The sequence below is a fragment of the Plesiocystis pacifica SIR-1 genome, assembly GCF_000170895.1.
In the GTDB taxonomy this organism is placed as follows: Bacteria; Myxococcota_A; Polyangia; order Nannocystales; family Nannocystaceae; genus Plesiocystis; species Plesiocystis pacifica.
Genome location: NZ_ABCS01000057.1, coordinates 1 through 57,671, shown reverse-complemented (window position 1 = coordinate 57,671; position 57,671 = coordinate 1). Strand labels below are relative to the sequence as shown.

General features: G+C 71.0%; 45 protein-coding genes and 2 pseudogenes (1 of these 47 running past the window's edge). 15 read left to right on the top strand and 32 right to left on the bottom strand.

Features of this window, described 5'->3' with window-relative positions:
• Window positions 1-239, top strand: partial view of a GNAT family N-acetyltransferase gene (locus PPSIR1_RS25350; protein WP_006974034.1) — the 3' portion only. 202 nt of this gene lie to the left of the window's left edge; 239 of the gene's 441 nt are visible here — the last part of the coding sequence; its start codon lies beyond the left edge, outside the window; its stop codon occupies window positions 237-239.
• 97 nt (window positions 240-336) lie between these two features.
• Window positions 337-1,269 carry an RpnC/YadD family protein gene (locus tag PPSIR1_RS25345; protein WP_006974033.1) on the top strand — a complete coding sequence of 311 codons (933 nt, stop codon included), beginning with the start codon at window positions 337-339 and terminating at the stop codon, window positions 1,267-1,269.
• A gap of 43 nt (window positions 1,270-1,312) precedes the next feature.
• Here the strand turns inward: PPSIR1_RS25345 and PPSIR1_RS25340 are convergent, their stop codons facing one another.
• The 8 genes from PPSIR1_RS25340 to PPSIR1_RS25305 all read right to left on the bottom strand — a co-directional run bounded on the left by PPSIR1_RS25340 (window position 1,313) and on the right by PPSIR1_RS25305 (window position 10,722).
• Window positions 1,313-2,533 carry a tryptophan 7-halogenase gene (locus PPSIR1_RS25340; protein WP_006974032.1) on the bottom strand — a complete coding sequence of 407 codons (1,221 nt, stop codon included), beginning with the start codon at window positions 2,531-2,533 and terminating at the stop codon, window positions 1,313-1,315.
• An 88-nt stretch (window positions 2,534-2,621) separates the two neighbouring features.
• The gene (locus PPSIR1_RS25335; protein ID WP_006974031.1) at window positions 2,622-3,833 is read right to left on the bottom strand and encodes a beta-ketoacyl-ACP synthase; all 1,212 of its coding nucleotides are present in this window, start codon (window positions 3,831-3,833) and stop codon (window positions 2,622-2,624) included.
• A 71-nt stretch (window positions 3,834-3,904) separates the two neighbouring features.
• Window positions 3,905-4,660 carry a 3-oxoacyl-ACP reductase FabG gene (gene fabG, locus PPSIR1_RS25330; RefSeq protein WP_006974030.1) on the bottom strand — a complete coding sequence of 252 codons (756 nt, stop codon included), beginning with the start codon at window positions 4,658-4,660 and terminating at the stop codon, window positions 3,905-3,907.
• Between the two features lie 33 nt (window positions 4,661-4,693).
• Window positions 4,694-5,218, bottom strand: a complete 525-nt coding sequence (locus PPSIR1_RS43790; RefSeq protein WP_006974029.1) for a hotdog family protein — start codon at window positions 5,216-5,218, stop codon at window positions 4,694-4,696.
• Window positions 5,215-6,060 (bottom strand): beta-ketoacyl synthase chain length factor, encoded by an 846-nt coding sequence (locus tag PPSIR1_RS43785; RefSeq protein WP_006974028.1) that lies wholly within the window; start codon window positions 6,058-6,060, stop codon window positions 5,215-5,217. Before PPSIR1_RS43785 ends, PPSIR1_RS43790 begins: the two co-directional genes overlap by 4 nt.
• A complete protein-coding gene (locus tag PPSIR1_RS25315) occupies window positions 6,057-7,286 on the bottom strand; it encodes a beta-ketoacyl-ACP synthase (RefSeq protein WP_006974027.1) in 1,230 nt (409 codons plus the stop codon). The genes PPSIR1_RS43785 and PPSIR1_RS25315 overlap by 4 nt, the downstream gene beginning before the upstream one ends.
• A gap of 143 nt (window positions 7,287-7,429) precedes the next feature.
• Window positions 7,430-8,194: a DUF3261 domain-containing protein gene (locus PPSIR1_RS25310; protein WP_006974026.1), complete on the bottom strand. Its 765-nt coding sequence runs from the start codon at window positions 8,192-8,194 to the stop codon at window positions 7,430-7,432.
• Window positions 8,191-10,722, bottom strand: coding sequence for an MMPL family transporter (locus tag PPSIR1_RS25305; protein ID WP_157595962.1), 2,532 nt, complete (start codon window positions 10,720-10,722; stop codon window positions 8,191-8,193). The genes PPSIR1_RS25310 and PPSIR1_RS25305 overlap by 4 nt, the downstream gene beginning before the upstream one ends.
• A gap of 68 nt (window positions 10,723-10,790) precedes the next feature.
• Here PPSIR1_RS25305 and PPSIR1_RS25300 point away from each other — a divergent pair, with 68 nt between their 5' ends.
• Together PPSIR1_RS25300 and PPSIR1_RS25295 are read left to right on the top strand one after the other, a co-directional pair.
• Window positions 10,791-11,675, top strand: a complete 885-nt coding sequence (locus PPSIR1_RS25300; RefSeq protein WP_006974024.1) for a glutathione S-transferase family protein — start codon at window positions 10,791-10,793, stop codon at window positions 11,673-11,675.
• A gap of 38 nt (window positions 11,676-11,713) precedes the next feature.
• Window positions 11,714-12,175: a hypothetical protein gene (locus tag PPSIR1_RS25295; protein WP_006974023.1), complete on the top strand. Its 462-nt coding sequence runs from the start codon at window positions 11,714-11,716 to the stop codon at window positions 12,173-12,175.
• Here PPSIR1_RS25295 and PPSIR1_RS43780 read toward each other — a convergent pair.
• From PPSIR1_RS43780 to PPSIR1_RS25255, 8 genes are all read right to left on the bottom strand, one after another.
• Window positions 12,172-12,870, bottom strand: coding sequence for an outer membrane lipoprotein carrier protein LolA (locus PPSIR1_RS43780; RefSeq protein ID WP_157595961.1), 699 nt, complete (start codon window positions 12,868-12,870; stop codon window positions 12,172-12,174). The two genes, PPSIR1_RS25295 and PPSIR1_RS43780, sit on opposite strands and share 4 nt — an antisense overlap.
• Complete coding sequence (locus PPSIR1_RS25285; protein ID WP_006974021.1) at window positions 12,867-14,438, bottom strand: HAL/PAL/TAL family ammonia-lyase; 1,572 nt, start codon at window positions 14,436-14,438, stop codon at window positions 12,867-12,869. Before PPSIR1_RS25285 ends, PPSIR1_RS43780 begins: the two co-directional genes overlap by 4 nt.
• Entirely contained in the window at window positions 14,425-15,372 is a 948-nt protein-coding gene (locus tag PPSIR1_RS25280; protein WP_045116721.1) for an LpxL/LpxP family acyltransferase, read from the bottom strand. Before PPSIR1_RS25280 ends, PPSIR1_RS25285 begins: the two co-directional genes overlap by 14 nt.
• A gap of 25 nt (window positions 15,373-15,397) precedes the next feature.
• Window positions 15,398-16,132 (bottom strand): glycosyltransferase family 2 protein, encoded by a 735-nt coding sequence (locus PPSIR1_RS25275; protein ID WP_006974019.1) that lies wholly within the window; start codon window positions 16,130-16,132, stop codon window positions 15,398-15,400.
• Window positions 16,133-16,141: 9 nt separating this feature from the next.
• A complete protein-coding gene (locus PPSIR1_RS25270; protein WP_006974018.1) occupies window positions 16,142-18,070 on the bottom strand; it encodes an AMP-binding protein in 1,929 nt (642 codons plus the stop codon).
• A 33-nt stretch (window positions 18,071-18,103) separates the two neighbouring features.
• Window positions 18,104-18,367 (bottom strand): acyl carrier protein, encoded by a 264-nt coding sequence (locus PPSIR1_RS25265; protein ID WP_006974017.1) that lies wholly within the window; start codon window positions 18,365-18,367, stop codon window positions 18,104-18,106.
• A complete protein-coding gene (locus PPSIR1_RS25260) occupies window positions 18,364-18,660 on the bottom strand; it encodes a phosphopantetheine-binding protein (RefSeq protein WP_006974016.1) in 297 nt (98 codons plus the stop codon). The genes PPSIR1_RS25265 and PPSIR1_RS25260 overlap by 4 nt, the downstream gene beginning before the upstream one ends.
• 355 nt (window positions 18,661-19,015) lie before the next feature.
• Window positions 19,016-19,483 (bottom strand): DUF6918 family protein, encoded by a 468-nt coding sequence (locus PPSIR1_RS25255; protein ID WP_006974015.1) that lies wholly within the window; start codon window positions 19,481-19,483, stop codon window positions 19,016-19,018.
• 153 nt (window positions 19,484-19,636) lie between these two features.
• Here PPSIR1_RS25255 and PPSIR1_RS25250 point away from each other — a divergent pair, with 153 nt between their 5' ends.
• The 4 genes from PPSIR1_RS25250 (at window position 19,637) to PPSIR1_RS25235 (ending at window position 26,137) form a co-directional block, all read left to right on the top strand.
• The gene (locus PPSIR1_RS25250; protein WP_157595960.1) at window positions 19,637-22,156 is read left to right on the top strand and encodes a S9 family peptidase; all 2,520 of its coding nucleotides are present in this window, start codon (window positions 19,637-19,639) and stop codon (window positions 22,154-22,156) included.
• Window positions 22,157-22,165: 9 nt separating this feature from the next.
• Window positions 22,166-24,217 carry an ATP-dependent helicase gene (locus PPSIR1_RS25245; RefSeq protein ID WP_006974013.1) on the top strand — a complete coding sequence of 684 codons (2,052 nt, stop codon included), beginning with the start codon at window positions 22,166-22,168 and terminating at the stop codon, window positions 24,215-24,217.
• A gap of 135 nt (window positions 24,218-24,352) precedes the next feature.
• Window positions 24,353-25,348, top strand: coding sequence for an NAD(+) synthase (nadE, locus tag PPSIR1_RS25240; protein WP_006974012.1), 996 nt, complete (start codon window positions 24,353-24,355; stop codon window positions 25,346-25,348).
• Between the two features lie 24 nt (window positions 25,349-25,372).
• On the top strand, window positions 25,373-26,137 hold the full coding sequence (locus tag PPSIR1_RS25235; protein WP_006974011.1) for a glutathione S-transferase C-terminal domain-containing protein: 765 nt from the start codon (window positions 25,373-25,375) through the stop codon (window positions 26,135-26,137).
• Window positions 26,138-26,146: 9 nt separating this feature from the next.
• On the opposite strand, the gene PPSIR1_RS25230 is transcribed toward PPSIR1_RS25235, so the two are convergent.
• The 3 genes from PPSIR1_RS25230 to argB form a co-directional block, all read right to left on the bottom strand.
• Window positions 26,147-26,665 carry a CAP domain-containing protein gene (locus PPSIR1_RS25230; protein ID WP_157595959.1) on the bottom strand — a complete coding sequence of 173 codons (519 nt, stop codon included), beginning with the start codon at window positions 26,663-26,665 and terminating at the stop codon, window positions 26,147-26,149.
• Between the two features lie 72 nt (window positions 26,666-26,737).
• A complete protein-coding gene (locus PPSIR1_RS25225; RefSeq protein ID WP_006974009.1) occupies window positions 26,738-28,048 on the bottom strand; it encodes a hemolysin family protein in 1,311 nt (436 codons plus the stop codon).
• A gap of 169 nt (window positions 28,049-28,217) precedes the next feature.
• Window positions 28,218-29,036, bottom strand: coding sequence for an acetylglutamate kinase (gene argB / locus PPSIR1_RS25220; RefSeq protein WP_232296548.1), 819 nt, complete (start codon window positions 29,034-29,036; stop codon window positions 28,218-28,220).
• A gap of 715 nt (window positions 29,037-29,751) precedes the next feature.
• On the opposite strand from argB, the gene PPSIR1_RS25215 reads away from it, so the two are divergent.
• Window positions 29,752-30,558, top strand: a complete 807-nt coding sequence (locus tag PPSIR1_RS25215) for an alpha/beta fold hydrolase (RefSeq protein WP_006974007.1) — start codon at window positions 29,752-29,754, stop codon at window positions 30,556-30,558.
• A 291-nt stretch (window positions 30,559-30,849) separates the two neighbouring features.
• Here PPSIR1_RS25215 and PPSIR1_RS25210 read toward each other — a convergent pair.
• A pseudogene (locus PPSIR1_RS25210) lies at window positions 30,850-31,497 on the bottom strand (IS1182-like element ISPlpa2 family transposase); the annotation flags it as partial.
• Between the two features lie 70 nt (window positions 31,498-31,567).
• Here PPSIR1_RS25210 and PPSIR1_RS25200 point away from each other — a divergent pair.
• A protein-coding gene (locus tag PPSIR1_RS25200; RefSeq protein WP_420813380.1) for an IS3 family transposase occupies window positions 31,568-32,979 on the top strand; the annotation gives its coding sequence in 2 pieces (ribosomal slippage) (window positions 31,568-31,924 and window positions 31,927-32,979; 1,410 coding nt in all).
• A 41-nt stretch (window positions 32,980-33,020) separates the two neighbouring features.
• On the opposite strand, the pseudogene PPSIR1_RS25195 reads toward PPSIR1_RS25200, so the two are convergent.
• From PPSIR1_RS25195 to PPSIR1_RS43770, 10 genes and pseudogenes are all read right to left on the bottom strand, one after another.
• Window positions 33,021-33,710, bottom strand: a pseudogene (locus tag PPSIR1_RS25195) (IS1182-like element ISPlpa2 family transposase); the annotation flags it as partial.
• A gap of 381 nt (window positions 33,711-34,091) precedes the next feature.
• Window positions 34,092-35,021, bottom strand: coding sequence for a hypothetical protein (locus PPSIR1_RS25190; RefSeq protein ID WP_006974002.1), 930 nt, complete (start codon window positions 35,019-35,021; stop codon window positions 34,092-34,094).
• A gap of 7 nt (window positions 35,022-35,028) precedes the next feature.
• Entirely contained in the window at window positions 35,029-35,226 is a 198-nt protein-coding gene (locus PPSIR1_RS25185) for a hypothetical protein (RefSeq protein WP_045116710.1), read from the bottom strand.
• A gap of 45 nt (window positions 35,227-35,271) precedes the next feature.
• The gene (locus tag PPSIR1_RS25180; protein WP_006974000.1) at window positions 35,272-35,670 is read right to left on the bottom strand and encodes an acyl-CoA thioesterase; all 399 of its coding nucleotides are present in this window, start codon (window positions 35,668-35,670) and stop codon (window positions 35,272-35,274) included.
• A 61-nt stretch (window positions 35,671-35,731) separates the two neighbouring features.
• Window positions 35,732-36,217: a response regulator gene (locus tag PPSIR1_RS25175; RefSeq protein ID WP_157595958.1), complete on the bottom strand. Its 486-nt coding sequence runs from the start codon at window positions 36,215-36,217 to the stop codon at window positions 35,732-35,734.
• A 44-nt stretch (window positions 36,218-36,261) separates the two neighbouring features.
• Complete coding sequence (locus PPSIR1_RS25170; RefSeq protein ID WP_006973998.1) at window positions 36,262-39,303, bottom strand: tetratricopeptide repeat protein; 3,042 nt, start codon at window positions 39,301-39,303, stop codon at window positions 36,262-36,264.
• Window positions 39,300-41,024 (bottom strand): sigma-54-dependent transcriptional regulator, encoded by a 1,725-nt coding sequence (locus PPSIR1_RS43775; RefSeq protein WP_006973997.1) that lies wholly within the window; start codon window positions 41,022-41,024, stop codon window positions 39,300-39,302. The genes PPSIR1_RS25170 and PPSIR1_RS43775 overlap by 4 nt, the downstream gene beginning before the upstream one ends.
• Window positions 41,024-41,452, bottom strand: a complete 429-nt coding sequence (locus tag PPSIR1_RS25160; protein WP_157595957.1) for a hypothetical protein — start codon at window positions 41,450-41,452, stop codon at window positions 41,024-41,026. Before PPSIR1_RS25160 ends, PPSIR1_RS43775 begins: the two co-directional genes overlap by 1 nt.
• 138 nt (window positions 41,453-41,590) lie before the next feature.
• The gene (locus tag PPSIR1_RS25155; RefSeq protein WP_006973995.1) at window positions 41,591-42,094 is read right to left on the bottom strand and encodes a hypothetical protein; all 504 of its coding nucleotides are present in this window, start codon (window positions 42,092-42,094) and stop codon (window positions 41,591-41,593) included.
• A gap of 109 nt (window positions 42,095-42,203) precedes the next feature.
• Window positions 42,204-42,677 carry a hypothetical protein gene (locus PPSIR1_RS43770; protein ID WP_006973994.1) on the bottom strand — a complete coding sequence of 158 codons (474 nt, stop codon included), beginning with the start codon at window positions 42,675-42,677 and terminating at the stop codon, window positions 42,204-42,206.
• Between the two features lie 298 nt (window positions 42,678-42,975).
• Here PPSIR1_RS43770 and PPSIR1_RS25145 point away from each other — a divergent pair, with 298 nt between their 5' ends.
• From PPSIR1_RS25145 to PPSIR1_RS25130, 4 genes are all read left to right on the top strand, one after another.
• A complete protein-coding gene (locus tag PPSIR1_RS25145) occupies window positions 42,976-45,543 on the top strand; it encodes a serine/threonine-protein kinase (RefSeq protein WP_006973993.1) in 2,568 nt (855 codons plus the stop codon).
• Window positions 45,540-46,928: an adenosylmethionine--8-amino-7-oxononanoate transaminase gene (bioA, locus tag PPSIR1_RS25140; RefSeq protein WP_006973992.1), complete on the top strand. Its 1,389-nt coding sequence runs from the start codon at window positions 45,540-45,542 to the stop codon at window positions 46,926-46,928. Before PPSIR1_RS25145 ends, bioA begins: the two co-directional genes overlap by 4 nt.
• Window positions 46,925-48,286 carry a hypothetical protein gene (locus PPSIR1_RS25135; RefSeq protein ID WP_006973991.1) on the top strand — a complete coding sequence of 454 codons (1,362 nt, stop codon included), beginning with the start codon at window positions 46,925-46,927 and terminating at the stop codon, window positions 48,284-48,286. Before bioA ends, PPSIR1_RS25135 begins: the two co-directional genes overlap by 4 nt.
• 149 nt (window positions 48,287-48,435) lie before the next feature.
• Complete coding sequence (locus PPSIR1_RS25130) at window positions 48,436-54,105, top strand: protein kinase domain-containing protein (RefSeq protein WP_006973990.1); 5,670 nt, start codon at window positions 48,436-48,438, stop codon at window positions 54,103-54,105.
• Window positions 54,106-54,167: 62 nt separating this feature from the next.
• Here PPSIR1_RS25130 and PPSIR1_RS43765 read toward each other — a convergent pair whose 3' ends face one another.
• Together PPSIR1_RS43765 and PPSIR1_RS25120 are read right to left on the bottom strand one after the other, a co-directional pair.
• Window positions 54,168-54,941 carry a PA14 domain-containing protein gene (locus PPSIR1_RS43765; protein WP_086001684.1) on the bottom strand — a complete coding sequence of 258 codons (774 nt, stop codon included), beginning with the start codon at window positions 54,939-54,941 and terminating at the stop codon, window positions 54,168-54,170.
• 134 nt (window positions 54,942-55,075) lie between these two features.
• Window positions 55,076-55,783: an MXAN_5187 C-terminal domain-containing protein gene (locus PPSIR1_RS25120; RefSeq protein ID WP_006973988.1), complete on the bottom strand. Its 708-nt coding sequence runs from the start codon at window positions 55,781-55,783 to the stop codon at window positions 55,076-55,078.
• A gap of 209 nt (window positions 55,784-55,992) precedes the next feature.
• Here PPSIR1_RS25120 and rseP point away from each other — a divergent pair, with 209 nt between their 5' ends.
• The gene (gene rseP, locus PPSIR1_RS25115) at window positions 55,993-57,660 is read left to right on the top strand and encodes an RIP metalloprotease RseP (RefSeq protein ID WP_006973987.1); all 1,668 of its coding nucleotides are present in this window, start codon (window positions 55,993-55,995) and stop codon (window positions 57,658-57,660) included.
• Window positions 57,661-57,671 lie beyond the last annotated feature (11 nt).

Below are 57,671 nucleotides of genomic sequence, written 5' to 3'. Positions count from 1 at the left end.
AGGGCGACGTGTGGGCGCTCTTCGTCCGCGAGGCCCACGAGGGGCGAGGCATCGGCAGCGCCCTGATGGAGCGCGTCGAGGGGTGGATGGTCGAGGTCGGGGTCGACCGGATCTGGTTGGTGACGGCGGCGGAGACCCGAGCCGAGCGGCTCTATCGGCACCGCGGGTGGATCGAGGCGGGCGTCCGAGCCAAGACTGGCGAGGTCGAGTTCGTGTTTCCCGCGCCGGCCGGCCCATAGCCCGGCCAGCGTCCAGCAGACGAGCCGCCGCGACCGACGCGGCCACTGAAATCATGAAGGATTCGAGCGGCACGCCCCTTGCTCTTCATCCCTGGCGATGCCGAGCAGCCACCACCAGGGCCTGATCTGGATCTTTCGGGATCACCCGCGCCTCGCCTTCGAACTGCTCGAGTCCATATTTGGTGTCGCGCTCCCCTCGCTGACCGCGTTCACGGAGCGACGCGGCGAGCTCGATCGCTTCATCCCTTGCCTCGGCGACACCGGCGAGCTCCGCCCCGACCTCGCGCTGTCCGCCGAGGTGGCCCATCCTCGGGACGCCTCCGAGGGCGCGGCGCTCCTCGTCGAGGTTCAAGGTCGGGTCGACCGCCACAAGCGCTTTCGCCTGTGGGTCTACTGGGCCCTGCTCGCCGAGCGCCTCGAGCGAGCCACGAGCGTGCTGTTCATCCCGCTCAACGACACGGTCGCTCGATGGGCGCGCAGCCTGGGTCAGCTCGAGCGACCGCCCCGGGAAGCTTTGCTGGTCCTCGACCGGCAGAACATGCCGCGAGTGGTCTCGGACACCGTCGCTCGAGCGCGGCCCCACTACGCCATCCTCTCGGCCATGATCCACGGCGCCCACGGAGACGAAGAGGTGTTCATGGTCGGCATGCGTGCGGCCCTGGCCTTTGCGGATCAACGGCGATGGCGCTACGCCTCGAGCCTGGCCAGCGTCCTTCCCCACGAAGACCGGGCGCGGCTCATCGGAGCACTCACCATGCAACAGCGCTACGAACTCACCGAAGCCGAACGAAAGAGCGGAGCCTTCCACGACGGACACCTCGAGGGCCTGAACCTGGGCCTGAGTCAAGGCCTCGCCCAAGGCAAGCTCGAGGGCGCCCGCGAGGTCCTGCGCACGATCCTCGAGCTCCGCGGCCTGCCCACCGACGAGCGCACTCGAGCGCGCATCCGCGACTGCACGGAGCTCGAGGTCCTCGAACGCTGGATCGCCCAGGCCAAGACGGCCTCGAGCCTCGATCGCGCGCTCGGGTAGGCGCCCAGGGTAGACGCCCAGCCACCCAGCTTCACGGGGCGGCTCAGCCGTAGCGGCGCGCCCGAAGCAACATGTTCTGGAAGGGGTTGTCGTCGCGCCACACGTCGGCGGCGAGCACCGAGATGACCCCCGCCCGGAAGTTCTGACCCGTGTGGTGGTTCCCGAGCAGCACGTTGTCGACCAGGCGCGTGTGATAGAAGCGATGGATGAAGCGCCGGAAGGCCTCGTAGGCCACGGCCATCTCGGCCTCGGCCTCGACCATGAGCTTGGGGTCGGCCTCCCGTCCCTGGGTCAGCGCCGGGGCCAGGTGATCGGCGAGCCGCTCCGCCCCGGCGAGGGCCAGCGCGACGCCCGAGGAGAACACCGGGTCGAGGAAGTGCGCCGCGTCGCCGATGCAGGCGTAGCGGGCCCCGTAGGGCGTGACGTTGCGATAGGAGAAGTTGCCCGCGAGCCCGACGGGGCCGCGGCGCGCGTCCTTGGTCAGCCGCGACAGCAACGGCGAGCCGGCGACGGCGTCGACGAGCAGCTGAGGCCGCATCCGGCCCGTGGTCTTGACCAGGCCAACGCTCAGGCCCTCGAGCATGGGGATGGCCCACATCCACCCGTCCTCGATGATCTTGACGATGATGTCCCCGCGCTCGTGGAGCTCGGCGACGATCTCGGGGCGCAGCCCGTCGAAGCGGCAAAAGGCAGCCGCCCGTCCGAAGTCGCGGTAGGGCTCGAGGGTGTGGTCGCGGCGGGCGAGCAGCGCCTTTTGCCCGCTCGCGTCGACGAGGTAGCGGCCCTTGGCCTCGAAGCTCTCGCCCGTGGCCCGCCCGCGCTCGTCGACGATGTCCGCGACCACCCGCACGTCCCGGTCGCCGACCTCGACCTCGACGACGCGGTGGCCCTGCAGGACCAGCGCACCGGCCCGCTCGGCCGCCCGCAGCAGCTCGTGGTCGAAGGTCGCCCGATCGACTTGGTGGGCGTGATCCGGGGTGCCCGGCAGACCCTCGTCGAAAGAGAAGGTCGCCCGCCGGCCGTCCCGCTCGTCGATGAACACGGCCCCGCGCTTGCGCAGGAAGGGCACGCCGTCGAGATCGACGCCCAGGCGTTCGGTGATCGCCAGCTCCGAGGGCAGCAGCGACTCGCCGATGTGAAAGCGCGGGAAGTAGGCCGCCTCGAGCACGAGCACGCGATGTCCCCCCTGGGCCAGGAGGTTGGCGGCGGCTGACCCTGCAGGCCCGGCCCCGATCACGATGACGTCTTCGACGGCTCCGAACATGCGGCGCGCTCCGGCGGGCAGTCTAACGCGTCTGGCCGCGATCGGTGCCTCGATCCGTCGTGCTCGACGCGGGCGAGCCTTGGCGGACTCACAAGCGGCGGAACACCAGCGAGGTGTTGATTCCGCCGAAGGCAAAGTTGTTGGACGCGATCACGTCCAGATTCGCCGTGCGCGCGTCCCCACGCACGTAGTCGAGCATCGCGCAGCGCGGATCGACCTGCTTGAGGTTGCGGTTGGGGGCGATGAAGCGGCGCGCCATCATCAGCAGGGAGAACACGCTCTCGAGGGCACCGCATGCCCCGAGGGTGTGGCCCGTGTAGCTCTTTTGCGTCGAGACCGGGGTCCGCGCGCCGAACACCTCCGCGGTCGCCCGCGACTCCGCGATGTCGCCCAGCTCCGTGGCCGTGCCGTGGGCGTTGACGTAGTCGACCTCGCTCGCCTCGACCCCCGCGGCCCGAAGACCCAACTGCATGCAGCGCACCATGCCCTCCCACGAGGGCTTGGTCAGGTGAATCCCGTCGCAGCTGGTCGCGTAGCCGAGCAGCTCGGCGTGGATGGTGGCGTTGCGCCGACGCGCGTGATCGAGGCGCTCGAGCACCAGCGTCCCGGCACCCTCACCAATGACCACGCCGTCCCGGGCCGCGTCGAAGGGTCGCGGCGTCGACTCGGGGGTGGCGTTGTACTTGGACGAGGCCGCGAACATCACGTCGAAGACCCCGGCCGGGATGAAGTGAGCCTCCTCGGCCCCGCCCACGATCATCACGTCGGCCATGCCGTAGCGCACCGCCTCATAGCCCGCGCCGATCGCCTGGCTCCCGCTCGTGCACGCCGAGCAGGTCGGCTGCACGCGGCCCCGGATGCCGAAGAACTCGGCGAGGTTGGCCGCGCAGGTGTGGCTCATGAATTTGAGAAAGTGGCTGCCCGCGATGCCCTGGAGGCTGTCCTCGCGGAACACTTCGCGGCAGTAGGCCTCGGTCTCGGCCGACGAACCGTGGGTCGATCCGTAGGCCAGGCCCACGCGCCCGTTCCCGAGCAGGGACGCGTCGAGGCCCGCGTCGGCGACGGCGGCCTCGCTCGCGTGCGTGGCGAGCAGCGCGACGCGGCCCATGGTCCGGACCTTGCGCCGTGGGTAGCTGCGCCGCTCGATCCCCGACACCAGCCCGGCCACGCCGGTGTTCATGGCGAAGCGATCCGTCCACTCGGGCACCGGCGCGATGCCCCCCTGCCCCGACTGGAGCGCCCGGGCGACAGTCTCGAGGTCGTTGCCGATCGGCGAACAGACCCCCATGCCCGTGACCACGACGCGCTCGTGGTCGGGCGCGCCCCGGCCCGGACTCGAGCCAGGCCTCGAGTCGGGCCTCGAGTCGGGCCTCAAGTCAGGCCCCCGTCGATGGCGATCACCTGCCCGGTGATGTAGGCCGCGTCCGGGCTGGCCAAGAAGCGCACGAGCTTGGCGACCTCCTCGGCCGTGCCCATGCGCCGCATCGGGATGTGCTTGATCATCTCGGCCGGCGCGTCCTCGCTCATGTCCGTGTCGATGAGCCCCGGCGCCACGGCGTTGACGGTGATCTTGCGCTTGGCCAGCTCCCGCGCCAGCGAACGCGTGGCGCCGATCAACCCGGCCTTGGCCGCGGAGTAGTTGACCTGCCCGCGGTTGCCGATCAGCCCCGAGACCGAGCTGATGTTGATGATCCGCCCGCGCCGGCGGCGGACCATGGGCATGACCAGGGGCCGGGTGACGTTGTAGAAGCCGTCGAGGGTCGGGGCGAGCACGCGCTCCCAGGCCTCGCGCTCCATGGCCGGGAAGGCCGTGTCGGCGCTGACGCCTGCGTTGTTGACCAGCACCGAGACGACCTTGTCGCCGGCGACCAGGGCCGTCATGGCCTCGCCGCTGGCGGTGGCGTCGGCGACGTCGAAGCACAGCCGCTCGGCGACCCCGCCGGCCTCGCGGATCTGCGCCTCGACGGCGGACGCGGCCTCATGGTTGCTGCGGTAGTTGAGCAGCACGCCGTAGCCGTCGGCGGCCAGGGCCTGCGCGATGGCGGCCCCGATCCCCCGGCTCGCCCCCGTGATCAGGGCCCACTCGCCGGTCTTCGGTTGGTCTGGAGAAGTCGCGGTCTCGCTCATGGTCTGCCTCAGCCTGGCCCCTCGTTTGGGCGCTCAGCGCACCTCGCCGCCGGGCTCGTCCGTGGACGACTCGTCGACGATCATCACGGTCAGCGAGGCCCCGGCCAACAGCTCGCCGGCCTCCTCGGTCTCCGACCGAGCGCGCCGCAGCTCACACACGTAGCGGGCCAGGGTACCGTCATCGTACTCGCGCTCGACGTGGATCTCGAGGGCGTCTCCGACCGCGAAGGACTCGACCATCAAGCGCAGCTCTCGGCTCCCGAGCAGCATCCCGATGGGCGCCTGGGCGTCCGTCGAGGCCTCGCCAGCGCCGAGATGCCGCGCCGCGCCCTTGGCCGCGGCCACGGCCTGGGCCATGTACTCGAGCCCGAAGCTCGCGGGCACCCGGCCGTCGACGACGAAGGGGCTGCCCGCGCGGATCTTGGTCACGACCGTCGCGGTGGTCGGGGTCCAGGCCGTGATCGCGTCGACCAGGAGCATGGGCGGATCGTGCGGCACCAGCTCGGCCATGGCCGGGAGGGCGGCGAGGGCCTCCGCGCTCGCGGCCTCGGCGCTCACGAGGCCTCTCCGGCGCCGGCTCCGATCCGCAGTCCCCAGCGACGCGCGTGGCCTCGGGTGCGGGCTTGCGAGAGCGCGACCGTGTCCGCGCCCTCGCGGTCGACGAGCACCCGCCGGAGCAGGGGCAGCAGGTCCGCGAGGGTCGACGCGATCCCGTCGGCCCCCGCGCCCACGCCAGCGTCGTCGCCGTGTTCGGGGCCCAGCTCGAGCTCGCACAGCTCCACGGGCAGGTCGAGGCTCTCGGGGCAAGCCTCGCCCCCGGCCTCGGCGTCGAAGTGCAGGGCCACGGCGAAGGTCGGGTCCGCGTCCTCGCGCTCGAAGGGCGCGGGCAGCCGCTCCTCGGCGAGGATCACCACGACCCGCTGCGGACCTCCGGCGGCCAGCCCCGCGAGGGCCTCGAGCACGCCGACCTCGAGGGCCCGAGAGCCAGCGGCCAGCGCCGTCGACGGCCAGCGGTTACCCGCCGCGATCGACATGTAGCCCGTGGCCGTGTTGTGCACGCTGTTGTGGAACTTGGTCGGCGAGACCGGGCCCTCGGGGTCGGCGAGCTGCCCGAGGATGTCGACGGTGGTCTCGATCTCCCCGTAGCTCGACGCCAACACGATGCGGCACTCGTCGAGGGGCGCCCCCCCTGCCGTGCAGGCCTCGACCAGAGCCGTGACCGCCGCCCGGGTCAAGGTGCTCGTGCGCCGGCGCAGGCGCGAGTGCAGCAAGTCGGCGGGCGGCCGCTTGCCGGCCTCGTCGACGCCCCCGAGATCCGCCGGCGCGCCGGCCTCGAGCCAGCTGGCGACGGTCCCGGCCGTCGGGCTCCACAGGCCCACGCCGCGCAGGAAAGCCTTCACGCCTCGCCCTCCGCGCCCAGCAGCACGCTGACGTTGGAGCCGCCGAAGGCCAGGGAGTTGCTCAGCGCGCGCCGGGTCTGCCGCGCCCGCGGCTGGCTCGCGCCCGCGCCCTCGACCGCCACGCCCAAGTCGGGGTCGACGGGGTCGCAGCCGCGGCTGACCGGCAGCAGCGCGCGCTCCATGGTCGCCGCGACGAACACCGCCTCGATCGCCCCGGCCGCGCCCAGCATGTGCCCGGTGTAGCCCTTGGTCGCGACGACGGCGAGGCCCTCGGGCAGCGTCCCCGCTTCGCCCGCGCCGAACAGATCGAGCAGCGCCCGGCTCTCCGTCGCGTCGTTCTTGTGCGTGCCCGTGCCGTGCACGTTGACCTGGTCGATCGCGCTCGCCTCGAGCCCCGCGCTGGCCAGCGCGCGCGCCATGGCCATGCGGGCGCCGAGCCCCTCGGGGTGCGGCGAGGTCATGTGGTGGGCGTCGGAGCTCTCGCCCACGCCCAAGAGCGCGACCCCGCGCTCCCCGGCCCCGAGCGGAGCGTGGCGCTCGCGCTCGATCAGCATCAACGCCCCGCCCTCGCCAATGTTGATGCCGCGGCGCTCGGCCGAGAAGGGTCGGCAGGGCTCGGGCGAGAGCACCTCGAGGCTGGCGAAGCCGCGCACGGTCAGCTGACACAGGCTATCGACGCCGCCGACCAGGGCCGCGTCGACGATGCCCGCCTCGAGCAGGCGCAGGGCCGACGCGAACACCTTCCCGCTCGACGAGCAGGCCGTCGAGATCACGTAGCCGGGGCCGGTGATCCCCGTGAGCAGCCGCGTGACCTCGCAGGTCGCGTGGATCGAGTGCTGGCGCTCGATGGCGAAGCTCGCGGGCAGGCGCCCGTGGTCCCGAGCGTGGACCCAGGCCGACTCGCTCGCGGCGATGCCCGCCGTGCTCGTGCCCAAAATCAAAGCGATGCGCGAGGCACCCCAGCGCGCCTTCGCGGCGTCCACGGCCGGCAACAAGGGCAGCGTCACCAGCTGGGTCAACCGAGCTTGGCGCCCCTCGTAGGCCTCGACCTCCGGACGCAGAGCCGGCAGCACCCCGGGGACCTTGCCCACGTGGGTCGCCACGCCCAGCCCGGGGTCGGCCGGCGTGAGCCCCGAGCGGCCGGCGAACAGACCATCGATGACCTCGGCGGTCGTCTGGCCCAGCCCGCTACAGGCGGAGTAGGCGGTGATCGGAAAGGAGGCCATGAACGGTGAGCGAACGCGCGTTTCCCGGGGTCACCGGGACGCGAGAAAATAGCAGCGCGCTCCGGCCTTGAACAGACCACCTTGGACAGGGCCTGGACTACCCTCGGCACAGCTTGTACGGGGCGCGGGGGGTCGTGGGGCGATCAGAGCTTTTGCCACTCGACCGTCTCGATCTCCAGCCGGTATCCAAACCAGCCGTTGTCGATGACGACCCGCTCCGCCGGCTTCCCGGTGCGGTGTCCACCGATGTAGTCGACGCGCAGCGAACCTTCGGGCTGGCCGTCGAGGCGCTCGAAGGTCCGCCGGACCAGGGCGCCGTTGGTCCACACCTCGCTCACCCGCTCACCGGCGATCTCGGTGCTGGGCGCCTCCTCACTCGGGCGATCTCCCCACGGCAGCCGGGCGTGCCACAACCAGGTGCGGTGCACGTCCTGGAGCACGAACTCCGGGGGGAAGGGCATCTGGCGATCGATCAACGGCGTGAACCGGACCTCCGTTCCCTCTTGCTCGAGGATGAAGGCCTTGGTGCCCATGGGCGTGAGCCCGAGCACCGTGAGCACCCCGCCCTTGACCTGGAGCACCGCGGAGAATTTGAAGGTCTCGCCGTTGAACTCGCCCTCGAGCTCCTGCCGCGCCATGAACTCCTGGCCGATGTCGGCCGTGGGGATCAGCTCGCCGGGGTAGGCGCCCAGCTCCATCGGTTGGCTCGCGGACTCCTGCCCCGGATCCTCGACCACGGGCCCGCTGCCGTCGTTGTTGGGGCGGGCCTCGTCGCCCTTGGACTCCGACGATCCGCCGCTTTCGGGGCTCGAGCTCCCCGCGCTCACGTTGACGGTGCAGCCGGCGGCCAGCGGGAGAGAAAAGAGCAGCGCGAGCGCGAAGGGGCGGAGGCTTGGGCGGGTGGTCATGGCGGAGGGTCTCGGGGGAGCGACGGGGGCTCGGAAGCTTGACTGTCCTTTAGTTTGGGAGCTTCAGCAAACAAGACCAGAGCCGTGGGCGCGAGCACCAAGCTGGCGAGCACCCCCACCCCGGTGGTCAGCCCGATGGCACGCAGCGCAGGGTTGGGCGACATCGCCAACAGGCCAAAAGCCAGCACCGTGGTCACGCAGCAGGCGAGCAAGCTCGACACCGTCGCCGCCACCTCGGCCGCCTGGGCGCGGGCGTTGGCCTCGGCCAGGAACACGCCGTAGTCGACGCCCATGCTCAGGACCAGGAGCAGGGAGACCACGTGGAGCAAGGTGATCGCGTAGCCCAGCAAGACCAGCACGGCGACGGTCAGCGCGGCCGCCAGCAAGGCTGGGACAAAGGCGGCGAGGGCCGGACCCAGCCGGCGGTAGCGCAGCAGGATCATCCCGAACACCGCGAACAAGCCCACGCCGACCAGGCGCAAGGTCTGGGCGCGGTGGCGACCGTAGAGCTCGGCCATGAGCGCGCGCTGGTCAAAAAGATGCACGTCCTCGAGCTCGGCGTCCGCGGCCAACCGCGCGCGCAGGGCCTCGGCGTCGCTGACGTCGCGCAGCAGGCTCAAGATCCCGACCTGCGTGCCTCCGTCTGGCGCGTCGAGTTCGACGCGCATCGAGGCGACCGCGGTGGCCAGGGGGGAATCGGCCAAGGTCGCGTGATCCAGGGGCGGGACCTCGCCCTCGACCCTCGCCAGGGCCTGCTCGAGCTCCGCGAAGGCCCCGGGCCGAAAGCCCTCCCGGGCGAAGGCGCTGTCCAGACGCGCGACGAACTCCCCCGCCTCGCCGTAGGCCGCGAGGTTCGCCTCCTGGAGCTGCCGCGACCACAAAAAGGCGTGCAGCGAGGCGAACTCGCCGACCTCCCCCGCCGCCTGGGCCTCGACGAGGTGGCGGTGGACCCGGTCGTTCTTGCGCAGCGCCGCCTCGTCGTCCTCGCCGATCGCCACGACCATGCGGCCCGCGTCCATGCGCGAGACCAGGGCGCGCACGGCCTCGTCCTCCGCGAGCAGATCCGCGTCGGGCTGGGTCAGGGCCGAGACGTCGTCGAGGTAGGTCAGCTGCGGCGCCGCGACGGCGACCACGATCAGCGTGCCCACGGGCAGCGCGATCAGGGCTCGGCGCCGTCGCTGGAGCGCGCCGATCAAGCGCGCGCTCGCCTCGGCGAGGCGCCGCTGCAGGGCCGGGAGCTCCCGCGCGCCTCCACGGCCCAGATCCATGAGCGGGGGGAGCATGGTCAGCGTGGCGAGCAGGGCCGCGCTCACGCCCACGCCCGCGAACACGGCGATCTCGCGCACCCCGGGGAAGGAGGTCCAGCCCAGACCCACGAAGCCCGCGACCGTCGTGACCGCGCCGAGGATCAGCCCCGGCCGAATGCGCCGCAGCGTCCCCGAGGCCCCCTCTGGATCGGGCTCGAGGGTGTGGTGGCAAAACAGGTGCACCGGGTAGTCGATGCAGATCCCGATCAGCGAGGCCCCGAAGGCCATGGTCAGGCCGTGGATGCGGCCAAAGAGCAGCAGCGCCGCGGCCATCGCCGTGAGCACCCCGGCGCCCAGGGGCAGGCTCGCGAGCAGCACCATGCGCGGGCGTCGAAACAAGATCAGGAACAGCAAGACCACGCCCAGGGTCGAGAGCACCGAGATGCGCGTGATGTCCCCGCGGATGTGGGCCTCGGCGCGCAGAGCAAAGCGACCGACCCCGCTCTGGCGCAGGCGCAGGGGCGTCGACGCGGACGCCTGGATCGCGGCGAAGCGCTCGCTCAGCGCGTCCTGCAGCGGCCCCTGGTGCTGCGCGCGAAAGGGCGAGTGGACCGTGGAGAAGAACACCACGGCGTCCCCTTCGGCGGTCATGAAGTGGCCGTCGACGAGCTCGAGGGGGCCGGCCCGGGCGTCCTCGAGGCGCTCGAGGCTCGCCGGGTAGAGCAGCAGCGGATCCGTGGGCGCGAGGCGCTTGATCAGCGCCGCCGTCGGCAGCCGCAGCTGCCGCTGGAGCTCGGCCGCCGCCGCCTCGAGCCCCGCGTCGCTCAACCGCGCCGCGAGGGCGTCCTCGTCGTCGGCGGTGAAGTAAAAGCGCCGCGGGTGGTAGAGGGCGTAGATCGCCTCGCTCTGGTCCTCCTCCCAGCCCGAGCGGACCCAGGCGACCTCGCCGTGGCCCTCGAGGAAGGCGGCGAGCTCGTCGGCCGCCGCGAGCACCTCGGCCTGGGAGCCCTCCCCAGGCGCTGCGCCCTCCTCCGGCCCGACCACCAAAATCGTCGTCTTGGTCAGCTCGGACTCCGCCAGCTGCCGGCTGAGCATGGCCAGGCGCGCGTCGTCCCCCGCGGCGAGGAAGTGGGTGATGTCCGAGCTCAGCTCCAGGCGCAGGCCCACGAACAGGCCCATGAGCCCCAGCAGCGCCGCCCCGAGCAGCACCGGGAGCCAGCGTCCCCAAGGTCCGGGCGACGCCTCGGGCGGGGCGGGGGACTCGTCGTCACGGTCGGACACGTGCGCGGGAGTCTACCCGGCCGCGCCCACGGCTACCATGGACCGGCCTCCCTGCCCTCGGCTGCCCCGTGCGCATCACCCTGTATCACATCAGCCCCTCCTTCTTTTCTCAGATCGCCCGGCTGACCCTGGCCGAAAAGGGCGCGGACTTCGAGCCGCGCGTCGTCGACATCGGCCCGCGCATGGAGAACTACGAGCCCTGGTACGCGCGCATCAACCCCGAGATGGTCGTGCCCGCGCTCGTGGCCGTGGACGACGCGGGCAACGAGCAGGTGGTCGTCGAGACCGCGAAGATCATCGCGTGGATCGACGCCGAGCTCGACGGCCCCCAGCTCCTGCCCAACCCCGGCAGCGTCGAGGGCATCGCCGTCGCGACCTGGCTCGCCCGCATCTTCGCCTTCCCCTTCCGCGAGTTCAGCTACGGCGTCATCCAAGGCCCCCTCGGCAAGGCGGCCCGGTCCGCCGTGCCCGCGCGCATCGATCGGCTGCGCGCCCACCAGGCCGAGAACCCCGACCTGCGCGCGGTCTACCAAGCACGCATCGACGACGTCGGCCGATGGCGCGACGCCCTCGCCAGCCCCGAGACCCTCGCGGCCATCGAGCGCGACTTCCAGGCCCTGCTCGGCGAGCTCGAGGCCGCCCTCGAGGCCCAGCGCGAGCGCGGCTCGGCCTTCCTCGTCGGCGAGCGCTACACCCTCGCTGACACCCTGCTGACCGTCGCCGTCGCGCGCTTCATCCTCCTGGGCCGCCGCGGCCAGCTCGGCGCCGCGACCCTCGAGTGGTTCGCGGCCATGAAGGCCCGGCCGAGCTTCGAGCAGGCCGCGATCTGGGACCGGCGCCGGCTCGGCGAGATGCTGCCGATCCTCCTGCCGCTCCTCGCCCCCAAGCTGGCGATCGCTAGCGCGGGCCTCATCGCCTTGGTGCTGCTCCTGCGCTGGCTCTTGGGCGCCTGAGCGCTGCGAGAGCGCCACCGATCTCGTAGGATGCGCGCGTGAGCGACTCCAAGCTCCCGGCCCCCGCCCAGACACCGGGCGCGCTGGCCACCACCAAGGCCTCGAAGGCGCAGCGCTGGCAGCTGATCGGCGCGCTCGTCCGCTTTCAGATCAAGCTGGTCGTCGACGGGCTCAAGGACGCCGTGCTCGTGCCGCTGTCGCTGATCGCGGGCGCCGTCGACCTGCTGCGCGGCTGCTCCCTCGCCGACAGCTCGTTCCGCTCGGTGCTGCGCTCGGGGGCGCGCTTCGACGCGTGGGTCAACCTCTTCGAGGAGCCGCGGGCGCCCGAGCCCCTCGACCTGCCCGGCGACCTCGACGAGCACCTGCGCGCCCTCGAGCGGCTGCTCGTCGAGCAGCACGCCCGCGGAGGGCTGACCGCGGACGCCAAGCGAGCCATCGATCGCGCCCTCGACCGCATCGAGACCCAGCGCGCCAAGCTCGGCGAGAAGCCCAAGACTTAGAGCTTGGTCGAAAACAACTTGCCGAGCTCGGCCTCGGTGTAGCGCCGCTTGGTGTCGACCTTCGAGAAGGTCGTGATGCTCTCGTCGCCGCCCTTTTCGTACACGCGCAGCTCGGAGAAGGTCAGCTCGCTCCCGTGGACCTCGACGCGCTCGATGATCTGGTTCATGGGCGAGACCTTGGGCACCAAGATCAGCGCCCACTCCCGGCCGTCCTCGCCGAGGACCTGGAACTGCATCTGGTACAGGGCCTCGAGGCCCGGGCGGTCACCGGCGAAGATCCGGGTGAAGGCGTCGACGAACTGGCGCACGGCCGGCTTGCCCTCGAGGTCGATGCGCTCGCTCTGGTTGCCGTCGCCGTACTCGATGCCGCCGCTGTCCATGATGACCACGGAGGGCGCGGGCTCGAGGGTGCGCCGGGCCAGCTTGCCCTGAGCGAAGTGCAGCGTGCCGGTGTCGACGAGGGGCGCGGCGAGCAGGGCGAAGCGGCTCTCCTGGCGGAAGCTCGCCTCGAGGCCGGGCATGGCCGCGAAGCCCTGGAGCAGCTCGTCGAGGGTGATGGCCTGGGCGGCCTCGGGCGGCGCGGCCTGGGCCGTCGGCGCGCCCACGCTCACCGAGGTGGCCACGGCGGCGGGCAGCGCCGCGGCGAGGGCGAGCACGGCGAGGGGCCGGAGCCAGCGCGCGTCCAGCAACCTCACGGCTGCGCCCCGCTTGCCAGACCTGAATCCAGATCCGCCACCAGGTGCGCCGGCCACTCGCGCCCGCGGATCCACTGGAGCATGGCCGCGATGTCGCCGTCCTGGCGTCGATCCACGTCCACGAAGGCCGCCTGGCGACGGATCGCGTCGCGCATCGCCCGGGTCCGCTCGGTGCAGCTCCCGCCCGCGCGCACGCGCAGATCCACCGCCTGCGCCGCGGCCAGGCCGACGATCGCCAGGACCTGCTCGCTCAGCTCGACCACCCGCAGCGCCTCGCGGGCGGCGATGGTCCCCATGCTCACCTTGTCCTGGTTGTGGCATTCCGTACTGCGGCTGAAGACGGAGGCCGGCATGGTGTTCTTCAGGGCCTCCGCGGCCAGGGCCGACGCGGCGATTTGCATGGCCTTGAAGCCGTGATGCGCGGCACGGTCTGGACCCGAGCGACCGTTGAGGTTCTCGGGCAAGCCGTTGTTGGTGACCCCGCTGCACATCAGCGCCATCTGCCGGTCGTGGAGGTCCGCGAGGTTTGCCACCAGGTTCTTGAGGCTGTCGGCGACAAAGCAGGCGTGGCCGCCATAAAAATTCCCGCCGTGAAGGGCCTCGCCCGAGGCCGGGTCGATGAGCGGGTTGTCGTTTGCCCCATTGAGCTCGGTCTCGGTCCACTGGCGCATCCACGGCAGGGCGTCGAGGAGCACGCCGGCCACGTGCGGGGCGCAGCGGATCGAGTAGCGGTCCTGGATGCGCCCCTCGAAGCTCGGGCCCGGGGTGTAGGCGAGGTCCTCGGCGACCCAGCGCGCGTAGGCGGCCTGGCCGGGGTGGGGCTTGGCCGCGAAGATGCGCGCGTCGAAGTGCGCCGGGTTGCCGTCGAGGGCGTCGCTGACCATGGCCGTGACCGCGGCGCTGAGCCGGCACAGGCGCTGGGCCGAGGCCAGGGCCAGGCAGCACAGCGCGGTCATCACGGAGGTCCCGTTCATGATCGCCAGGCTCTCCTTGGGCGCGAGCGACAGCGGCGTCAGGCCCAGGGCCTCGTGGACCGCCGCGGCGCTGTCGATGCGCCCGTCCACGCTGCACTCGCGCTCGCCCACGAGCAGGGCGGCGATGTAGCTCAGCGGCGTCAGGTCGCCGCTCGCCCCCACCGAGCCCTCGGCCGGGATGCACGGCAGCACCCGGCGATCGAGGAGCAGGGTCAGGCGCTCGATGAGCTCGGGGCGGACCGCCGACCACCCGCGGGTCAGCGAGGCCAGACGCACGGCGACGATCGCCGCGGCCTCGCGCGGGCTGAAGATGCGCCCGGTCCCGCAGCCGTGAAAGCGCATCAGGTTGACGGGCAGCGAGGACACCTCGCCCGCGGGCACCTCGGTCACGCAAGACTCGCCGAAGCCCGTGGTCACCCCGTAGACGCGCTCGCCCGCGGCGAGGCGCTCGGCCAGGCGCGCAGCGCCGGCGCCCAGGGCCTCGCGAAAGGCCGGATCGGGGTCGAGGCTCACGCCGGCCCCCTCGGCGATGGCGAGGACCTGCTCGAGGGTCAGCGGGGCGGGCCCCAGCGAAATGGATTCAGGCTTGGCCATCGTCGGGCATGCTCCAAAAGTCGTAGAAGTTGAACCAGTTGTCGGGGGCCTCGCGGGCCACGGCCTCGAGGCGCTCGGCGTAACGCTGGGCGTAGCCTTGCAGCGCCGCCTCGCGGGTCTTGCGGGGCAGCACCACCTGCTCGCAAAAGGGCTCGCAGCGCAGGTCGTAGCGCCGCTTGGGCGAGTACAGCCCGAACACGGTGTAGATCGGGCAGCGCAGCACCGCGGCCATGATGTAGGGGCCCGTCGGCAGGCGAGCCGGCGCGCCCATGAACTCGACCACGGCCGAGCGATCGTTGAGGCCCAGGCGATCGCCGAGCACCGCGACCAGCTCCCCGGCCTCGACGCGCTCTTTGACCGTCAGGATGTAGGTCCGGTCCTCGGGGTCGATCTCGATCACCCGGACCTTCGAGCGCCCGCCGCTGACCTCGTCGAGGAAGGCCGCGATCATCTTCGCGTTGGCGTTGTGGGCCAGGATGTTGATGGGCAGCTCGGCGTCCTGGCTGGCCGCGCGCATGGCCTCGAAGGAGCCGAAGTGGGCCCCCAGCAAGATGGCCCCGCGCCCGCTCGCGACCTGGTCGCGCAGGTGCTGGCCGCCGGTGTGGGTGAACTCGAACAGCTCCGTGCGGCCCTGGACGAAGAACACCCGATCGAGGGCGACCTCGGCGAAGCGCAGGAAGTGGCGGTAGGCGGTCCAGAAGCTCGAGCGGCCGCGGACCCGCTCGCTGAACGCCCGCGAGGCGCGACGCGGCGCCCGGGCGAACAGGGTGAAGTAGAACATGATGATCCGCAGCAGCGCCCGCCCGCCGCGGCGCCCGAGCACCCGGGTGACCAAGAGCAGCGCGCGGATGCCCGTGCGCGAGCCCTGCTCCTCGCGCGCGAGCCAGGCCTCGTCCTCGGCGGAGGCGGACGCGGTGGTGGCGGGGGTCGACACGGGCTCGGCCACGACCATCTCGCTCTCACGCCCAAAACGGCCGGGCCAGCAGGCGCCCCCAGCTGGTCAGCACCAGCTTGGAGTGCATCCACGAGATGCGCGCGTTGTCCCGGACCATGTGAAAGTGCGACACGCCGCCCTCGGGGTAGCGGACCTGCGTGGGGAGGTTGACCACGGGCAGCCCGGCCCAGACCAGGCGCACGGCGATCTCGATGTCGAAGTCCATGCGCTTGCCGCAGCGCTGGGCCACGGGAATGGACGCGGCCACGGGGTAGACCCGAAAGCCGCACATGGGGTCGTCGATGACCCGCCCGTAGGTCTCGACGTTGGTCCAAAACTGGGTGATCTGGCGCCCGATCAGCCGGCCCTTGGGCGCGCTCTCGTCGTAGATGGGCGCGCCGAGGATCAGCGCCTCGGGGCGGGCCGCGGCGGCCTCGACGAAGCGCGGGATGTCGCCGAGCTCGTGCTGGCCGTCGGCGTCGATTTGCAGGGCGTGGGTGTAGCCGAGCTCGTGGGCGAGCTCGAAGCCCGTGGTCACCCCGGCGCCCTTGCCCCCGTTGGCCGCGCGGTGGTGGACGTGGGCCAGGCCCTCGCGCCCGATCGCCGCGACCGCCTCGCGCCCCGCCGCCCCGCTGCCGTCGTCGACGAGGACCACGGGCAGGTGCTCGCCCACGGCCACGACCACGTCGCGGACCGTGTCCGGGTTGTCGTAGGTCGGGATGACGGCGCAGGGCCGAAAGCCGGTCGCTTCCTCGCTCACGCGCGCTCCTCAGCTGGCCTCGAACACGAGCTGGCCCACGCCGACGCGGTCCTCGGCCGAGCCCGACCCGGCGGCGTCAATCTCGGCGTACAGGCAAAAGTCGACCTTGTTGGTCTTGCGTCGGGTCAAGCGCATGCGCAGGTGCTCGCCGGGACGCAGGGGGCGGACGAATTTCAGGCGCAGGACCCGGGCCAGGCGGCCGAGCTCGGGCCAGCGCAGCGCCGCCTGCTCCCGGGCCAGGTCGAGCTCGACCACGCCGGGGACCAGGGGGAAGCGGCGGAAGTGCCCGCGCAGGGCGAACAGATCGCGGGGCACGTAGAGCGCGTACTCGGCGACGGTACCTGCATCGGTGTCCGTCGCGCTCAGCGGGGTGCACTCGAGGGTGCGGACCTTGTGCTTGCCGCCCTCGATGGTCTCGAGCAGGCGCTCGCGGGTCAGCTTGCCGTTGCGCTCCCGCGGCAGGGCGTCGACGAAGCGCATGCGCCGGGGCACGACCACGGGATCGAGCCAGCGGCGCAGCTCGTGGCGGAGCAGCTCCGGGCTCAGCCCGGGGGCCACGACCACGGCGACGGTCTCCCGACCTCGGGCGCCGCCAACCTCGACCACGGCCACGGCCGCGTCCTCGACCCCGGGGACCTCGAACAGGCGGCGCTCGATCTCGGCGAGGGCGACCCGCTTGCCGCCGATCTTCACGACCCCGTCGACGCGGCCGAGGTGGCGAAAGCGCAGGGGCTGCGTCGACGCGAGCTCGACCCGATCGGCCGTCCGCCACGGGCGCGGGCCCTCGGGCGGGAGGAAGGGCGAGTCGACGGACAGCCGCCCGTCCTCGTCGTCGATCTCGAGGGCGACGTGCGGGAGCGGCTCCCAAGGCGCGCCGGCCTCGCTGTCGGTCTGCGGGGGGCCGCTGACGCGCGAGGCGATGCCGCCGGTCTCCGTCGACCCGAGCACCTCGGTGACGGCCATGCCGAAGCGCTCGAACACCATGCTGGCCGTGGCCGGGGGCAAAGGCGCGCCCGACGAGAACACGCGATCGAGCACGGGCAGCTGGCCGGCGTCGAGGATCCGCAGGGCCCGAAGGTGCGCGGGCACGCTGACGAGCACGTCGGCGTCTTCGACCGCGCCGCGGACCACCCCGGCGTGCAGGGGCGTCTCGCGCAAGAAGGAGCCGCCGCCCACGAGGGGCACGAGCACGGAGAAGAGCAGGCCGTAGATGTGGTGCGAGGGCACGGTGGCCGCCACGCGGGCGCCCCGACAGGCCGGGCCCGCCTCGCCCTCGTCCCGGGCCGCGAGCCCGAAATGCTCGGCCAGCACGAGGGCCTCGGAGAACAGCTGCCCCGCGGTCTTGCGGTGGCGCTGGTGCTGGCCCGTGCTGCCCGAGGTCCACACCGAGACCAGGCCGCGGCTCGCCGCCAGCGGGGCGAGCTCGAAGGGCTCCTCGGAGCGCGTCGACCGGGTCTGGGAGTCGCGCAGCAGCGGGCGCAGATCGAGGCCGGTCATCTCGTCGGTGTCGTGGATGACCAGGGAGATGGCGGGGTCGTCGGCGAGGGCGCGCAGCAGCTCGGACTGGGCGTTGGGCGGGAGCGCGACCCGGTGACCGCGCTGCCACGCGGCCAGCAAGGCCACGGTGAAGTGGTAGCGATCACTCGCCACGCACAGGATCTCGCGGCTCGCTTCGCCGCTTTGCTCCGCCGCCGCGGCCGGGAGCACCGCGGCCACGCGAGCGACGTCGCGGCGCAGCTGATCGGCGGTACGAGTGCCCGCGGCCCCGAACGCCACCGGGTCCTCGCCGTCGTGGAGGGCGAGGATGGGCGACTGCCCTGGGGCGCGCGCGAGGCTGGGCGCGACCAGGGGCGCGAGGGCGGACAGCGGCTCCGTCGACAGACGCGGGGGCGTCGAGGCGGAGGGTCGCTCGCGGCGAGCTGGGTTGGGATCGGACATCGTGTGCGCGGGGCGACAGAGGGCGAGCTCGGCTCAGCTCGCGGCGGCCTCGCCCGAGCCGAGCTGGGCCGCGAGCAGGTCGACGATGTCGTCGACGGTCCGCACCCGACGCATCTGCTCTTCCTCGATGCGCTGCCCGGAGAACTGTTGGAGTTTGGCCACCAGGTCGATGGCGTCGATGCTGTCGAGGTCGAGGTCGTCGAACACCGTCGACGCGCCGCGGACCTCACCCGCGTCGAGCTCGAAGAGCGCCGCGATGGTGCGGCGCACCTCGTCGAAGATGGCCTCGCGGGTCATCCCGCGCTGGCCCCCCGCTGCTCGGCGATGAACGCAGCGAGGCTGCGCACCGAGCCGTAGACCTCGCGGTTTTGGCTGTCGTCGGAGCCCGTCTTGACCCCGTAGCGGCGGTGGATGGCCATGGCCAGCTCGAGGATGTCGATGGAGTCCAGGCCCAGGCCGTCGCCGACCAGGGGCTCGTCGCTGTCGATGTCCTGCGGCGCCGTATCTTCGAGCTTGAGTGCGTCGACGATGAGCGTCTTGAGCTCGACCTCGAGCTGGGAGGAGTCTTGAGTGGCCGCGTCGCCAGGCATGTCTGCCGCGCATGTTACGGGCCGGTCCGGGGCTCGTCCAGCTGGCCTTTGCGGCGCGGAGGCCCCGCTCAGCGACGCTTCAGCCATGCCTGGGCGCCCGTGCGCACCTTCGCCTGACTCAGCGCCGAGGTGGCCGCGAGTCCCGAGGGCGCGGCTCTCTCCAGGCGCGCGCTCCGGCGCTCGTCCCCATGGCGGTGCGGGCATCGGTGAGCTTCGACGCCGCCTCGGGCGGGACATTCTCGCGGCGACCTTCCCGAGGTGAGACCCGGATCACGGCCCGCTCTCGCGGCGCCTTCGTGAGTCCCACCAGTGAGCCAATCCACCGGGGCGAGCTCGCCCCCATCGCGCCCACGACTCAAGCCACGTGAGGCTGGAGCGCCGCGATGAGCCCGGGCAGGGCGTCCTCGACGTGGCCGCGGGCGTTGGGGCGCAGCTTGCCGTAGGCCCGCTTGAGCGAGGAGCGGGCCTCGCCGATGCGCCGATCGGTCACCCCGAGCAGCGCCTCGGAGGCCTCGCCCTTGCGCGACGCGACCTTGGCCGCGAACACCTCGCCCACGCTCCCCGACGCCCCCCCGCCTTCGACCTCGGCCTTGCTCTCCCGATAAAAGGGCTCGAGGGCCTCGGCGAACTCCGGGAGCAGGGTGTCGACGACGTGGCGCACGAAGCCGGGCTTGACCCGGGTGACAACCGCGAAGCTGGCCTTGACCGCCGCCCCCGTGAGCCCCCGCTTGCGGGCGACTTCCCCGTCGATCAGCGCGCAGCAGGCATCCACGACGCGCTCCCGGGTGCCCGGGCTGGTGAGCTGATCGGCGAGGCTCGGCATCTCGGGGGGATATCCGCGCTCGTGGACCGACGCAAGCGCGCAAAACTCGGGCAGGACCCCGCTCCTGGACACCGAGGTCGAAACTCCCGACGCGGCGAGGAACGCGCGAGATCCTTCTCCCCTCGCCCCCCGCTTTTTGGGACCATGCCCGCCATGCCCGCCATGCCCGGCTCGCGCCCCCGCTCCCTCAGCCTGCCCCTGCAGCTCGGGCTGTGTCTCGCCCTCGGCCTCGTGGCGGGCTGCGACGGCTCGACTCCGCAGGCCGATCCGGGGGGACCCGACGCGGCTCGCCCATCCGCCGGAGAGGCCGAGGGGGGCAAGGACAGCGCACAGGCCATGAAATTCGAAAGCGACATCACCCTCGAGGACATTGCGACCTACCCCCTCCCGGGGACTGCGGTCCCGGGCGCCCTGCGCTTCTCTCCAGACGACCGCTACCTGGCCTTCCTCGACAGCCCCGACGACAGCCTCAGCCGCGAGCTGTTCGCCATCGATCTCCAGGCCGAGGACGGGGCGCCCAAGCGCGTGGTCGAGCCCCCCGGCGGGGGCGTGAGCGAAGACAAATTGTCCCCGGAGGAGAAGCTCGCTCGCGAGCGCCTGCGCCAGCGCGCCCTCGGGGTGACCCGCTACTCCTGGCCCAAGGCCCCGCCCGCGGCTCCGACCGGCGAGGCGGCGCCGCCCGTGCCCATCCTCGTCCCATTGACCGGTGAGATCTGGGTCCAGGACGGCCTCGACGGCGAGCTGCGCCGGCTCGTCGGCAAGACCGAAGAAGACCCCCGCCCCGCCCTGAGCCCGCGCCTTTCGCCCTCGGGCGAGCACGTCGCCTACGTCAAAGGCGGCGAGCTGTGGGTGGTCCCGACCGCCCCCGACAGCGCGCCGGTTCAGGTCACCAAGGGCGTCGAGGCCGGCAAGCTGCGCGGCCTCGCCGAGTACATCGCCGCCGAGGAGATGGGCCGGCACACCGGCTTTTGGTGGGCTCCCGACGGCTCCTCCCTGGCCTTCATCGAGGTCGACGAGACCCACATCCCGGCCTACCGCATCGTCCACCAGGGCAAGGACGCCGTCGGCGACGCGGCCCAGGAGGACCACGGCTACCCCTTCGCTGGCACGGACAACGCCCGCGTGCGCCTGGGCGTGGTCCCGCTGACGACCACGCCCAGCTCGGCCAAGGCCGGGAGCATCCGCTGGCTCGACCTCGCCGGGGCCGTCGCCGACTGGACCGAGCGCGGCGGCGAGTGGACCACCGACGCCGCCCAGGACTTCTACATCGCCCGGGTCGGCTACATGCCCGACGGGCGGCTGTGCGCCCAGGTCCAGGATCGCCGCCAGCTCGAGCTGCGCCTGCTTTGCTTCGCGGGCGCCGCCGGCTCGCCCACGACCTTGCTGACCGAGACCTCCGAGGTGTGGATCAACCTCCACAACCTGTTCATCCCCCTCGACCTCGACGAGGCCACCGCGGCCGCGCACCCCGAGCAGGTCGGCGGCTTCTTGTGGGCCTCGGAGAAGAGCGGCTTCCAGCACCTCTACCTCCACGGCGCCGACGGCAAAGAGATTCGCCAGCTGACCTCCGGAGACTGGATGGTCGAGAGCGCCAGCGTCGACGAGGCCGGCCAGACCGTCTACTTCACCGCGACCAAGGACGACGCCCGCGAGCGCCACCTCTACGCCGTCGGCCTCGACGGCGAGGGCCTGCGCAAGATCACCGAGGCCAAGGGCATGCACGGCGTGACCCTCGACCACGGCTTTGCGCGCTTCGTCGACGTGCACTCGGCCAGCGATCGCCCGCCAACCATCGAGCTGCGCAAGCTCGCCGACGGCGCGCTGATCCGGACCCTGCACCCGAGCGAGTTCTCGACCCTCGACCCGCGCATCGTCCCCGAGACCGCGACCTTCACCCTGAAGGCCCCGCGCATGGTCGAGCTCAAAGCGGCGGACGGCGAGACCACCCTCTACGGGGCGCTCTACGAGCCCGACCCGGCCAAGTTCCAGCCCCCCTACCCCACCGTGGTGTCCGTCTACGGTGGCCCCCACGCCCAGCGCGTGAGCGAGTCCTGGAGCATGAACGTGGACCTTCGCAGCCAACGCCTGCGCGACCACGGCTACCTCGTGTTCAAGCTCGACAACCGCGGCGCGGCCCGGCGCGGGCTGGCCTTCGAGGGCGCCCTGCGCCACGACATGGGCAACGTCGAGGTCCAGGACCAGGTCGCCGGGGTCAACTGGCTCGTCGAGCAGGGCCTGACCGACAAAGATCGCGTGGCCATCTACGGGTGGAGCTACGGCGGCTACATGTCCGCCATGGCCCTGGCCCGCGCGCCGGAGACCTTCCGCGTGGCCGTCTCCGGCGCCCCGGTGACCCACTGGGACGGCTACGACACCCACTACACCGAGCGCTACATGGGCCTGCCCCAGGAGAACGTCGACGGCTACGAGGTCTCGGCGGTCATGGCCCACCTCGACGGCATGACCGACGAACACGAGCTCCTGTTGGTCCACGGCCTCATCGACGAGAACGTGCACTTTCGCCACACGGCGCGGCTGATCAACGCGCTGATCGCCGCGGGCAAGGACTACACCCTCCAGCTCTACCCCGACGAGCGCCACATGCCGCGCAAGCTCGCCGACCGCGTGTACATGGAAAAGCGCATCTTCGAATACCTGCGCCGGGAGCTCTAGGAGCCAGCCTTGGCCAAGTACAGCCTAAAGACGCGCTCGCCCAAGCCGGCGGTCGACCTCCAGCGGGACCTCAACCCCCAGCAGCGCGCCGTGGTCGAGGCGCCGGCGGGCAAGATCCTCGTCCTCGCCGGCGCGGGCACGGGCAAGACCCGGACCCTGACCTACCGCGTGGCCAAGCTGGTCGCGGGGGGCTGCCAGCCCGAGCGCATCATGCTGGTGACCTTCACCAACCGCGCCGCCCGGGAGATGGTCCACCGCGTCGAGAGCCTGCTGACCATCGACATGCGGCGCAGCGCCTCGGGCACCTTCCACCACGTCGGCAACCGCATCTTGCGGCGCTACGGCGAGGCCGTCGGCCTGGGCCCGGACTTTGGCATCCTCGACCCCGAGGACGCCCGCGACCTGATGGGCTCGGTGGTCAGCGAGCTCGGCATGGCCGTGCTGACCAGCAAGCGCTTCCCCGACGCCCGGGTGCTGACCAAGATCGCCAGCCAGGCCGCGGGCATGCTCGGGACCATCCCCGCGGTCATCGAGCGTCGCTTCACCCGCTTTTTGGACCTGGTCGCGCCCATCGACAAGGTCCTCGCCGACTTCAAGGAGCGCAAGCGTCGGCTCAACATGGTCGACTTCGACGACCTGCTCAGCTACTGGCTCGAGCTGCTGCGCGACCCCAAGCACGCGAGCGTGGCCGAGCAGCTGCGCGGGCAGTGGGACCACATGCTCGTCGACGAGTACCAGGACATCAACGTGCTCCAGGGCGCGATCATCGACGAGATGGCCCGGGACCACGGCTCGCTGACCTGCGTCGGCGACGACGCCCAGTCCATCTACTCCTTCCGCGGCGCCGACTTCTCGCAGATCTACGACTTTCGCATCCGCCACAAGGAGGCGCAGGTCCTCCCGCTGACCATCAACTACCGCTCGACGCCGCAGATCCTCTCGCTGGCCAACCGCTCCATCGCCCGCAACCGCGAGCAGCACCCCAAGGAGCTCACGGCCGTGCGCAAGCCCGGGGCCACCCCGGCGCTCATCCCCCTGCGCGACGTGATCCAGCAAGGCGAGCTCGTGGCCCAGCGCGTGCTCGAGCTGCACCACGAGCAGAGCCTGCCGCTGCGCAAGATGGCGGTGCTCTACCGCAACCACGCCCACTCCCTCGAGCTCCAGGTCGAGCTGACCCGGCGCAACATCCCCTTCGCCGTGCGCTCGGGGGTGCGCTTCTTCGAGCAGCGCCACATCAAGGACGTGGTCGCCTACCTGCGCGCCCGCGAGAACCCCCGCGACGCCCTCGCGTGGCTGCGCCTGCTGCGATTGTGGCCGGGCATCGGCAACCGCACGGCCGAGCGCGTGGCCTCGGTGCTCGCCGGGGAGTTCGACGCCTTCGGCCGCCGCCTGCCCGTCCCCGCCGGCCCGCCCGCGCCCGTGCCCGAGGTCCTCGCCGCCGAGTCCAAGCAGGCCAAGGGCCGGGCCAAGGACGCCCTCGTGACCCTCGCCAAGCTCTTCGATCGCCTGCTCGAGGCCGGCGGCCGCAACCCCGGGCGGGCCATCGAGATCATCGTCCACGAGCACTACGCCGACTACGCCGAGCGCTCGTTCGAGAACGCCGACGCGCGCAAGGAGGACCTCGACAACCTCGCCAACTACGCCGGGCGCTGGGAGGACGCGACGGAGTTCCTCTCGGAGCTCGCGCTCATCGAGGGCATCTCGGCCGAGAACGTGGTCATGGGCGACGAGCCCGACGACAAGCTGGTGCTCTCGACCATCCACCAGGCCAAGGGCCTCGAGTGGCCCGTGGTGTTCGTGCTGTGGCTCGTCGACGGGCGCTTCCCCAGCAGCCAGGCCCTGCGCGCCAACGCCGAGCTCGAGGAGGAGCGGCGGCTGTTCTACGTCGCGACCACCCGGGCCGAGGACGACCTGTACCTGCTCTACCCCACCATCGAGGAGGGGCGCCGGGGGCCGACCACCGTGCTCCGGCCGAGCCGCTTCCTGACCGAGCTCGACCACGACCCGCCGGTCTACGAGCGCTGGGAGATCGAGGAGGTCCCCCCAGAAGAAGAAGGCTGAGCATCCGGACCACACCCCGCACCCAGACCCACCTGGGGAGCCAGACTGCTATTCTTGCGCGCGCCCTCACCTTGCCCCCCCGGCGAACCGGCTTAGTGTTTCAAGTACACTTCAAGCAAAGGAGCCCCCAGCACCATGCCCGTCCTCGACCCCCAGGCCCTCATCGACGATCGCGTCGCCGCCATCCGCTCTTTTCACGACGCCGTCGGCACCCGCCGCGCCGAGCTCGACCTCAGCGGCGGCGTCGACTCTGCCGTGATGTTGGGCCTGCTGAGCCGCGCCCTGGGGCCCGAGAACATCGTCACGGTGTACTCGAGCATCCACTCGTCCACGGACTCTCGAGAGCGCGCGCAGGCGGCCGCCGACGCCTTCGGCGTGCCCCTGGTGATCGTCGACCTGACGGCGATGTTCGACCAGCTGATCGTCGACATGCGCGCGGCCCTGATCGCCGCGGGCCACGACGCCGCCGCGCTCGACGAGCGCGCCGCCGCGGACCCAACCATCGTCGGCTCGATCCGCTCGTGCATCCGCGCGCCCATCGGCCGCGGCTTCAACCGCATGGCCGGCGGCGGCATCCGCCACGGCACGGGCAACGAGTGCGAGGACCGGTGGCTGCGCTTCTTCCAAAAAGGCGGCGACGGGGAGGTCGACACCAACCCCATCGCGATGCTGGCCAAGGGCGAGGTCTTCCAGCTCGGTCGGGCCGTCGGCGTGCCCCAGCGGATCATCGACGCCCTGCCCTCCCCCGACCTGCACGGCACCGGCGAGCAGCACAACGACGAGGACGAGCTGCGGGCGCTCAGCGGCGTCGACTGGAGCTACAGCCGCATCGACTGGGACAGCGGCGAGTACACCAAGGTCGGCACCATCGAGAAGCTCAGCCGCCTCGCCGACCTCCAGCCCGCGCTGCTCGACCCCGCCCCCCTCGACGACGCGGGCCTCGACGCCATCGCCAGCGCGGGCGAGGCCACCTTCGGCCTCCCGGCCGCCGAGCTCCGGCCCTTCCTCGTGTCCGCGCGCAAGCTCGAGCGGGCCACCCGGCACAAGGCCAACCCCAACTGCCCGAGCCTCGGGGAGCGCGGGCCCCTCGTCGAAGCCGGCATCCTGACCGACACCCTACCGAGGCTCTGAAGCCAGCTGGGCTATAGTCCGGCCATGGCGAAGGCCTCGACCAAGCGACCGACGCTGTGGGGACTGCACTACTCGCCGTGGACGGAGAAGGCCCGCTGGGCCCTCGACGTCAACGAGGTCGACTACCGCTACCGGGAGCACCTGCCGATGATCGGCGAGCTCCCCCTGCGCTGGCACACCCGCTCCCGCGACAAGGGCGTGCCGGCCTCCGTGCCCCTGCTCCTCGACGAGGCCGGGTCGCACGGGGACTCGGAGCAGATCGCCCGGCGCGCGGAGCTGCTCGGCAAGGGCTTTGGCCTGTTCCCCGAGGGCGGCGACGCGACCTTGGCCGAGTGGACCGAGCGAGCCCAGGCCGCCCTCGAGCACGCCCGCGCCCTGGTCATCCACGCGACCACCCAGAGCGACCTGGCCCAGATCGAGAGCCTCCCCCCCGCCGTGCCCTCGCTGATGCGCCGGTCCATGCGAGGCGTCGCGCGCCGGGGCGCTCGCTTCCTCGCGCGCAAGTACGGGGCCGACCCCTCGGCCCTCGACGAGCACGAGCGCGCTCTCCAGGAGTTTTGCAGCGCGCTCGCCAAGGCCCTCGCCCGCGGCGACCACCTCATCGAGGATCGACTCAGCTACGCCGACATGGTCTGCGCCGTAGCCGTCAACGCCATGAACCCGCCGGCGCACCTGTTCCGCCACAAGCCGGCGACCCGCGGCGTGTGGACCCGCGAAGCGATCGTCGAGGCCCACCCCGAGGTGTTCGCCTGGCGCGACCGCCTCTACGCCCGCCACCGCGGGCTGTAAACCTCCTCCTCAGCCCGGCGGGCGGCCGAACACCTGCGTCCAGGTGTGGCCAAACTCGCCGCCCGCGACGTAGCCCACCCCGATCTCCGTGAAGCTCGGGTTCATGATGTTGGCGCAGTGACCGTCGCTGCCCATCCACTGCTCCATCGTGCCTTCGGCGTCCGACGAGCCCCTCGCGATGTTCTCGCCCCAGGTGCTCCAGTCGTACTCCGCCGCGTCGATGCGCACCGACGGCCCGTCGCCCTCGGGCGAATTGTGGCTGAAGTAGTTGCGATCGACCATGTCGAGGGTGTGCTTGCGGGCGGCGCAGCGCAGGTTGGGGTTCATGGTCAGCGGCTCCGTGGGCGCGAAGCTCCCCTCGCTCCCGCAGTTCGCCCCCGCCGCCCGGTGCATGTTGACGATCTCCAGCACCTCCTCCTCGAGGGAGATGGCCGAGTCCCCCCAGTCCGCGACATCGTCGCAGTAGGCGATGTCTGGGACATCTTCGCTCTTGGAGCAGGCTCCGAGGCCCAGCGCCAAGGCAGACACACAAGCGACAGCAACCCAAGAGCGCATGCTCCGAGTCTACCAGAGCACGACAACGCCCGACCTTCGCGGCTCTCAGCCCTCGTCGTAGTCGTCTTCGAGCTCGACCCGCTCGACGCTGACGCGGATGATCCGGGTGGCGTCCGCCGCGAGGATCTTGAAGCGGATGCCCTCCCAGACGAACACCGAGCCGGCGATGGGCATCTGGCCCGCCATGCGGGTGAGCAGGTCGCCCACACTGTCGACGCCGTCGATGTCCTCGAAGTCGACATTCAGTGCCTCGCTGACCGTGTGCAGGCTGGCCTGACCGTCGAGGTACTGCACCCCGCTGTCCAGCGGCGCGAACAAAGGCGCCCGGTCGGTCTCGTCGAAGATCTGGCCGACGATCTGCTCGATGACGTCCTCGAGGGTGACGACCCCGACGGTGTCTCCGCCGTCGTCGACGACGATCGCCAGGTGCACGCGCTGCTCCTTGAAGCGGCGCAGCAGGTCGTGGATCAGCAGGCTCTCGCTGACGAAGAAGGGCGAGCGCAGCAGGCGTTCGAACATCTCGAAGCGGCTGCTCTCCGTCGCCGCCTCGCCCAGCTCGATGCCGACGATCTGCTTGATGTGCAGGATGCCGCGGATGTTGTCGAGGTCGCCGTGATAGACGGGCAGGCGACTGTGCCCCGTAGCGTGGGCGACTCGCTTGATCTTCTCGATGTCCCAGCCCATGTCGACGCCGACGACGCGATCGAGGGGGACCATGATGTCGCGGACGATCTTGTCCTCGAAGCGGAACACCTGCTGGAGCAGCTGGGCCTGCTCCGCCGGGATCGTGCCCTCGCGCTCGGCGACCTTGACCAGATAGCCGAGCTCGCCCGAGGTCACCCGCGCCGTGCCGCTGCCCTCGGTGGAGGCCGCCGCCCGGCTGATCACCGCGTCAGTGATCTTGGCCAGGATCCAGACCAGCGGGCGGGTCACCCGAGACAGGGCCTTGAGGATGGCGAGCACCGGGATCGTGGCCCGGTGGGTGTAGAGCTTGCCGAGGGCCTTGGGGACAATCTCGCCGAAGATCAGCAGCAGGCCGGTGGTCACGACCACCGCCACGGGCACGGCCCAGGAGCCCCAGGGCGTCTTCTCGAGGTGGCGGATCGCCAGCGCCGTGGCCGTCGCACCCATCAGGGTGTTGGTGATGTTGTTGCCGAGCAGGATGGTCGAGAGCACCGAGACGGGCTCGTCGACCCACCAGCCGAGCAAGTTGCCCTCGCGGCCGCCCTCTTCCTTGGCGCGCCGGGCCCGGCGATCGCCGTAGCTGGTGATCGCCGTCTCGCTCCCGGAGAAGAACATGCTGCCGGCGAGGCAGAGGGCGAACACGAGCAGCGACAGAATGTCGGCGTCGCTCATCGTCGGCCCTCGGCGGGCCCCTCGACAGGTCCCTCGGCGGACCCGCCGTACTCACTGCATGGGCTCCGCGACGGCTCTAGCCGCGGGCCCTGTGGTTCTGGGGGTCGCTCGGGCTGCACTTGGCCGGCTACTCTATCACGCTCGCTGCCCAGGCAAACCCGCCCAGAGCTCACTCGGCACGCAGCGCCGTCCCCACCCGACCCGGCAGCTCGGCCTCGGCGAGCAATAGGCCGGCCTTGGCCCCGAGGATGTGCACGGCACCCACCCCCCGCGAGAGGGCCACGAGAGCCTCCTCAACCTTGGGGATCATCCCGCCCGCGATGACGCCAGCGGCGATCGCCTCGCGCGCGTTGGGCTCGTCGAGGACGGCGATCCGCGTGCTCGGGTCGTGTCGATCACGCAAAACGCCACCCACGGCCGTCATCGCAAACAGGTGGTCCACCCCGAGCTCGACGGCGATGGCTGCGGCGACCGTATCGCCGTTGACGTTGAGGCGTCCGCGAGCCGGGCCGGTCGCCTCCCCCCTCCACACGGCCACCGGGTTCACCACCGGCGTTCGGCCCAGGGCCCACAAACCACGGAGGAGCTCGGTGTCGATGGCAGTGATGTCACCCACGAAGCCGTAGTCGACCGTCCGCCCCTCGACCTCGACGGGCCGCCGACGCGTCGCCTGGACCACCCCCGCTGAGACGCCGACGGCCCGGACGCCCGCTTCGAGCGCCGCCGCGACCACCGTCGTCGAGGCTTGTCCGGCGATCGCCTGGCTGACGACCTCGAGGGTCGCCGCGTCCGTGACCCGCTGACCGGCCACCTTTGCGACCTCGAGCCCCAGGGCCTGGCCGAGCGCCGTCGCCTGAGGTCCGCCGCCGTGGCAGATCACGAAGCGCCAACCGGCGTCCACGAGACGGGCGACGTCAGCGAGGACCTCGGCCAACGCGCACGGATCCGCGACGACCTCACCACCAAACTTCAAGACAGCGCTCTTCACGCCTACTCCCTCAGTGTGAACTTCCATGCGCGCTCCGATCCTGGTGTCCGGCCGTCTAGCATGGCTCTGACACGACACCGAGAGCGATCTTTCGTGAGTCTCCGCGGGCTCAAAGCCCCTAGAACGGCGTCAGAAGATGATTCATCGGTGAGGCCTGCTCACTCCGGGTCGCGCCTGCTCGAAATCGAGCTCCGAAATCTTCGCGCACCGTCGGGACCACGACATCGATGTCAGAGTCGGTCTCGCTGTCACGCCGCTTTGTCGGACATCGACGTCATAGCTTGCACTCGGTTCTCGGGGCACATCCACATGGCAACACAAAAGTCATCATAATTTCAAACACTTGGAATCTTGGCCCCGTATCTGCACATGGGGTATGGCAACTCGCTTACTTGGACTGACTCCTTGACTTGATGTCCTTCATCTTCATCTCCTTGGCTTGCGAGAACTTACTTACCTAACCCCCTAACCTGACAAACTTAGCTTCGCCTCGTCTACCTTCTTCTAAACCTTTTGACTTGGCTCAGCTTGAACCTTCACCTGACTTGAACTGACACCTTGAACCTGACTTGAGCTTGGCTTCTCGATCTGAACTAACCCTAGAGAGCTTCGCTAAGCTTTGCGCTAAAGGCGCCTCGATTCTCGATTCCATAGGTCGGTGCTGAATTTTTTACCCAGGACGGTTTGGTCCCCGTCCTGGGTATTCTTATTTGGTTTGCTCCTGACGGCGTGCCGCCCACCCGACCGAGGCTCGGGGCTGTACGTCGCGCACCCCGAGGACTGGGGGAAGGACCTGATCGCCATCTACGACGGGACCTTCTCCGACTCCGACCGCAACATCCGCATTCGCCGCGCCCCGATGGAGGGCCACGCGCTGGTCGTCAACCTCGAGTACCCGACCGCAGGACGCGCGAACGCCGAGATCGAGGACCTCCTCGATCGCCAGCTGACCTTCCTGCTCGCCTACCTCGAGCGCAGCCCTGAGGCCTCGGCGACCCTCGTGGGTTTTTCTCAGGGCGGCTGCCTCGTCCTCGACGTGCTCACCCGCCTCGCCGCTCGTGAGCCCGAGGCCCTGGGCCGGGTCTCCCTGGCTTTGATCGCGCCGGCCCGCGGAGTCCGGCTAGGCCGGAGCACCGCGGTCGCCAAGCGGATGATCGCGCGCTGCTCCGCGGCTGAGCTCACCATCGCCGACGCGGTGGAGCAGACGGGCGACGGGGCCCTGGCCGAGCTCATCCACGAGCGGACGTGGATCGCCTGGAGCTGCACCGACGAGATCGTCGGCCACGACAGCTTCGAGGTCCTCCACGAGCTGGTCCCGCCCGAGCACCTCCTCTATCGCCAGCGCCTGCATCACGTGCCGTGGACGGCCAAGGACCAGGACCCCAGCAAGGAGGGCGAGGTCTACCTGGCGAGCGCCATCGCCTTGGCGGTGAGCCAGGGCGAGGATCCCCGCGAAGCGCTCGCGGACTACGGCGGCTTCGACGAGCCTTGCTCGGACGCGCCAAAAGCCAAAGAAGAGTGAGGGCGGCCCCGTTCAGAGGGTCGGCCAGAACGAGTCCTGTCCGCCCCTCTGTCTACTTTAGCCGTCGTGGACGACGCCACGCCCTCCCTGCCCCACGTCCACGACTCAGAGGCTGTAAGTCTTTCCCCGAAGTCGTGCACGGACTCGGGCCGACGCGAGTGACGCACGGCTTGGACCTCTCCCTTGACCGCCGATACTCCTGCCCAAGCATGGGCAGCTGCTCCGGCGGAGGCCCGGGAGGCAGCTCAGCTGCCCCGGCGGAGGCCCGGGAGGCAGCTCAGCGCCCGCCGCTCATGCCGGCATCGGCACCAGCTTCGTCCACTTCAGCAGGTTGTAGGTCAGCGCCATCCACAGCCCCACCGTCCTCACCTTCGACTCCCCTCGGACCGGTAGCTGCTGCAGCCCGCGCCATGCTCGAAGGTCCGCGTTGACCAGCTCCGCGTGTGCCCCTCGCTGCCGGTACTTCCTCTTGGCCGACTCGGTCTTCATCCGCCTTCGCCACCGCCACGTCTCATCCGTGTCCTTGGGCTTGCGGGCGTAGGGGTCGTCCTCCTCGTCTCGCGGCTTGGGCACCGGCGCATAGACTCGCGTCCCTTTGGCCTCCATCTCGTGGATGGCTGCGAGCTTCACGAAGCCTCCGTCGACCAGCCACTCCCGAGGGCGCACTCCCGTACGCGCGAGCACCTGCGCGCACATCGGAAGCATCTGGCTCTTGTCACTCCCGACGTTCGTCACGCCCACACCCACGATGAAATTCTCCTTGGTGTCTTGCGCAAACTGAAGGTTGAAGGACGGCCGCCACCCTCCGTCTCCCATCTTCATCACCCGAGCCTCTGGGTCCGTCGTACTCACCCGACGCTCCTTCTTCTTTGCCTTCTTTTTCTCGTTCGTCTTCGTGGTCTGCTTCTTCGACCTCGTGCTCTTCTTCTTGGGCTCCTCCCTCTGTGCCAACAAGGGTGAGACAGCGAAGCCCCCGAGATTAGTGTAGAGGGCGAGAACCAGCCAGCCGATGACTCAGACAACCAAACCACGCCAGACTCAGCCCGAAGTACAGGTGGTGGCAAAACCAAAGCGGCGGCGCTTCACGGCCAAGTACAAGCGCAGGATCCTCGCGCAAGCCGATGCCTGCACCAAGCCTGGTGAGGTCAGCGCGCTGCTGCGTCGTGAGGGCTTGTACTCGTCGCACCTGTCGAGCTGGAGGCAAGCCCGCGAGCTCGGTGAACTCGCGGCCCTCGAGCCGAACAAGCGCGGGCCCAAGTCGAAGACCGACCCCCGCGACCAAAAGATCGCCGAGCTCGAGAAGCAGCTCGCCAAGGAGCGCGCCCGCCGTGAGCGCGCCGAGGCCCTCGTCGAGGTCCAAAAAAAACTGGCATCGATGCTCGAGGAACTCGGCAAGGACGAGGGGCCATGATCGACATCGTCAACCGGCTCGGCGTCGAGTCGACATGCGCCGCTCTCGGCCTGTCTCGTGCGACCTACTACCGCAAGCGCTACGGGGAGCTCCACGGACCCAAGCGGCCGCGCCCGAAGCCCTCGCGCGCGCTGTCGGGACAAGAGCGCCAGGCGGTGCTCGATACCCTCCACGAACAACGCTTCGTCGACCAAGCCCCTGCTGAGGTCTACGGGCGGCTGCTCGACGAAGGCAAGCACCTGTGCTCGGTCCGCACCATGTACCGGATCTTGACCGACAACGACGAAGTCCGCGAACGCAGGAACCAGCGCGTGCATCCCCCCAACGCCACCCCGCGGCTGTGCGCGAGGGCGCCAAACCAGGTGTGGACCTGGGACATCACCAAGCTGCTCGGCCCGCGCAAGTGGACCTACTTCTACCTCTACGTCGTCCTCGACCTCTTCAGTCGCTACGTCGTCGGCTGGCTCATCGCCGAGGCCGAGTCGGCAGGTCTGGCCCAGCGGCTCATCACCGAGACCTGCGCTCGGCAGGAGATCGAGCCGAAGGTGCTCACGCTGCACCAAGATCGCGGCTCGCCGATGACCTCCAAGACCTTCGCGCAGACCTGCGCCGACCTAGGCGTGACCAAGAGCTTCTCGAGGCCACGGGTCTCGAACGACAACCCCTTCTCCGAGTCCCACTTCAAGACGCTGAAGTACCGACCCGAGTACCCCGGGCGCTTCGATGACCTCGCCGCTGCCGAGAGCCACTGCCGCGACTTCTTCAGCTGGTACAACCACGAACATCTCCACAGCGGCCTGGGGCTGATGACCCCCCACGACATCCACCATGGCCTCGCTGAGGAGCGGCAGGAGGCCCGTGCCCGAGCGCTCGCCGCCGCATTCGCAGCGCATCCCGAGCGCTTCCCAAACGGACCCCCAACACCGCCCTCGCTGCCGACCGAGATCTGGATCAACCAGCCCTCGAACAAGACCATCGACACCCACGCGAGTCCCGCAGCGGGACACTAAACCCAACCCGAAGCTGTCTCATTTTCATTGACACCTTCCGCCTTGGCCTTGTCTTGCTTCTCCAGCTCGTCGAGCTCCGCGAGCGCCCGCGTCAAACGCTCTTGTCGCTCCCGCGCTGCTCGCTCTTTTGCGGCCTGCTCCCGCTTGTTCTCGGCCCCGGGGTCACTCTCGAGCTGCCGGCTCAGCTCTCGCACTCGAGCCTTCGCCTCCTTCAGGCACTTGTTGAGGGTCGCCCGGCGTCGAAACGAGCCTGCCCCTGCGCTCGCTCGTACACGGACGCCGTCTTGGGAGACCTGCCTCAGCGTCACCAGGCCCTGGTGCATCAGCGTCGCCAGCAGCTGGGTCATCAGCTCGTCGAGCTTGTCTCCGTGCCCCGTCCGAAACTCCGCCAGCGTGTGATGGTTCATGCTCAAGCCGCCACAGATCCATCGATAGACGTTGTCTCGCTCGCACAGCCGCGCGAGGTGACGAGCACTCCCAATGCCCTCCGAGATCGCGTACAGCCACAGGGTCAGCAACACCTTGGGATCCGTGGCGGGTCGTCCTGGCTGCGCTCCTCGGGCTTCGATCGCGTCGTAGAAGCTCGAGAGGTCGAGCTGCCCGACCGCTGCCCATAACAGTCGGGCTCGATGGTCATCAGCCAACAGCGAGTCGAGGTTGTAGGAGCGAAACTCGAGCTGGTGGCGCTCGGCTTCTCGCAGGCGGGGCTTCTCTCGGCGCGACTTCGGCATGGACTTCCCTCTCGGTGCTTGTGATCCCACACCGAGAGGAAAAGTTCACAAACTCTCAGAGGGTCGGCCAGAACGAGTCCTGTCCGCCCCTCTGTCTATTTTAGCCGTCGTGGACGACGCCACGCCCTCCCTGCCCCACGTCCACGACTCAGTCGCCCTCGGGCCCTTGCGCTTCCCTTTCTTCGTTCGTGGCTCCTTGGAGGAGGACTTTCACCTCCAGGTCGGTGTCCATGCCGGGCACACGAATCCACGCCCCCGCTTGCGGGGGCGACCACATGCCCTCTCAAAGGCACGAACTCCATTGCCCACCAAACCAAAGCGGAGGAGCGGACAGCGACGAAGCGCCCCCGGTCCCAGGCGGCTGTGGGGGCAAAACAGAACTCAGTGCCCGTGATCTTCGGGCTCGGGCACGCGGTCGGCCAGCCGCCACAGATCCTCGTCCGGCACCCGACCTTCGACGGCGGCGAACAGCTCCTCGTCGCTGGCGCAGTGGGGCTCGGGCAAGCGCCGCGGGTCGACGACGACGTGGCCCCGCAAGGCGCAGCGATCGCCCAGCGGCATGGTGTGGTGCGCTGGCGCCCAGCCCTGCTCGAACACCCGGTCCAGATCGACGCGCAGGCGGCCGGAGCAGCGGGAACAGGGCGTGGTCTCCCCGGAGTCGACCCGCGCCAGGGTGACCAGCGGCGAGCGGCCGGCGAACTCGGCCCGGACGTCCCGCCACCACCGGTTGTCAAAGCGGTAGCCCCAGTGCACCGGGTGCTCCGGGAGCAGGCCCTCGCCCACGAGCCATCGCGCGGACAGGTAGTAGGCCGGCGACATGCCCTGGGCGCTGTCGCGGGACTCGATGATGAGGTCGGGGCGGCCGAAGTGGGGGTCGACGCCCCAGCTGCGCGCGAGCCGACCCAGGCTCGCCGCGCCGAGGTGGAAGAAGGCGTGGCCGAGCACCACCCGCGTCAGGCGGTCGGCGAATACGAACAGCACGTTGGCGAGCTTGGCCCAGGGGTCGACGCTGGCCTCGCACACCTTGATGCGGTCGCAGGCGAGGCGACCGTCGGCCCGCTGCCACACGCTGATCAGCTTGATCTCGATGCGCCCTTCCCAGTCGGGCTGCGCGACGCTGTCGTGGCAGTCCAAGCCCAGGTGCCACTGCAGCGCGTTGCCGTGACGCCCGCGGCCGCCAGCCCCGACCAGGTGACGCGCCGCCGGCCCGAGGGGCAGGCCGACGCTAGCCTCGGCCAGGGCCTCGAGGTGCGCGCAGCGGCGCAGGGGCTCGGGCGTGGCTGGCGGCCGATGGCGCAGAGGCAGGCGCACGCGTCGCTCAGTTGCCCTTCTTGGCCTCGCCCTGGCTGACTTCGTCTTGCTTGGGCGCGTCCTTTTTGGCCTCGTCCTTCTTGTCGTCGTCCTTCTTGCGCGTGCCCTTTTGCTCCGCGCAGCCAGTGGCAACGCTCAGGCTCAGTCCGCCGAGGGCGAAGAGGGTGCAAAACAGGAGGGCGCGAGGGCGAGTTGGGGTCCGCATGAGCCAAGGGTGGACGAGGCTCCGCGAGCCCGTCAAACGCAAGGATTACAGGCTGCTCGACTCCCGGATGGGCACGGGGCGCCCGGCGTCGTCGATGTGCACGTAGACGACCTCGGCCTTGGTGACCTGCACCGCCCGCTTGGTGTCCGTGGGCCGGTGGGCCTCGACGCGCACGCACACGGTGATCGAGGTCCGCCCAACCTTGAGCACGTCGGCGTAGCAGCTGACGATGTCGCCGACGCGCACCGGGTGCTGGAACACCACCTCGCGCATGGCCACGGTCACGACCCGACCCGCGCCGATGCGGTGGGCACCGATCGCGCCGGCTTGATCGATGAGGCTGAGGATCTTCCCGCCGAAGATGGTGCCGTGGGCGTTGGTGTCCGCCGGCAACATGCTCACGCGGATCGCGGGGTAAGGATCGGGTTCGATCTCGAGGCTCACGGCGGGACTGTAGCAGGCTGGAGCCAGCCAGCACCCCCACGGCTTGGGCCGGTCGACCCTCTCAGGCGCTCACGCCCGCGGCCCGCATGATCGCCCGCCGGATCGTCTTGGCGTCGGCGTAGTCCGGGCAATAAAAGAGCGCCGGGTCCTTGGCCGAGAGCGCCCGAAAGCGCCGCTCCTCCGCGCCAAAGTCGTAGGACAGGATCACCGGGCGACGGTAGCCGGCGTCGCGCAGGGCCCGGAGGATGAACAGGCCCTGGTTGTCCTGCTGGAAGCGCCGCGCCCGGCCGCTGTCGCCGTTGAAGCGCCCCGTGAGCTGGACCATGTCCCCGAGCAGCTCCTCGATGGGCGTCCGGTCGAAGCGCATGTCGAGGTAGACGACGTCGGGCAGCTCGGCGTGGACCATGCGCTCGGCCTGGCCGCCGCTCTTGGCCTGGCGGTAGTCGATGCCCTCGGCCACGAAGGTGGTCAGGTTGGTGATGTACTCGTCGCCGTCCTCGACCACGAGGACGCGGACGCGTCGGGGCGCAGGGGTTTGTCCGGGCATCGTCAGTCGATCTGGCTGTGGGCGGGCGGGTCAGCGGGTCGGGGTCAGGAGTGGGCGGGCACGGCGGGTCCGAGGTCTTCGGCCCGTGGAATCTCGTCTCCGGCCACGGCCTCGTCCTCTTCGAGGGCGAAAAAGCGCAGCACCACGGCCTTCTCCCAGCCGGGCTCGGGCTCGACGGCGATGGAGCCATCGTAACGCGAGAGCAGGTCGGCGGTGATGCCCATGCCGCGCTCGACGTAGCGCCCGCGCAACATCTCGTTGGTCAGGCGCTCGGGCGAGCGGTCCTTGATGCGGATCGCCAAGGTGGCCAGGCCGGTGATGTCGTCGAGCTCGGTCTCGAGCTCGACGCCGAGGGCGATGGGCGGCTGGGCGTACATGGCCGAGGACATCAACGAGTTGCGCAGCACGTTGGCGAGGATGTCGTGGAGGTCCGAGGGGAAGATGCGGACCTTCTCGCCCTGGCCCTCGACCTGCGCCGGACCGATGTCGAGCTTGGCGAACTTGCCCTCGGTCGCGACTTCTTCGTAGACCCCCGCGATGAACTCGCCGTCGACCTTGGCGATGCACAGCTTGCGGATGATGTCGCTGAGGCGGTCGAAGGCCCGGCGCCCGAGCACGTCGCCGGCGCGCAGCAGCACCCGGGCGAGCTCGAGCTTCTTGCTGGGGCGCAGGCCGCCGGGGTGGCGCAGCCACTTGGCCTTGCCCGCGACGTCGTCGAAGGCGCGCAGCATGGCCTTGAAGGTCGGGTCCTTGCGGCGCAGGTTCAAGGTCACGCCGTGGGCCCGACCGACCTGCTCGAGCTCGCGGACGTAGCCCAAAAAGCGCCCGTAGATGCCCCGCCGCTCCCCCGAGCCGTACTCCCCGGGCTCGCCGTGATCGGCGTCGCCGGCCTCCCCGAACAGGCGCCGGGCCAGGAGGGTCGCCCGGGCCTCGGCGTCGGGCTCGTCCATCTCGAGGGCCCGGCCGACGTCGGACAGCAAGGTGGTGTTGTGCTTGAGGATCTCGTGGCGGATCAGGCTCAGGATGCGCGCGACCTCGGGGAAGCTGGTCGGCGCGTGCTGGAGCATCTGCTTGAGCGAGGAGCCCCGGACCCGGCGCCAGATCAAGCCCAGGGGGAAGGACAGCAAGAACACGCCCGCGAAGCCGACCCCCGCGTAGATCTTGCGGAAGGTGTCGTCCATGTGCTTGCGCAGGGCGTTGGCGCTGTCCCAGTAGACGTCGTAAGGCCCGGCCTCGCGCAGGTAGATGTCGAGCTCCTCGCTCGCGTTCCACAGGTCCTGGGGGTCGTAGCTGTCCCACAGCAGCTCGGCCAGGCGGTAGCGGGCGATCACCGAGCCCAGGTCCGCCGCTCGGCGCAGGTAGTCGCGGCCGTCCTTGGAGTTGGCGAGCATCAGGCCCAGGCGCTCGTTGACCTCCATCTGGTTCGGGTCCACGCGCAGGCTGTCCTCCCAAAAGGCCCGGGCGCGCCCGCCCTCGCCCTGGGCGTCGACGACCTGGGCGAGGATGTTGAGCAGCGCGGTCTCGTCGGGGAATTGCTTGAGGCCGTTGATGAGCAGCTTTTCGGCCCGGTCCCACTCGCCGTGCTCCGCCCCGAGCACGTAGGCCTCGCTGATCAGCCGGTAGAGCGCGGGGTCCAGGCGGTCGACGTTGGACGGAGGCGGCGGCGGCACGAAGGGCTCGGCCTCCTCGACCTCGCGCTGCAGGGCCAAGATCGCGTCCTTGGCCGCGGCGCGCTTGGGGTCGTCGGCGTCGCACAGCTCGCGGAAGCGGCGGAAGTGGCCGATGGCCTGCTCCTTGTCGGAGCGGGCGTAGAGCTCGCCCAGGTGAAAGTGGAGCACGTAGAGGTCCGGGCGCAGGCGCAGGGCCAGATCGAGGTGGACCCGGGCCTGCTCGTCCTCGGCGCCCGAGAATTCCTTTTTGTAGAGCAGCCCCAGGGCCATGTGCGCGGCGTAGTCGTAGCGCTCCATGGCGATGGCCCGCTTGAAGGACTCGACGGCCTCGGGGAAGTGCTCTTGGCGGGCGTGGACCTCGCCCAGGTAGTAGTGCGCCCGCGGGTACCAGGGGGACTCGTCGACGGCCTGCTGGAGCTGGGCCCGAGCGGTGTCGAGCTTGCCCCCGCGCAGGGCCGAGAGCCCGCGGTTGTAGGCGGCCTCGGCCTCGGGGGTGGGCTCGCCGCCCTGGAGCTCCTGGATCCGGGCGACCTGCAGCTCCAAGCGCAGCTCGGCGATCTGCTTGTTGGCTGCGCTGACCGCCTGGGGGTCGTCGGGGTGCGTGGTCGCGATGCGCTCGTAGGCCTCGATGGCGGCCTCGGCCTGCTCGAGGCGCTCGTAGATCTCGGCCTCGAGCTGCATCGCCGCGAGCTCGGGCTTGCGCTCGTCGGCCTCGCACTCGTCCCGGTAGCGGACCAGGTGCTCCGTCGCGGCCTGGAGGTGGCGCCGGGCCTGCTGCTCGTTGCGGGCCAGGTCCGCCTCGCTGCGCCGCAGCTGCGCCGCCGTCATCCGAATGTCCTCGGGCCGCTCCTTGTCCTTGCGCTCGAGCTTGGTCAGCTCCTCGGCGATGGTCCGGCGCTCGGTCAGGTAGACGTCGACGCAGGCCTCGAGGCCCATCCACTCCACGGCCGTGTCGCGCTCTTCGAGCCACAGGCCGCGGGGGTCGTAGACCTCGAGCAGGGTCAGGTCCTCGATGGCCTGGGTCGGGCAGCGGCTGCCCTTTTCGGGGTCGGCCTTGTGGGCCAGGGCGCGGCCGAGCAGGGCCTCGGGGTCGCCGTCGAAGAGCTCGAGGGCCGCGGTGTACTCGGCCACGGACTCGTCGTAGCGGTGCTGCTGGTAGGCGCGCTTGGCCTGGCCGAGGTGGTTGTCGAACTCGAGCTGACGCTGCTCCTCGGGGTCGAGCATCTCGAGCTCCGAGCCGGTCTCCGAGCCGCCCTCTTCGGCCAGGTCGGGCAGCGAGCCCGCGTCGTTCAGGTCCGGGGCGGGGAGCGGATCGGCGGGCGGCGCGGCCCCGCTCGCGCCCGCGAGGCCCAGGCTGAGCAGCCCCGCGGTCGCGACGAGCAGTCGCCGACGAGCCCGCGCCCCGAGCACGCTCACCCGCCTCCCCCAGGCCGCGCGCGCTTGAGCTCGCGCAGCTTGATGCCCAGCTGGTTCATGCGCAGCTGGACCTTGCGCCCCGCGTCGCCGTCGGCGAGCAGGAAGCCGGCGACCTCGGACAGGTCGCCGCGGAAGTGGTGGTAGAGGCTCTCGAGGTACTGGCGCTCGACCTCGCAGCTGACCGCGTTGAGCGAGTCCCCAGGCTGCACGCGCACGCGCATGCCCACGGCCCCCTGCTCGTCGCGGGTGCCCTCCCCCGCGCTCGCCTCGCTCGCGCCGACCAGGGCCAGCTCCGTGAACGGACGCAGGAGATCGCGGATCGTCCGCGGCTGGATGACGATCACGTCGGCCCGGGCCGCGGCGCCCTCGAAGCGGTCGAGCTCGGGCTCGACCAGCTCCACGCGATCGACGAGCTCGACGAGGGTGAAGGTCACGAGGTTCGAGAGCACCATCTCGAACTGGCGAAAGTTCCCGGGCCAGGCGAAGTCCTGGAGCAGCTTGTAGCTGTTGGGGTGCAAGAGCATGTGGATGCGCCGGGGCGAGGGCTTGCTCGGCACCTTCCGGCTGACGCTGATCTCGAGCTCCTCGCCCTCGCCGGGCACCCACAGCCCGCGCTGCTCGGCGTACTGGCGCATCAAGTCGCCGTTGTAGCCGCCCTGGCACACCCGCGAGAGGAAGAACTCGAGCAGGTGCTGGAAGTCGTCGCGACGCTGGCGCAGGCTCGGCAGGGTCACCGCCGTGGCCGGGTTCAGGCGCATGTAGAGGTCCTCGCGAAAGCGGCCCTCGCGGACCATCTGGGCCAGGTTCTCGTTGGTCGCGACCACGACCTTGACGTCCGTGACGCGCTCCTCCACGGAGCCCACCGGGCGGTAGCGGCCCTCTTGGAGCACGAGCAGCAGGGACTTTTGCAGCTCGAGGGAGAGGTTGCCGATCTCGTCGAGGAACAAGGTCCCGCCGTGGGCCTTGGCGAGCACGCCCTCGCGCGAGGTGTTGGCCCCGGTGTAAGCGCCCTTGACCACGCCGAACAGATGCGCGCCCATGAGCTCCGAGGGGATCGTCGACAGGTCCACGGCCATGAAGGACCCGGCCCGCCCGGAGTTGGGGTGGATGAACTCGCGCGCGACCAGGCTCTTGCCCGTGCCGGTCTCGCCCTGAATGATGATCGGCAGCTGGCCGCGGGCGAGGATGGTCAGGCGCCGCCGCAGGCCGCTCATCGCCGCGGCCGTGCCCCAGTAAAAGGGCCCGTCGTCCTCGGTCCGGACCGCGCGGGCGAGGATGCCCTCGACCTGGACCTTGAGGGCGCGCGCGTCGAGGTACTCGTCGTCGAGGAGGTAGGTGTAGTCCTCGGCGTGGAGGCGCTCGGCGTCGGCCTCGAGGGGCAGATCGTCGAGCGCCGTCATCACGATGACCGGCAGGTCCGGGTAGCGCTTGCGCAGGCGATCGAGGATCCGCAGACCCTGGGAGCGACGCAGGCGCTCGAGGGTCCGCTCGGGGTTGCCCTTGGCCAGCAGCGCGCCCTTGTCCTCGGGCAGCAGCGCCTCCGTCGGGATGTCGAAGTGCACGTCGAGCAGCACCAGCTCGATGCTTCGCCGGGAGCGCGCGAGGATCTTGGCCGCGTCGGCGTAGCTGCGCGCCGGCCCGACGAAGTCGTGCTCGGGCATGAAGCGCTTGCACAGCTCGAGGTACTTGTCCTCGTCGTCGATGATCAGGATCGACGGCATCAGCGCTCCCGCAACAGTCGCCGGTGGAGCCCGCGCAGCTGGGCCCGAATGGTCATCTGCGCCTCGCGCACGGCGCTGCGCTTGGCGGCGAGGGCCTCACGATCGCCCCGACGCAGGCACGCGCCGGCATCTTCCAGGACCCCGACGGCGACCTCGACGGCGGCGAGCTCGGGCTCGAGGGCCTCGGGCAAGCTCGCGCGGTGAGACCGCCACACCTCCCAGGCCGCCTCCTTCGACTCGCCGTGTGTACGCGTGGCGAGCAGGTCTGCACACAGCGCGGACACGAGCTCGTCGTCCACCGGTCCCGTCCACACGGCGTCCTCGAGGTTGGCCGAGGTCCACGCGACGTACTTGCCGAGATCGTGCTTGAGGGCCGCGACCTGCTCGAGCAAGTCGGGCGTCGATGTCGGTGTCGATGGGCCCGCCACGGCCCCAGAGCATCCCGCAAGCGCTCGCGGCCGGCAACCGTGGCTAGCAGCCTACTAGGGAGGAAGGCGCGCGAACGCCCAAATCACGGGATCGCGCCGCTCAGTGCGCCTTCTTCTCCCACGAAGCGCCGTCCGCCCTCAGGCGTCGACGCCCATGGGCAGCGAGTACCGCGTCGCGCGAGCGCGACCGGTGCTGACCACCTTGCCCACTTGGCGCATCCACGAAACGTATGCGCGCAGCTCCGCGGTCTCGAGGTCGAGCTGCTTGCCGAGCTGGCCGATGGTCAGCCCGGGGGACTCGGCGAGGACCTCGAGGATCCGCCGGTACATGAACTCGTCGCGGCTCTGGCTGTCGGCGGAGGTCGTCGGCGCTGCGACGACCACGCGGCGGCCTCCCCCGCTCGAACCGTTGCCATTGGCGCGCACAGCCGACCCAATCTCGACCCCGGCGCCTGCTTCGATCAGCGCCTCTTCCAGGTCCTTGATGGTCAGCTCGCGGATGGCGTGACCCGCCTCGCTCGCAAGCAGCTCGCGCACCGTGGTGCTCAAATCAGCGCTGGCCAGGGTCTGCTTTGCGGCCTTGCGCAGCCCCGAGCGGTTGTTGGCCAGGGCGTTCTCCAGAAGTCGAGCGATCTCCAACATGCCTCTTCCAGTCCCGCGAGCCTGCCTGGCTCCCGGACTTCAAATCGGCGGGACTATGCCACCACTTTTGGTGTCTGCCAAGGCGCCCCCGAGACCGCGCCAGCGCACGTCAGCCGCAGGTCAAGAAGCCGAGGTCGTGCTCGTAGGGGCCGCAGATGAAGCAACAATCCTCGCAGCCCTGACTGAAGTCCGTGCCGACACCCCAGGTCAACCCGCTCTCCGACTCCGCCCCAAAGCAGATCTGCTCGCCGTCTTTGCACGTGATGGTTTCGTAGCCATCGAGGCCCAGCCCGGGGGTCACGTAGACCGCGGTACCCGACGGCCAGGTCCAGTCGCGGTCGTCCGAGAACAGCTTCCAGCCGATGTCTGCGGAGTCGTCGCAGTCGTCGGTGATGCGCACGGTCATGATCGGGTCGCAGCCCTCGTCGAAGCCCGGGTCGCCCTCGAAGCCGTCCTCGCAAAAGCAGGCGCCGCGGTACTCGTAGGCGTTGGGCCCACACTCGGTGTCGTCGACGACCAGCACGCAGCTCGCCGAGACGCCGGTCAGGCCACCCAGGAGGAGAATCGCGCCGAGCGAGGCCATGGTGGAAGGGCGACGCGGGGCGCGGGGCGAGGGCGAGGACGGGTTCGAGGACGGGGCCATGCAGTGTTCCTCCAGTGAGTGGGCAGGGCGCAGGGCGCAGCTGCGCCGGCCAAGTGGCGACACCATAGCCCGTCCCGCTCGAGCCCGCTCGAAGGTCCTCCCCCCGTCGCAACTGGGGGAAAACACTCCCTGTGCCTCCAGGAGACCCCGAACAGCCACCCCTGGGTAGGGGCGACGCACCCCTGCGAGCCCGTGCAGATCGGTGTCTCGCGGCGGTCCTGCTAACATTGGCGTTCAGGTGTTCCCGCCGGATCAAACCGCCGAACTCAGCACGCCAGTCGGACGCAAGCCCGTCCGCGCGGACGTCGCCGCGGCCGCCGATTCGATCACCGAAGGCCGCAGCCAGCACGTCGAGCCGAACAAGAAGGGCGTGTGGGAAGAGGGCTCGATCATCAACGATCGCTACACCCTCGAGCGACGCCTCGGCAGCGGGTCCATGGGCGAGGTCTACCTGGCCCGCGATCGCCTGCTCAAAAAGCACGTCGCCCTCAAGGTGCTGCGCCGCGATCTCGCCAAGAGCCGCGCCACCGTCCGTCGCTTCCTCCGCGAGGTCGCCCTCGCCCACTCCGTCACGCACCCCAACGTCGTGCGCATCCACGACACCGGCGAGGCCGACGGCCTGCCCTTCTTCTCGATGGAGTACCTCCAGGGCCAGACCCTCGACGAGCTCGTCGAGGCCAGCCGCAGCAGCGAGGAGCCGGACACCGAGGACAGCAACCCGCCGATGACCCTGCGGGAGATTCGCGAGATCAGCTACGAGATCCTCTCGGGCCTGCACGCCGCGCACGAGGCCGGCATCGTCCACCGCGACCTCAAGCCGGCCAACGTGATGCTCACCCACCGCGGCGCCATCGTGATGGACTTCGGCGTCGCCGGCTTCGACTCGCCCGCGCCGAGCGTGCGCCCCAACCCCGCCGAGGCCCGCTCCCTGGTCCGCACCGAGGCCGGGACCATCTTCGGCAGCCCGGCCTACATGGCCCCGGAGCTGTGGGAGGGCTCGCCGGCCACGGTCCAGAGCGACCTCTACTCCTTCGGCGTGATGCTCTACCAGATGCTCACGGGGCGCCTGCCCATCGAGGCGCCCAACGCCAAGCTGTTCCTGATCAAGCTCAAGGAAGAGAAGCCCACGCCGGCCCGGAGCCTGCGCAAGGACACGCCCTGGAACCTGTCCCTGCTGATCTCCCGGTGCATGAACCACGACCCGGACCAGCGCCCGCTCTCGGCTCAGACCGCGGCCAACCTGGTCTCACCCTTCGGCGGGCGGCTGCGCTGGTACCTCGCGAGCGCGGCCGTGATCGCGGCCGTGATCGCCGCGGTGTTCGTGCTCCGCGGGCGCGAGGACAAGGCCGCGCGCGAGCTCGGGCTGCCCGACGAGGTCGCCGTCGCCGACCTCGACGCGGCGGTCCGCAACTACGACGTCGGCGACTTCGAGGCCGCGGAGCGGATCTTCGATCGCCTGCACCAGCGCACCCCCGAGTCGGCCGCGCTGATCTTCTGGCGCGCGACCCTCGAGCACGAGCTCGGCAACGCCAAGGGCCGGCTCACCGTCTGCCACGACGCCGGCTACGACTCGGACAAGCCCAGCGAGAACTGGGAGGGCAGCCGGGAGTGGCGCGAGATGGCCCTGCGCGCCTGCGCCAAGAGCTACGCCATCGCCGGGCCGCTGCGCACCCTGATCAGCGAGCGCGAGGCCGACCGCCTGCCCAAGAGCTGGCTGCCGATCGCCGTGGAGTACTCCCTGGTCCCGCGCCTCGAGGGCGCGCGCGAGGGCGACGAGGCGCTGCAGGCCGAGGCCGAGCGGGCGCTGCGGACCCTCAGCACGAGCTTCTCGACCGACGGCGGCCCGCCCCTGGCGACGCGCTGGGAGCTCGCCCGCGTCGACCTATTGTTCGCCCTCGGCCGCGAGCAGGAGGCCATGGACGCCTTCGAGGACCTGCTGCTGACCAACAACGAGGCGCCGATCGTCGGGGCGCGGGCGGCCCACCTCGCGGCGCTGTCGGGCGAGCGCGAGGTCGCGGCGCAGTGGGCCAAGGCCGTCGGCGACTACAACCCCGAGCCGGCCATGCGCCTGCTCCTGGATCAGGGCCGGCTGCGCGACGCCGCGGCGTTGATGGAGCGCTACACCTTCAGCCGCGGGCTCCACCCCCACAGCCAGCGCCTGCTCGACATGTGGTGCGGCTACGCCTACCGCTTCGAGATCGAGCCCGGGCCCGCGCGCTGCGGGGCCGTGTCCCCGGGGCTGGTCCACAACCTGTGGATCCGCGCGCGCCGGGACAACAACGATCAGCAGGCCATGAGCACCCTGGAGCGGCGCATCGTCTCGCTCCAGGCCTCGGTCAACCAGGGCGAGGCCGCCGAGGTCAGCGGGGGCAACCCGAGCGTGCTGACCCGGGCCATGCCGCCCTTCGAGACCTACCTGCAGCAGCTCGAGCTCACGGTCCTCGTGGGCCAGGGCACCCGGCTGCCCCGCGCCCGCGAGCTCGCCGACGAGCTCACCGAGCTCGCGCCGGCGGACCCCTGGGCGCTGCTGCTCGTCGCGGCCGTCGACTCCGCCGAGGGGGACGAGGGCGCCGCCCTCGACAAGCGTCGCCGCGCGGCCGAGCGCTGGCGCAACGCCGACGAGGATCTGCCCCTGGTCACCAACGTCCGCCAGCTCATCGGGGAGGAGCCCCCCGAGCCTGCGCCGGAGCCCGAGCTGGATGATCTCGAGCTGGATCCCGAGCTGGATCCCGAGCTCGACGATCCAAACGCCGGCACCGACACCACCGCCGAGCCCGAAGCCGAAGCGACGGAGACCAGCCCTTGAGCCCCACCGACCTTCGCGCCCGCGATCGCGCCGTCGTCTGGCACCCCGCCACCCACTTCGGCGACCTCGAGCAAAACCCGCCCGTCCCCATCGCCAGCGCCTCCGGGGTGTGGCTGAAGACGCCGGACGGCCGGGAGATCCTCGACGCCATCGGCTCGTGGTGGACCTCGATCCACGGCCACGGCCACCCGCGCATCGTCGCGGCGGTGCGCGAGCAGGTCGGCCGCCTCGACCACGTGATGTTCGCCGGCTTCACCCACGAGCCCGCCGTCGCCCTGGCCGAGGCGCTGATCGCCGCGGCCCCCCGCGACGACGTCCGCGAGCCCAGCTACGCCAAGGTGTTCTACAGCGACTGCGGCTCGGCCTCCATCGAGGTCGCGCTCAAGCTCAGCTACCAGCGCCGCGTGCTGTGCGGGCAGACGGACGGGCGCTCGGGCAAGCGGCGCTTCGCGGCCCTGCGCAACAGCTACCACGGCGAGACCCTCGGCGCGCTGGCGGTGTGCGGCAGCCCGGCGTGGCGCGAGCCCTTCGGCTCCCTGCTCCACGACGCCCTCTACCTGCCCGCGCCCAGCCAGGCCGACCACGCCCACGCCGACCTCGCTAGCGAGCACCCCGAGCACCGGCCCGAGCTGGGCGCGGACAGCCCCGAGGCCGACGCGGCCGTCGCCGCGCTCGAGGCCCACGCCGACGAGCTGTCCGCGCTGATCGTCGAGCCCATCATCCAGTGCGCCGGCCGCATGGTGATGCCCGGCGCGGGCTTTTACCGCCGCCTCGCCGAGACCTGCCGGGCCTGCGACATCCACCTCATCGCCGACGAGATCGCCGTCGGCTTTGGGCGCACGGGCAAGCTCATCGCCAGCGAGTGGAGCGGGGTCGTGCCCGACCTGATGTGCCTGAGCAAGGGCCTGTCCGGGGGCGTGCTCCCCCTCGCCGCCACGCTGATCCGCAACGGCTTCGAGGCCCCCTTCCACGGCTCGCCGAGCAACACCTTCGCCCACAGCCACACCTTCACGGGCAACCCGGTGACCTGCGCGGCCGGCCTCGCCAGCCTCGCGGTGTTCGCCGAAGAGCGCACCCTCGAGGGCCTGCCCGCCCGCATCGCGCACATGGAGCGGCTGCGCCTGCAGCTGACCCAGCGCCACGCCGCCGTGATCGAGAGCCGGCAGGCGGGCATGGTCGCGGCCCTCGTCGTCGACCGCGAGCGCGGGCCCGCCGACGGCCGCCTCGGTCTGGCCCTGCGCCGCGCCGCCATGGACCGCGGGGTGCTGCTGCGCCCGCTCCACGACACCATCTACTGGATGCCCGCGCTCAACGTCGGCGAGGCCGAGCTCGAGCGCATCGCCGCCGTGACCTCCGAGGTCATCGACGAGGTCCTCGGCCGATGAGCCCCGGGGCGCGGCGCCGCGGATGCCCCCGCGCGGGCGCGTCGCTCCTCGCCCTCGCCCTCGCGCTCACCGCCCTAGCCTGCGAGAGCGATCCTCGCGGGGCCTTCGACCTCCGACCCGAGTCGACCGAGCCGAGCGACTGCGTCGCCGTGCTGCACGCCGACCTCGGCCTCGCCCTGCCCCCCGAGCTCGAGGTCGCGGAGATCCACGCCTTCGTCGGCGACGGCCCGAGCAGCCCCGGCGGGTGGGCCCTGGTCAGCGTGCCCGAGGACTCCCCGGCGGATCCCGACAACCCCGACCCCGACGCCCTCGAGCTCGCCCTCGTCCGCGTCCCCGCCTCGCCCACGGATCTCGTCACCGTCGACTACCTCGATCGCCCCCCGAGCATCGGCGACACGGCCCAGCTGCGCGCCAACGGCCCCGGGGGCGAGGCCTGGCTGCTGCTCACGGGCGTCGATTTGCTCGAGCTCTACGCCCTCAGCCCCGGCCTGGGGGTGTGGGCCAGCAACGCCATGCTCGGCAACTTCCCCAACGAGTCCGCGGACTCCTGCGGGCTGCCCTGGCAGTACCGCCTGTTCGCCCTCGAGGGCGTGCCGCACCTGACCGCGATCCCCCGCTGCTCGACGGGCACCTCCGTCGACATCGGCGTGCTCGAGCTCGATCCGTCGACCCTCGAGTTCGTCGCAGCGTGGATCCTCGACTTCGACCCCTGCGCCGACCTCCCCGACCCCGAGCTGTGCGCGGCGGCCTTCGGCACGACCCAGGAGATCCGCGCCGGCTCCCCGACCAGCGTCGCCTCGGGCGAGCGCGTCGGCCTGGGCCTGTGGCAGCGCCGGCAGCTGTCCAACCCCGACGCGGGCCTGCCGGACGTGTCGGTCTACGACGTGGCCTTCTTCGACCTGCGCATCCCCGAGGACTGGCCCAAGGCCCGGCTGATCACCTTCCGCGAGGTCTGGGCCCAGCCCGTGGTCCTCGATGACCCGGTGACCGCCGTCGACCCCTACTCCTTTCAGGTCTACATCGACGGCCTCGGCGAGAGCCCGGGCGCCCTGCTGCGCCTCGACACCATCACCGACTCCTACCTGCAGACCAGCCTCGCGCTCCCCCTCGAGGGCCGGGGCCAGCTCGTGCAGCTGAGCAACGAGAGCGCCATGCTGGGTCCAGCGGCCGGCGAGGTCAGCACCTTGCTCGGGGTGCCCCTGGTCGCCGTCGACGAGTGGCCGGTGTGGCGCGAGCTCGATCTGCACCAGGCGGACGCGGACATCATCGGGGTCGAGGCCGCTGGCGTGGGCGAGGCCCTGCTGCGCCGGGGCGGGGCCGCGCCTCGAGTCCTCGGCTTCGATTGCCCCGGGCTGTGAACGCTGCGAAGGGCTTGCCCCTTTGGACAGCCCGAGTCGTGGACGTGGGACGGACAGGCTCGTTCTGACCGACCCGCTGAGCCAGCTCAGGCTGCTCGCGCCCCCCGATTCGTGCGAGACTCGGTCGAGTCCTCGATGCGCGCCGACTGATGTCCATCCCCTTGAGCGGCTACGAGAGCCACCGCATCCTCCGCGCCTCCGAGCGCTCGCGCGTCTATGAGGCGACGCGCAAGCGCGACGGCAAGCGGGTCGTGGCCAAGGTCTTTCAGCTCGGGGATCCCGGCACCGAGGCCCGCGTCGAGCAGGAGTTTCAGGTGCTCCAGTCCCTCGACCTCGACGGGGTCGTCCAGGCCCTGAGCCTCGAGCGCGCCGGCGACCAGCTGGTGCTGCTGCTCGACTACATCCCCGGGCACAACCTCGCCGAGCACCTCGGCGGCCAGGCGATGAGCGTCGAGCGCTTCATGCCCGCCGCGCTGAGCCTGACCCGGACCCTCGCCGAGGTCCACGGGCGCAAGGTCATCCACCGCGACATCAAGCCCAGCAACATCCTCGTCGATCGCCGCGGCCAGATGTTCCTCGCCGACTTCGGCATCTCCGTGCTGCTCGAGAACGCCCGGCGCTTCATCTACGACCCCGAGGTGCTGGCCGGCACCCTGCCCTACCTCGCCCCGGAGCAGACCGGCCGGACCCAGCGCAGCGTCGACTTCCGCAGCGACCTCTACTCCCTCGGCGTCACCTTCTACGAGATGCTGACCGGGCGCCGGCCCTTCGAGGCCACCGAGCCCCTCGAGCTGATCCACGCCCACCTCGCCCGGCGGCCCAAGTCGATCCGCGTGCTCGTGCCCGAGCTGCCCCGCCAGCTGTCGGCGATCGTCGCCAAGCTGCTGCGCAAGGCCCCCGAGCACCGCTACCAGTCCGCCCGCGGCCTGCTCATCGACCTCGAGGAGGCCGAGGCCATGCTGCGCGCTGGCGAGGACGGGGAGCTGCCCCTCGGCGAGCACGACCACCCGACGACGCTGCAGCTCCCCCGCCAGCTCTACGGCCGCGCCACGCAGCAGCGCGCGCTCACCGACGAGCTGGCCAAGACCGTCGAGGCCCGCAGCCGTCGCCTGGTGATCATCGAGGGCGCCCCTGGCCTGGGCAAGTCGGCGCTGCTCCACGAGCTGTCCGCGCCGCTGAGCTCCCGGGGCGGCTCGCTGGTCGTCGCGACCTGCGTGCGCGACGGATCGGACCGGCCCTACCGCCCCTTCGTCGAGGCCTTCGAGCACCAGATCCAGCAGCTCCTGGCCCAGAGCGAGGAGCGCCTGGTCCACTGGCGCCTGCGCCTGCGCGAGGCCCTCGGCGGCGTCGCGCCGGTGGTCGTCGAGCTCATCCCCAGCCTCGCCCTGGTCATCGGCGAGCAGCCCCCCGCGCCCGCGCTGGCCCTCGGCGAGGCCCACCAGCGCCTGCGCCTGGCCCTGTCGCGGCTAGCCGGCGCCCTCGCCAGCGAGGGGCCCCTGGCCCTCGCCATCGACGACCTGCACCACGCCGACGCGAGCGACGTCGCCCTGCTCCGGGCCCTGCTCGAGGGCGGCGAGGGTGACCCGGTGCTCTTGGTGGTCACGCTCCTCGATCCAGACCCGCCCGACGGCCCCGCTGTCCCCGACGACTCCGCGGCGCTGCGCGAGGCCCTCGACGAGCTCGCCGAGGACCACCCCCGCGCGGTCCGGGTCGTCCAGCTCGAGTCCCTCGGCGAGGGGCCCCTCGGCGAGCTGCTGAGCGCGGTGCTCGGGCGCGAGCGCGAAGAGCTCGGGGGCCTGACCGAGCTCGTCGCGCGCAAGACCGGCGGCGTCCCGCTGTTCATCCGCGAGCTGCTCGTCGACCTCCACGACCAGGGCCTGATCCGTCCGACCCGCTCGGGCTGGGAGTGGGACCTCGACGCAATCGCGGCCGCGCCGGCCCCCGACGACGCCGTCGATCTGCTCGCCAGCAAGCTCGGGCGCCTGCCCGAGGCCCAGCGCCTGCTGCTCGGCGCGGCCGCCTGCGTGGGGGTCCGCTTCGAGCTGACCACGCTCACCGCCGTCCTCGACGAGCCCGCGAGCGAGCTCGCCCCGCAGCTCCTGGCCCTCGAGCAGCTCGGCCTGCTCATCCCCGCCGGGGCCGAGCTGGTGTTCGGCCACGCCCGCCTCGCCGAGTTCGCCCGGGCCCAGCTCTCGGACACGCGCCGACGGGCGATCCGGGGCGCGCTCGGCCGCCACTTGCTCGCCCAGGTCCGCGAGACCGCTGGCGAACCCGAGGGCTTGGGCGAGCAAGTGTTTGCGATCGCCGACGCCCTCGCCGAGGGCTACCCCCACGCCGCGGGCCTCGACGACCGCTGGCGCCTCGAGCTCGCCGCCATCGCCGTCGAGGCCGGCGAGCGGGCGCTCTCCGCCGCGGCCTGGATCCCCAGCCTGCGCTACCTCGACCGGGCCCTCGAGCTGCTGAGCGCCGAGCGCAAGCTCGCCCGCGCCGGCCGACTGCCCCTCGACGATGACGCCCGCGCGCAGGCCTTCGCCGCGGCCTTCGCCCGGGCCCAGGCCGCGGCCCTCGCCGGCGAGGTCGAGGACGCCCGGGCGGCCTTCGACGAGCTCCTGGACTGGCCGCTCACCGACAGCGAGCGCGGCCGCATCGCCGCCCGCAAGGTCCGGGTGTTGACCCTGGACCAGCAGCTCGAGCGCGCCGTCGAGGTCGGCCTCGAGAGCCTCGACGCGTGCGGCATCCGGCTGCCGCGGGCGCCCAAGACGGCCCACCTCGTGTGGCACGTGCTCCGGACCAGCCGCCGGGCCAAGCGCGCGAGCCTCGAAGAGCTGCTCGCGGCGCCGCCCTGCGAAGACCCACGGATCTACTCCGCCATCGAGATCGTCGGCGAGCTCAAGCACGCCTCCCTCGTCGTCAACCTCAACCTGTTCGTGATCGTGACCGTGCTCCACGCCCGCCTGGTCCTGGATCACGGCTTCCACCCGACCGCGGCCGAAGGCCTGTCTCAGCTGGCGATCTCCATGGCCGGCTTCGGGGACGTCGCGGGGGCGCGCGCGCTGTCCGAGATCGCCATCGCCCTCGCCGAGCAGCGCTCGAGCCGGGCCTCCACCCTGCTGCGCACCCGCGCCGCCGCCTTGCTGTTCGCGGGCCCGAGGTTCCGCAGCTTCGCCGAGTGCGCCCAGCCCATCGAGGACGCCGCGCGCCAGGCCCTCGAGCTCGGCGAGCGCGAGAACGCCGGCTACTACGGCGCGCTCGGGATCGGTCTGCACACCATCGCCGGCACGCACCTGCGCGAGGTCCTCGAGCTCGAGCCTCGCCTGCGCCGCGAGCTGCCCGACTGGGGCACGGCCGAGATGCGCTTCATCGCCGAGATGAACACGCGCTACGCCCAGGCCCTCGTCGCCCGCAAGGCGCCGCCGCAGCCCTTCCTGACCCGCTCCGAGGCCGACGGGCTCGAGATCAGCCGGCTGACGCAGTACATCTCGGTGATCGTCGAGCTCGACGGGCGCCTGCTCCTGGGCATGGCCGCCGGGCGCCTGCGCTCGTCCCAGCGCAAGGCCCTGCTCGAGCTCATCGCCCCGATCTGCGGCGACTTCACCCAGGTCCTGTTTGGGGTCTGGCAGCTGCCGCGCTTCGCCATGCTGTGGTCGATGCTCCTGGTCGAGCACGAGCTCAAGGCCCCCCGCAGGTCCCGACGAAAGGCCCGGCGAATCATCCGCAAGAACCTGAAGATCCTGCGCAAGTGGGCCGCCGACTGCCCCGAAAACTTCGCCGCGATGGCCCAGATGTGCGCCGGCGAGCTGGCCCTGCTCGAGGGCGAGCCCGGCCAGGCCCTCGCCGACTACGAGGCCGCCCAGCGCCTCGCCAGCGATCACGGCATGCCCTACATGGAGGGGCTCAGCAGCCTGCGCATCGCCAGCCTGGCCGAGCGCCAGGGCTGGGACGTGGTCGCCCGCGGCGGCCGCAGCCACGCGCGCAAGGTGTTCGAGCGCTGGGGCGCGTTCGGGATGTCGGAGCAGCTCGAGCGCCGCGAGACCGCCCACTCCCACGCCATCCCCCTCGATCGCTCGACCATGGTCAACACCTCCGTGGGCGTCGGCCTCCACGGGGCCGCCACCTCGAGCAGCTCGGTCAACCTCAGCCTCGACATGGCGACGCTGCTCGGGACCCTGCGCCGGGTCAGCGAGAAGCTCGACATCGAGGACGTGCTGACCACCGTGCTCTCGGCCGCCATCGAGAACGCCGGCGCCGATCGGGGCCTGCTGCTGCTCGAGCGCGAGGGCGAGCTGGCCCTGGTCGCCGAGGGCGACAGCGGCCGCAGCAAGCAATTCATGGCCTCGCCGGTGCCGCTCCACGAAGCCCGGGGGCGGATCCCCGCGAGCGTGGTCCACTACGCCGTGCGCACCCGCGAGCCCCTCGTGCTCGCCGACCTGCTCGAGGACTCGCGCTTCTCGGCGGACCCCTACGCCCAGCGCAGCGGCGTGCGCTCGCTATTGTGCGTGCCCATCCTCAAGCGCCAGACCCGGATCGGCGCGCTCGTGCTCGAGAACCACCTCGTCGACCGGGCCTTCTCGAGCGAGCGCCTCGAGCTCATCCGCGTGCTCATGCGCCAGGCGGCCAGCGCCCTCGACAACGCCCGGCTCTACGCCGCGCTGGCCAGCAGCGAGGCCCAGTGGCGCTCCCTCGTCGACGGCTCCCCGGACATCGTCGCGCTCATCGACGAGCACGGGCACGTCGAGTTCGTCAATCACCTCGGGCAGCTGTACGCGTCGGGCTCGGACGCGGCGACCCGCCGGGAGCGACACCTGGCCCTGGCCCGGCAGCTGCGCGGCACCCCGGCCGAGGCCCTCGTCGACCCCAGCGGCCACGCGAGCTGGCGGGAGGCTTGCGCCCGGGCGCAGTCCAGCCACGAGGCCCAGGAGCTCGAGCTGTGCCTGCGCACGCCCAAGGCCCCGGGCCTCGACGACCTCGAGTCCCTGCCCACGCGCTGGCACCTCATCCGCATCGCCCCGATCGAGATCCCCAGCCAGCGCAGCGACCGGAGCAAGCTGCTGTTCATCGCCACGGACGTGTCGGAGCGCAAGCAGCTCGAGGCCAAGAACCGCCAGCAGCAGCGCCTCGAGTCCATCGGCACCCTCGCCAGCGGCGTGGCCCACGAGATCAACAACCCCGTGCAGGGCATCCTCAACTACGCCGAGCTGGTGCGCTCGCACCCCGACGACCGCGAGACCGTGCTCGAGTTCACCGACGAGATCTCGACGGAGGCCAAGCGCGTGGCGGTCATCGTCCGCAACCTGCTGGCCTTCTCGCGCCAGGAGCAAGACCGCAAGCTCGAGCGCGTCAGCGTCGAGGCCATCGTCCAGGGCACCCTCTCGCTGCTCCGCGCCGTGCTGCGCAAGGACCAGGTCACCCTCTCGGTCGAGCTCGACCCCGCCCTGCCCGAGCTGCGCTGCCGCCCGCAGCAGATCCAGCAGATCGTCATGAACCTGGTGACCAACGCCCGCGACGCCCTCAACGAGCGCTACGCGGGCTACGACCCGGGCAAGACCATCGACATCCTCGCCAGCGCCTTCGAGCGCGAGGGCGCCGGCTGGATCCGCATCGAGGTCCGCGACGCCGGGGCCGGCATGCCCGAGCACGTGCGCGCGCGGATCTTCGACCCCTTCTACACGACCAAGGGCCGCGACAACGGGACCGGGCTGGGGCTCTCGGTCAGCCACGGCATCGTCACCGAGCACGGCGGGGAGCTCAGCGTCGAGAGCGCGGTCGACGAGGGCACCCGCTTCTTCCTCGATCTCCCCATCGCCGGGCCCGAGACCTGAAATTGCGACGAGCGACGGGCAAGAAGCCCGCCGCTCGTGGTGCGTGGTGTGGGTGGTGAGGCTCAGCCGCCGGCGGCGTCGGTGGCCGGCTTGAACAGCACGTCGGTGGGCACGATGGCCTTGTCGCCGCCGTTCATGGCCCAGGCGAAGTGCAGGGCCAGCGAGGGGCCCGAAGCCTGGAAGTAGTTGATCTGGATGCTGTACTCACCGGGGGCGAGGAAGACCAGCTCGCAGGCCTCGACGGGGGCGTCGTGGACTCCGTCGTTGTCGACGAGCAGGGTGTCCTCGAGCAGCAGCTGGGAGCCGTCGTCGCTGTGCAGGCACAGCTCGTACTCGGCCTCCTCGACCACGTTGAAGGAGCCGGTGAAGCGCAGCGCGTAGTTCTCCTTGGCCACGGTCAGGCCGGGGAAGCCGTCCTCGAAGCTGACCTCGTCGAAGTCGAGGTTGGGGACGGTGAAGCGCTCGGTCGCGGTCGCGCTGCTGAAGTCGGGCATGGCGTCGAGGGCCTCGGCTCCGAAGGCGGACGCCGGGAAGGCCTCGGCCATCAAGCCGTTGGGGCCGTCGTCCTGGGGCTCGACCGGCTCCGAGGGCACGGCGCGCGGGGGCTTTTTGGTCTGGACGGTGGTGGTCCGAGCCCGGGCCGGCTTGCCGCCGGCGACCGCGGTGGTGGTGCCGCGGGCTCGGCTCTCGGTCTGGGCGTCGCCCTGACCGCTGCCGTCTTCGGCGCCGTCAGCGGCCACGCCGTCGGGGTTTTGAGAGTCGTCGCTGGTGTTCTTGAAGCAGCCGGTCAGCGCGAAAGCGGCGACAGCGGCCAAGGTAAGAGTCGTGCGGGTCATGATGAGGCGGTCCTCGGGGGAGTTGGAGCGCGGTGCTCGCTGTGGGTGCTGTGACGACGCGGCGCCCGAGTGGATTCAGCGACGCGCGGGACGGGGTTGAGCGGGGATGGAGCGAAGCTGGAGTGAGGTCGCGTTCAGCTGTCGCGGCGGGCCCGGAGGCGGACCTTGCCTTTGACCGTGGCGACCTCGAAGCGGATGTTGCTGCCGTGCTTCTCGCGGAGCTTGGGGACCTCCCGAGACAGCTTTGCGACCAGCTTTTGGTAGGTCAGGCCCTTGGTCGGCTCCCCCGCGGCCTTCTTGGCCGCGATGAAGTTCTTGAACAGATCGCGGGCTTTACCCGCGTCCACCCCGTCCGGCAAGGCCGCACGTCGAGGCCGAGTCGCGGGCTTGCGCACGGCGCGCTTTCGCACCTTCCCGTCGGTCGTGGACTCGCTGGCCTCGCCCTCCTCGGCCTCCAACGCCGCCGCCTGCCTGGCCGCCTCCTCGGCGAGCTCCCGCTTGCGCTGGGCCGCCAGGTACTCGCGGCGGGCCGACTCGGCCAGCACCCGCTTGAAGGTGCCCTTCTCGATCTGGTTGAGGATGCGCCGCCAATACTGCTCGTAGGTGATCAGCCGCGCGCGCAGACCCTGGGCCCGAAAGCGCAGCGCCGTCGAGCCGATGCGGACGCGCTCGAGCTGCCGGACGCTGCGCTTGACCTTGTCGTGCTCGCGCCTCGGGGGCACGCGGTCGACCCCGTTGAAATAGCGTTCGTAAGCCACCTTGAGCAGCTCGATGCTCTCCTCGATGTCGTCGAGGGTGTCCTTCGTGACCGCCTGCGGGCCCTGTTGCTTCGCGCGCGCCAAGGTCGACGCATGCTATCAGCGTCTGCCGGCCTTCGCCCATCCCGCGGCCGTGGTCGCCGGGGGGAATCTCGCCTCCCTTGGCCTTCGCCAGGGCTTTCGTCTATGAACCTCCCTGAGCGCGGGCACCTTCGCACCGGGAAGCGCAGACGCCGCGCCATGAGCGCCGTTCGCTGCGGGCGGCCTGAGCACCGGATCCGAGACGACCCTCGATGACCAAGCTCCTGGCCTTCATCCTCCTGATCGGTCCGCTGATCTTCATCCACGAGCTCGGCCACCTGCTCGCGGCCAAGCTCGTCGACGTCAAGGTCGGGCGCTTCTCCATCGGTTTTGGCCCGCCCCTGCTGCGCTGGCGCATGGGCGAGACGGAGTACTGCCTCGCCCCGATCCCCCTGGGCGGCTACGTGACCTTGCTCGGGCAGCACCCCCACGAGGAGATTCCCGAGGCCGATCGCGACCGCGCCCTGGGCAACAAGCCGCTGTGGGCCCGCTACCTGGTCCTGGCCGCCGGTCCGCTGGCCAACCTGGTCGTGCCCCTGGTGTTCTTCTTCTTCTACTTCCTGTCGGTCTCGGCCCAGCCGCCGCCGGTCATCGGCACCGTGCTCGACGGCTCCGCGGCCGCCCTCGCGGGCCTCGAGCCCGGGGATCGCGTGGTCGAGATCGACGGCGAGGACGTGCGCTCGTGGAAGGAGATGCGCACGATGGTCGCGGACAAGCCCGACGTCGAGCTGCGCATCGAGATCGAAAAGCACGGCCGCCGGGTCGAGCGCTTCGTGACACCCCGACGCAGCTTCCTCGAGAACGCCCTCGGCGTGCCCGAGGCCCGGGGCATGCTCGGGGTCTACGCTCACTTTTACGCCCCCCAGATCGGCATCAGCGATCCCGAGTCGCCGGCCTACGTCGGCGGCCTGCGGACCGGCGACGTGATCACCTCGATCAACGGCGAGCCCGTGAAGACCATCGAGGATCTCCAGACCCTCGTCGCCGACCCGCCCGACTCCCTCGTCCGCCTGACCTACCTGCGCCCGCGCCCGACCCCCTTCCAGTTCGGCACGCTGCTGTGGTTCGAGAGCAACCACGCCCAGCTGCTCCCGCGCACGGAGACCCGCGAGCGCCCGGGGCTGCGCGCCACGTCCGACGCCCCCTCGCCCACGGGCCTGCTCCCCGCCAACACCTTCATCCGCGCCGTCGAGCACGACTCGCCCGCGGCCAAGGCCGGCCTGCACCCCGGCGACCGCGTGCTCGAGGTCAACGAGCAGCCGGTGACGCGCTGGGAGTCCGTCGCCTCGATCCTCAACCGCGCCAAGGCCGAGCCGGTCACCATGCTGGTCCAGTCCGTGGGCGAGGAGCCCCGGGAGCTGCGCGTGGTCCAGGAGCTGCGCACGACCGAGGACATCTACAAGACCGAGTACACCTACCTGTACCTCGGCGCCGAGCCCCACGGCATCAGCCAGGCCCCCGCCATGGAGCCCGTGCGCGGCCGCTTCACCTACGCGGCCCGGGCCAGCTGGGACGAGACCACCTCGATGATCACCGTGATGTGGACGGCGCTTCGCCAGATGCTCACGGGCCAGCGCGGCGTCGACGAGCTCAGCTCCGTGGTCGGCATCTTCGCCTTCGCCGGGACCGCGGCCGAGCAGGGCTCGACGGAGTTCCTGACCTTGATGGCCCTGATCAGCCTCAACCTCGCCTTCGTCAACCTCCTGCCCATCCCCATCCTCGACGGCGGGCACCTGCTCTTTTTCACCATCGAAGCCATCCGCCGCAAACCGCTGAGCCAGCGCGCGCGCGAGATCGCCAGCGGCATCGGGCTGACGATCATCATCGTGTTGATGTTGATCGCCCTACGCAACGACATCATCAAATTCTGGATGGACTAGCCCTGAAGTAA

Excerpts from the sequence above, each read along its gene's own strand:
- PPSIR1_RS25345 (WP_006974033.1), top strand. The coding sequence starts at position 337 with ATGCCGAGCAGCCACCACCAGGGCCTGATCTGGATCTTTCGGGATCAC.
- PPSIR1_RS25340 (WP_006974032.1), bottom strand. The coding sequence starts at position 2,533 with ATGTTCGGAGCCGTCGAAGACGTCATCGTGATCGGGGCCGGGCCTGCA.
- fabG (WP_006974030.1), bottom strand. The coding sequence starts at position 4,660 with ATGAGCGAGACCGCGACTTCTCCAGACCAACCGAAGACCGGCGAGTGG.
- PPSIR1_RS25315 (WP_006974027.1), bottom strand. The coding sequence starts at position 7,286 with ATGGCCTCCTTTCCGATCACCGCCTACTCCGCCTGTAGCGGGCTGGGC.
- PPSIR1_RS25310 (WP_006974026.1), bottom strand. The coding sequence starts at position 8,194 with ATGACCACCCGCCCAAGCCTCCGCCCCTTCGCGCTCGCGCTGCTCTTT.
- PPSIR1_RS25285 (WP_006974021.1), bottom strand. The coding sequence starts at position 14,438 with ATGGCCAAGCCTGAATCCATTTCGCTGGGGCCCGCCCCGCTGACCCTC.
- PPSIR1_RS25270 (WP_006974018.1), bottom strand. The coding sequence starts at position 18,070 with ATGTCCGATCCCAACCCAGCTCGCCGCGAGCGACCCTCCGCCTCGACG.
- PPSIR1_RS25265 (WP_006974017.1), bottom strand. The coding sequence starts at position 18,367 with ATGACCCGCGAGGCCATCTTCGACGAGGTGCGCCGCACCATCGCGGCG.
- PPSIR1_RS25260 (WP_006974016.1), bottom strand. The coding sequence starts at position 18,660 with ATGCCTGGCGACGCGGCCACTCAAGACTCCTCCCAGCTCGAGGTCGAG.
- PPSIR1_RS25255 (WP_006974015.1), bottom strand. The coding sequence starts at position 19,483 with ATGCCGAGCCTCGCCGATCAGCTCACCAGCCCGGGCACCCGGGAGCGC.
- PPSIR1_RS25250 (WP_157595960.1), top strand. The coding sequence starts at position 19,637 with ATGCCCGCCATGCCCGGCTCGCGCCCCCGCTCCCTCAGCCTGCCCCTG.
- nadE (WP_006974012.1), top strand. The coding sequence starts at position 24,353 with ATGCCCGTCCTCGACCCCCAGGCCCTCATCGACGATCGCGTCGCCGCC.
- PPSIR1_RS25235 (WP_006974011.1), top strand. The coding sequence starts at position 25,373 with ATGGCGAAGGCCTCGACCAAGCGACCGACGCTGTGGGGACTGCACTAC.
- PPSIR1_RS25225 (WP_006974009.1), bottom strand. The coding sequence starts at position 28,048 with ATGAGCGACGCCGACATTCTGTCGCTGCTCGTGTTCGCCCTCTGCCTC.
- PPSIR1_RS25185 (WP_045116710.1), bottom strand. The coding sequence starts at position 35,226 with ATGCGGACCCCAACTCGCCCTCGCGCCCTCCTGTTTTGCACCCTCTTC.
- PPSIR1_RS25175 (WP_157595958.1), bottom strand. The coding sequence starts at position 36,217 with ATGCCCGGACAAACCCCTGCGCCCCGACGCGTCCGCGTCCTCGTGGTC.
- PPSIR1_RS43775 (WP_006973997.1), bottom strand. The coding sequence starts at position 41,024 with ATGCCGTCGATCCTGATCATCGACGACGAGGACAAGTACCTCGAGCTG.
- PPSIR1_RS25155 (WP_006973995.1), bottom strand. The coding sequence starts at position 42,094 with ATGTTGGAGATCGCTCGACTTCTGGAGAACGCCCTGGCCAACAACCGC.
- PPSIR1_RS43770 (WP_006973994.1), bottom strand. The coding sequence starts at position 42,677 with ATGGCCTCGCTCGGCGCGATTCTCCTCCTGGGTGGCCTGACCGGCGTC.
- PPSIR1_RS25135 (WP_006973991.1), top strand. The coding sequence starts at position 46,925 with ATGAGCCCCGGGGCGCGGCGCCGCGGATGCCCCCGCGCGGGCGCGTCG.
- PPSIR1_RS25130 (WP_006973990.1), top strand. The coding sequence starts at position 48,436 with ATGTCCATCCCCTTGAGCGGCTACGAGAGCCACCGCATCCTCCGCGCC.
- PPSIR1_RS43765 (WP_086001684.1), bottom strand. The coding sequence starts at position 54,941 with ATGACCCGCACGACTCTTACCTTGGCCGCTGTCGCCGCTTTCGCGCTG.
- rseP (WP_006973987.1), top strand. The coding sequence starts at position 55,993 with ATGACCAAGCTCCTGGCCTTCATCCTCCTGATCGGTCCGCTGATCTTC.